Source organism: Microbispora sp. ATCC PTA-5024 (assembly GCF_000511135.2).
GTDB classification, from domain to species: Bacteria; Actinomycetota; Actinomycetes; order Streptosporangiales; family Streptosporangiaceae; genus Microbispora; species Microbispora corallina.
On the sequence record NZ_KI866523.1, the window covers coordinates 943,639 to 996,898 of the forward strand.

Sequence of the window (53,260 nt, forward strand, 5' to 3'; positions counted from 1 at the left end):
CGTCCCGCCACGGCACTCCGGTCCGCGCCCGGTACAACACGCCGTTGATGACCGTGCGGTGATCACTCCACCTGCCACCGCGTGCTCCCGCGGGTGGGAGCAACGGCTTCAGCCGCTCCCACTCCGCGTTGGTTAAGTCCCCTCGACCTCCCACACCGACCAGGGTGGAAGCCACACCGTGATCACGTCAGGAGATCCGAGAAACAGGACCTAAGCGGATATATCGATATCGCTCTGTCCCCCTCCGGCTTCTTGCTGGCGAGCGCCGGCGACGATGGTGTCCTGCGCCTGTCGGATGTGCGGACCCTCGCCACCGTCGCTGCCATCCGGGTGGATGACAGTCTCAGCGACTGCGTCTGGACGCCCGACGGCTCGCGCCTTTATGCGGTCGGATCCGCCGGCGTCTACGGATTCTTCCTGCGTCACTACAGGGATGGCGGAGCCGATGAGAGGCCAGCAGTCATTGCGAACTGAGCAACGGCGCCACCGAAACTGTGGTGCGCCGAAGATCAAGTTGTTGTTGTCTCGACCGTGGGCGAACGACTGCTGACCTCCACCGTCCCTTGGTGAACGTGGTCAACGCGACAGCAACTCGGACAGCAACGTCCTCGTACACACACATACTCCGGCGACCGTCTACAACTCTCTGACCGCGCCATCTGGCAGGTGAACAGGGTGATTGTTCCGCCTGAAAAGCGGGCGGTCACTCTCCTACGCCGTGAGCAGTATCACCAAAGGCCACAGCATGTAGAAGGCGCGAAGGTCGCCAAGGCCGGCGGTCGACATGTCCGGCAGCACCCGAGGAACCGAAAACCCGCAGGTCGGCAGCCCTCGCGGGATCGCGAAAATTGTTCCTGATCCGCCGTCGACGAAGTTCCGGCAAGCCCTATCTCCCCTTTTCGGAGAAACTCTTTCTCTGACAACGACCAAACCGAGCCGAAACCGTCGCGAAGCCGAGTCTGAAAAGGCTGATGGAGTGTGTTCGGACGACGCACTATGGATGTTGCCGCCGGTTGCCGAGGAGACGGCATGACAATGTCATCAGATGATCCCCGACTCGTCGTCATCCATCCGTCACAGCTTGCGGGGACGGTGCTTCCTGTGGGCCTCGGACGACGATCGCTCGGCCGAGGGCACGCCGCCGATCTACGACTCGACGACCCCCACCTCAGTTCCATCCACGCCGCGCTGAGCCAGGCGGGTGGTCAGACCAGCGTCGAGGACCTGGGATCGCGCAACGGCACTTTGGTCAACGGCGAACCGGTGCGGCGACCGCGCGTGCTGCACGACGGCGACGTGGTCCAGTTCGGCATGGTCCGCGCGCGGTACGAGGTGCCTGGGAGCACCGGCTTGATGCCGCCCGCCCGACCCGCGCAGGAGCGCCCGGTCCGCTTCGACGTCGACCGGCAGACAGGCGGCCAGATCAACAATGTGGGCCGCGACCAGTACAACCACTACGTCCAGGAGCGGGACAGCTTCCTACGACACGTCGCGGCGGCTCGCACCCGTTCTCTGCGGTTGATCTGGCTGAGCCTGGCGCTGATGTTCAGCGGAGGCTTGGTCTACCTCTGGGGGAAACACCTCGAAGATCAGGCGCAGAGGAGCGCCGTCGATAGCTTCACTAAAGGTTGGGAATCCATTAGGAACTCAGGGCCCGGCAAGCTACCGCCTGGCAAGCCGCCGGACCTCAGCCCTGCATTCGTAGAGGGGAGCAACGCATCGTCAGTCGAGATGATCGGGTGCATCATCGGGGCGGTCGGCTTAATGCTCTTCTTGCTTGCATTGATCATGCACATCGTCGCCGCCGCGCGTGGCAAGAAAGTGGACAGCGACCCACGGCACAGCTGGAACGCGCGCGTTCAGCGCGGACGAGTTGGAGGATGGGATTGACGTTCAACATCGGCAACCAGCAGGCCGTTAACATCAACAACGTGGGCGGCGACCAGACCATCCAGGGTGGCCAGCAGGGCACGTTCCTCGGCGGAGAGCCCAGTGAGTGGGCCGCGTCGCTGGTGACCCGGCTCCATGCTCTCGGTCTGCCGTCCGAGGCGGCCGAGGCAGAGGCCGTGCAGGCCGAACTGGACCGCGCGCGACCCGATCGTCAGAGCATCGCCACCCGCCTGACTCAGCTGACCGAGGTACTGAGTTCGGTGGGGGCGATCGCCGCGGCGGGAGAGTCCTTGCGCGGGCCGCTGATGGCCCTGGCGGGCTGGCTGGGGGCGCTCGGAGTCCCCATCATGCGCATGCTCACGGGCTGAGCCCTGCGGGACGCTGCTCCTGGAGGCTGCGAACAATTTGGATCGATCGAGGCACATGGTCAGGACATGACCATCAGGCCGATCACGTCGTCACCGACGTATTGGAGCGATCAATATCCTGCGGGACGCGCCGTGAACTGCCACCCTATCGAGCCGCCGATCTTGCTAACGCTGGTGCTAACAACAATCCTGGACCACCGTGGACGTGCATAGAAATTCCAGAGCGAGGCGCCCGCTCTGAACAGGCGTTATGACAACCATGGATGGCTGTGGACAGCCCTGACCTTGCTACGGATCAGAAGGTTAGGGGTTCGAGTCCTCTCGGCCGCGCCCAGCTCAAAGGCCCATTCCAATCATCGGGATGGGCCTTTTTGATCTCCGTACAGCAGTTTCATACAGCAACCGGCTCTACTGGGAACCACTGGCTGGCGTATGAGCCTTTCGGGCAAAGCGTTAAGCGTCTCAGTGCTCCGAACCAAACCGCCCTTCACCGTCTCTTGCCACTCGGATTAGTACCCAGCGCGAGGACGGCGGCCAGCACGGATATACCGGCGAGCAGGATGAACAGCCGGGAGTAACCCCCCAAGGGAGCGGCGAGAGCGGCCCCGGCAAACGGGGCTAGGGCTGCGGCGATGGTGGAGGGGGCGGTCAGCAGGCCCGACAGGCGGCCGTAGTGAGCGGCGCCCCAGCGGTCGGGGACAGCGGTGGCCTGGAGCAGGGTGAGATTGCCGCGCACCATTCCGGCGGCGATGGCCAGCGCGGTCAGCAGCACGATGGGCCCGGGGACGACGGCCAAGGCGGCGGTGGTGGCGCCTCCGGCCGTGATCAGTGCTGCGGTGCGGACCGTCACGTTGGTGCGTCTGGCAAGGGCGGCATACAAGGTGCGGCCGAGGGTCTGCCCGGCGCCGCCGAGACCGAGCGCCCAGGCGGCGGCGGTGGTGGAGGCGCCGCGCTCTGTCAGGAGGGGCACCAGGGCGATCACGACGGCATACATCGCGAACGCGGACAAGGTGAACGCCGAGGCGAGCAGAAGGAATGTCCTGCTGCCCGCGACCCTTCCCGATGCGGGACCCGCCTGGTGTGCGGGTGGAGGCGGAGCGGGAGGCCAGGGCGCTTGCAGGGCAAGGGCGTGGGCCGGGATGGTGATCACGGCCAGGATGGCGGCGAGCACAAGGTAGGTGGCCCGCCACGACAGGTGCTCGGCGAGGGTGGCGGTGAGAGGGGCGAAAACCGTGGACGCCAGCCCGCCGGCCAAAGTAACGATCGTGAGCGCTCGAACCCGATCCTGCCCCCACCAGCGGGTCACAGCGGCGAAAGCAGGCTGGTAGAAGGTCGCCGCCATCGCGACACCGGCAAGGAGCCAGGCAGCGGTGAAGGCGGGGAGGGTTGGCGCGAAAGCGGCGCCAAGCACACTGATCACACCCAGAACGGATCCGATGGTCATGACGGCGCGGGGGCCGCGGGCGTCGAGGATGCGGCCGATCGGGATGCCCGCGAGAGCGGAGACAAGCAGAGCCGCGGAGAAGGCCGCTGTGGAGGCGGCAACGGGCCATCCGGTGTCTGCGGTGATGGCCGGGTTGAGCACAGGGAAGGCGTAATAGACGACTCCCCAGCTGGTGACCTGGGTGAGGGACAGGGCGGGCAGGATGAAACGCGGCCGCGACCGGTCCTGTGAGCCGGTCGCGGCCCCACGAGCGTGAAGATCGGTCACTGCGGTCAGCAGCTTGGTCAGCAGCCGCCGGAAGAGACGGGAGCGCCGATACCGATCTGCAGCGTGGCGGGCGCTCCACAGCAGCCACCGGACGCCTGCGCCGTGTCCGCCTGGTCGAACAGGCCGGAGCCGCCACACACTCCGGTCTCGGGCAGGACCAGTTGGACGCGTTCGGCGGCCTCGCGGTCACCGGCCAGGGCGGCGGCGATGGACCGGGTCTGCTCGTAGCCGGTCATGGCCAGGAACGTCGGGGCACGCCCGTAGGACTTCATGCCGACCAGGTAGACGCCCTGCTCAGGGTGGGACAGTTCGTTGACGCCGTGCGGGTAGACGGTGCCGCAGGAATGCACGTTGGGGTCGATCAGCGGCGCCAGCGCAAGCGGGGCCTGCAGACGCTCGTCCAGGCCGAGGCGCACCTCGGACAGGAACGACAGGTCCGGGCGGAAGCCGGTCAGCACGATCACCTCATCGATCGGTTCGGTGCGGCGGCCGTCATCGGCGATGAGCACCAGGCGGTCGCCGTCACGCTCGATCGCGGCGGTGCGGAAGCCGGTGACCGCGCTGGCGTGTCCCGCCTCGACAGCTGCCTTGGCGGCGAGCCCGAGGGCGCCGCGTGCGGGGAGCTGGTCGGCCTCGCCGCCGCCGAAGGTGCCTGCGCCGATGCCCCGCCGCAGGATCCAGACCGCGTGCGTGCCCGGCTCCTGCTCGGCCAGGTCGGCAAGGGCCGCCAGCGCGGTGAAGGCCGAGGCTCCGGTGCCGACCACCGCGGTGCGCCGACCGGCGTACCGGGCGCGTACGGCCGGGTCCCTCAGGTCGGGGACGCGGTAGGAGATGCGATCAGTCGCGCTCTTCTCGCCGATCGCGGGCAGACCGTCGCCACCGAGCGGATTGGGTGTGGTCCAGGTGCCGGAGGCGTCGATGACCGCACGGGCGCTGATGCGCTCTTCGCGGCCGTCGGCGGCGCGTACGTGCACGGTGAAGGGCTGCTCGTCGCGGCCGGAGTCGACCACCCGGTCGCGGCCGGCCTTGGCCACGCCGGTGACGGTGGTGTTGTAGCGGACCTTGTCGCCGAGAGTGTCGGCGAGCGGCTGAAGATACTGCTCGGCCCAGTCTCCGCCGCTCGGGTACGTCGCCGCGTCCGGGCGGACCCAGCCGGTCGGGGCGAGCAGCTTTTCGGCGGCGGGATCGACGACCTCGCCCCAGGTGGAGAACAGCCGCACGTGTGACCACTCCCGGACGGCGGACCCTGCGGCGGAGCCGGCCTCCAGCACCAGCGGGTCGAGTCCGCGTTCGATCAAGTGGGCGGCGGCGGCAAGGCCGATGGGACCGGCTCCGATCACGACGACGGGCAGTTCGGCGGCGGGCGTGGTCACGGCGTCTCCTCTGATTCGACATTCGTCTATAAGTTGCGCGGCCAGCATGGCATCTGTTTCGATACCCGTCAACATAGACGTTCATCGAAACAAGAAAGGGTTTGGCCATGGATTAGATCGAGGTCGCGGTGATAGGCGCCGGTCAGTCCGGGCTGGCCACGGCGAACGCCCTACGGCGGCAAGGGTTGAAGCCGGTGATCCTGGAGGCATCGCAACAACCTGCCGGGTCATGGCCCCGGTACTACGACAGCCTCACGTTGTTCTCACCGGCCCGCTACAGCTCCTTGCCGGGGATGCCGTTCAGTGGTGGGGATCCGGATCGTTACCCGCACCGTGACGAGGTGATCGACACCTCACCGCCTACGCCGCCCGCCTGGACGTGGAGATTCGCACTGGTGCCCGCGTCGTGGAGGTCAGAGCGGAGGGCGAGGGGTTCGGCATCACCCTGCAAGACGGCAGCCGCCTCGCCGCACGGGCCGTGGTCGCGGCAAGCGGAACCTTCGGCAACCCGTACCGGCCGGCGCTGCCCGGCCTGGGGAACTTCACCGGGACGGTGCTGCACGCGGCCGAGTACCGCGCCCCAGAGCCGTTCGCCGGTCAGCGAGTCATCGTGATCGGGGCAGGGAACTCTGCGGTGCAGATCGCCGCCGAACTCGCGACCGTGGCGCGGGTGACGCTGGCCACCCGGGCGCCGGTACGGTTCGCCCGTCAGCACATCCTTGGCCGGGATCTGCACTTCTGGCTCACCCTCACCGGGCTGGACACCGCACCGCTGGGCCGTCTGCTGCGTCACCTCCGACTCAGCCGGTCCTCGATGACGGCCGCTATCGGGCGGCCCTGAAAGGTGGCAGGCCGGACCGGCGTGCCCTTTTCGCCGAGATCGGCGACGGTAAGGTCACCTGGCCTGATGGCACGACCGAGCAGGTGGACACCATCCTGCTCGCGACGGGCTACCGCCCGGACCTGCCGTATCTGGCCGGAATTGGCGCTCTTGACTCTCAGGGGCGTCCGCTGCACCGTGGTGGCGCTTCTCTGACCCACCCCGCTCTTGCCTATGTGGGGCTGGAATGGCAGCGAAGCTTGTCATCCAACTCACTACGCGGGGTGGGCCGGGACGCCGCGCTCGCGACTCGCCGCCTGGCTGCACGATCAAGGCGCTGACCAACCCTCTCCCCGTCAGCATCGGGAGGGCGCTGGTGAGCCCTCACGACCTGGTTCGATGTATGTCAACATAGATGCATGTCGAATCCGCGGACACTGCCGGTGCTGGAGCCGGAGGTTGTGGCGCCCTGCTGCCCTCCGCTGACCGAACGGACGCTCACGGCCGAGGAGGCTGAGCGGACGGCGGCCATGTTCAAGGCGCTCAGCGACCCCGTACGTGTGCGCCTGTTCTCCGCGGTCGCCTCCGCCCTCGGCGGTGAGGCATGCGTGTGCGACATCTCCGACGTGGGGGTGTCCCAGCCGACCGTCTCCCACCATCTGAAGAAGCTCAAGGAGGCCGGTCTGCTGGTCTCCGAGCGGCGGGGAACCTGGGTGTACTACCGGGTCGAGCCGAGCGTGCTGGCCGCGATGGGCCAACTCCTGATGGCGCCTCTTCCCTCTGACCGGTGAAGGAGGGCCGCCCAGCATCAACCAAGGCGGCCCTCTACGCATCTCCGCCCCTGCTATGCGGCAGCGAACTTCCTCCGCCAGGCGAGTGAAACGTAGACCAGCGCCGCGAGCACCGGGACCTCGATCAGTGGCCCGACGACACCGGACAGCGCTTGACCCGAGGTGACGCCGAAGGTCGCGATGGCTACCGCGATCGCCAGTTCGAAGTTGTTGCCGGCAGCCGTGAAGGCCAGCGTGGCGGTGCGATCATAGGGCAGGCCCAGGGCCTTACCGAGGGCGAAGGTGCCGAACCACATCAGGGCGAAGTAGGCCAGCAGCGGCAGCGCGATGCGGGCCACGTCACCGGGCTCGGAGGTGATCGTCTTGCCCTGAAGGGCGAACAGGATCACGATCGTGAAGAGCAGTCCGTACAGGGCCCAGGGGCCGATCTTCGGCAGGAACGCGCTGTCGTAGCGCTCCCGGCCGAGCCCGCGCTCGCCCAGACGGCGGGTAAGAAACCCGGCCAGCAGTGGGACGCCGAGGAAGATGGCGACGTTCAGAGCGATCTTCCATGCGGAGATGTCAAGGTGCTGGCCCTCGCCGAGGCCGAGCCAGCTGGGCAGCAGGTCGAGGTAGAACCAGCCGAGCAGGCCGAAGGCAAGGACCTGAAAGACCGAGTTGAGCGCCACCAAGACGGCGGCGGCCTCGCGGTCGCCGCAGGCGAGGTCGTTCCAGATGATGACCATGGCGATGCAGCGGGCCAGGCCGACGATGATCAGGCCGGTACGGTACTCCGGCAGGTCCGGCAGAAAGATCCACGCCAGGGCGAACATCACGGCCGGGCCGATGACCCAGTTGATGACCAGCGACGAGATCATCAGCTTGCGGTCGCCCGTGACGGCGTCGAGCTTGTCGTAGCGCACCTTCGCCAGTACCGGATACATCATGATCAGCAGCCCGAGGGCGATGGGCAGGGAGATGCCGCCGATCGCGACCTTGGACAGCACACCGTTCAGGCCGGAAAAGGCACGGCCGAGGCCGAGACCAAGGGCCATCGCCGCCAGGATCCAGAGTGCTAGGAACCGGTCGAGGGTGGACAGCTTCCCGACCACGCCGCCGGTTGCGGCTTCAGATTCGGTGGTCGTCATGGGCACGCCCTCTTCTTGTCGGCGGCGGCAGTGGCGCGAGCGGTGTCGGCCAGTTCGGCGAACTGCCCCGCCAGGGAAGCGATGACGTCAGGCTTGAGCCGGTAGTAGGTGAACCGTCCGCACGGCTCGGTGTCCACCACTCCGGCGTCCCGCAGCACCTTCAGATGGTTGGACAGGTTGGTCTGCCGCGCGCCGGTCTCCTCAACCAGGTGTGTGGTGCACAGCGTCTCCCGGGCGAGCAGGGTCACGATCTGCAGCCGCAGGGGATCGGCCAGCACGCGCAACAGATCAGTGTCAACTGACATCAGCATGGACTGATGCTACCATCGCATCAGCTGGAGCTGATGCGAGTCCTCCACCCAGTCTCAACCCCCTCGCGCCCATGCCCGGACCCCTTGGAGGGTTCTCATGACCGCCTCACCATCGCCTGTCCTGCCAGATGAACGCCTAATCTCGGGCGTGGCCCGGCTGACCGCCCGGCACGCTGGGCGCTTCTCGCCAGAAACCGTGCAACACATGCTCGCCGACTCCTACCACCTACTCGCAAAGACCTCGCGCGTACACACTCACCTGGTCGTGCTGGCCGAACGCCTCGCCGCTGAACGGCTTGACGCTCTCGCCCATGCGGAGAAGGCGAGCAGCGGAACGCCCAGAGTGCTCTTTGTGTGCAGCCGGAACGCAGGGCGTTCCCAGATGGCCGCGGCCCTGCTGAACGCCCGCGCCGGCGGGCGCGTCATCGTCTCATCTGCGGGCACCGATCCCGCCGTGGGGATCGAGCCGGAAGTCGCCCAGGTCCTCACCGAATCCGGCATAACGCTGACCGACGCCTATCCGAAGCCCCTCACGGACGAGGTCGTGAAGGCCGCCGACATCGTCGTCACCATGGGCTGTGGGGACGCCTGCCCTGTCGTCCCCGGCCGCCGCCATCTCGACTGGCCCATCCCCGACCCCGACGGCGCCTCTCTTGACGAAGTTCGGGCTATACGCGACGCGATCGACGCGCACATCACCGACCTGCTCACCACCTTGCCTCCGACCCTGAAGCCCTGAAGGCATACGCAAGAGGAAGTAGAACCGATGCCCACCGAAACCGCTGCGTCCGTGCTGTTCGTATGCGTTCACAACGCCGGCCGCTCCCAGATGGCCGCTGGCTTCCTCTCCCACCTCGCGGGCGACCGGATCGAGGTCCGCTCCGCCGGGTCGCTTCCTGCCGAGCAGGTCAACCCGGCCGCGGTGGAGGCGATGAAGGAAATCGGCATCGACATCTCCGACCAGACCCCGAAGGTGCTCACGACCGAGGCCGTCGAAGCCTCGGACTACGTCATCACCATGGGCTGCGGCGACGCCTGCCCGATCTTCCCCGGCAAGAAGTATCTCGACTGGGCCCTGGAAGACCCCGCAGGCAAGGGTGTGGAAGCCGTCCGCCCAATCCGCGACGAGATCAAGAGCCGAGTCGAAGCCCTCATCGCCGAGATCGACGACCGGCAGGAAGCCTGACCGGTACTCGGAGACAGCTCCTTTCTGAGCATGTGAGACCGCGGCGGCGGCATCAGTCGCTGTCGAGGGCTCGCCGGTCAGGGCGTTGCCGGGACGCCACCTGGATCGTCGCCCTCCAGAGACTTGCGAAGACGTGAGACGCCAGTCGGTGGGGAAGACCTGCTCAAGCCGCTCTCTGCTGATCTCCGAGATAGCCTCCTTGGCCAGCGGGCTCGCAGGCCAGGGCGACGACCTCGCACCAGATCTGGTTTTGGGTGAAGTCGTGCAGCGGGAGGTTGCGCAGCCGGTGTCCTTGGCGGTGCGGATTCGGTCTTCGTAGCGGGCGCGGCGGCGGTGGCGTAGTTCCAGTTCAGCGAGCTGACCCCGCTTGGTGTTGGTGACGAAGCAGGTGAAGCGGTGCCCGTCGATGTCGGTGAAGCGCAACTGGGCGCCGGGGTGGGGGCGCTCTTTGCGCACGATCAGGCGCATCCCCTTCGGCCAGCCCTCCAAGGTGACCATGCCGGTCAGCTCGGCGACCCACGCACCCGGTCGAACCTGACCCTCGGCGTCATAGGCGGGCGTCCACGCCTGCGCAGGCAGAGCAAGGATCGCCGCTTGGGCCTCGTCGGTGAGGGTGAACCCGATCGAGTACGACAGCCGCCGCCCAGGCCGGGTCAGCCAGGACAGGAACTCGTGGGTGCCGCCGCCGGAGTCGGTGCGTATCAGCAAGCGCGTTGGCGAGCGTGACCGTGCCGATCACCGCGCCAGGACCGGGTGCGTCCAGGGTGCCCTTGCGCCGGTCCGGATGGCCGCGGATGCGGTGAGCCGCATGAGGGCGAGCGGCGGGATCCACGCCGATTCCAGGCGGCAACCACAAGCGCGGCGGTCGAGTGCCCGGTCGTGACCGCCCACACCGCCCAGGCCGCCAGAACGAGATAGGCGAGCAGGGAGGCACAGAGCCAGGTCGCGAGCCTGCCGGCCCGCCGGTTGCCCACCCCGGCGAGCCGAGCGGCGGCAACGGCCGCGCCGGTCGCTCCCGCTGCCAGCGCGAGCACACCGACCGGGTCGGTTGCGAACCCGTCGTCGCCGGCCAGCCGGAACGCGAGCAGGGCAGCCACCGCGACGCCTCCGGCAACCCCGGCCAGAACCCGGCCCGCGGACCGCTGATGGGCGATGGCGATCACGCTTCTCGCTCCCCGGCCAGTCACGAGCCGTACCGGCGTCATGCGCCATACCTTGACGTCCGGCGGACCGGGAGTCGCGGCCCCTCGTCGGGCCTTTTCACGGGGCCAGCAGTCGCTGCGAACGCGCCTCGCTGATCATCACCTCCCACCCGTTCGGCCGCTGGGGTGAGGTATCCGGCGACGACGTCGTCGCCGCCGCGATGATCGACCGCCTCGTCCACCACGCCGAGGTCATCAGCCTGAAGGCAGATAGCTACTGCCTGAAGAACCGCGACCCTCGGCCGTGTCCCCCCAGCCGGGACAAGCAACGACCATCAGGAACAAACCGCAGCAAACATCAACGCCAGGGCCGGCTTGCGATGAGGGGTCCGTTTTCGGCCGTCGTCCCGCGGACCTCTACGGCCAGCCTGCACCGGGCACCGCGACCTGGGTCGACAGCACTTGTCCGGTCCCGGGTGGCACCATCTCGGGCATGCGCCACTCGGCCGCCACGATGAACAGCGTCTTTCCGTCCTGACCTCCGAGCGTGCAGGCGAAGCATCCCCGGTCGACTTCGACAGTTTGAAGGACCTCACCGCCCTCCCGGATCCGGACACAGTGCTTGTTGCCGACGTCGGCGTACCAGACGCCGCCCTCGGCGTCGATACAGATGCCGTCGGGGTGGTCGTCGCCGGTCTCGGCCCAGACCCGACGATTGGACAGGCCGCCGTCGGCCTCGATGTCGAATGCGGTGAGCCTGTTCCCGTACGAGTCCGCAACGATCAGCGTCGTGTTGTCCTGCGTTACGGCCATACCGTTCGGGAAGGCGATGTCGTCGGCTACTTGGCGTGCCGAACCGTCGGGCCCGACGTGCACGACGTATCCGGGGGCGAACGCGCCCCCGGCGATCATGTCGAAGCCGATGCGATTGATGTAGACGTTGCCCCGGCCGTCAATGGCGATGTCGTTCCAGCCGCGCCCGAGACCGGTCAGGTCGGCCTGGGTCACGAGCGAGCCATCGGGCTCCAACCGCAGCAGTAGCCCCCGCGCGGAGTCGACGATCAGCAGCCGCCCATCGGCCTGCCAAGCCGTGCAGAGCGGAAGCGAGTTGACCCGGGCCACCACTTCGTGCTTACCGTCCAGGTCGAGTGCGATCACCTCATGCGCTGTCCAATCGGAAAAGTAAAGGCGGCCGTCGTGCCAGCGTGGCGACTCAACCAGCCCGAGACCGGTAAGCCACGTACACAGTTCCGACATTGAAGACTCCCTTCGCGCTGTAATCGGCGGGCGGGGTTACAGCCTTCATGGACAGTACGCGGCCACTGCGACAATTCCGGGGCACTGCCGACGTTGATCGGCTCGCCAAGCCGGGGCGTGCGGCTTCACGAAACCCAGCTTCCGCCTGCCCTCATGCCGCTCACCAACTCCTCGGCCACGGCTCGCAACCCCCGAGCAGGCGTCGCCGCCGCGAGCAGCACCACCGCCGCCGATCCATCACCGGCAGCCATGAGCTCGGCGGTGAAACCACGCGTGCTGCCGCCGCGCCAGACGATCGTGCCGCCCGGCCGGTCGAGCAACGCGGCGCCGGGGACGAACCGCGCGCCGCCGCCGGCAGGCGTTGACAGCATCATCAAGGCTCTGACGAGCGGATCGTCGGCCCGGCCGACCGCGTTCGCGAGGGCGAGCAGGCCCGGCAGGTCGGCCGTCATCCCGCCGGCGAAGCGGTACGACTCGACGTCCTCCCCGACCGCCGCGACCTTGCCGACCACCACCTCGGTCCCCGTGACGGACGACGGCGCGATCGCGTCCGGACCGGGGAGCTGCGCGCCGGTCATGCCGAAACGCGGCAGGATCCGGCGTGCGCAGTAGTCGGCGAACGACTCGCCGGCGACATGCTCGACGAGAAGTCCGAGCAGCTCGTAGCCGAGGCTGGAGTATTCGGCCCGCTCACCTGCCGGCCAGGCGGGTTTCAGCCGGGTGACGGCGTCGGCCAGCGTCCCCGGCAGCGCCGACGTCCCGCGCTGTCCCAACACGTCCTTCGGCAGGCCCGATCGGTGCAGCAGCAGCTCGCCGACCGTGGCGTCGAAGCCGCCGGGGCTGCTGGGGACGTAGCGCGACAGTTCCGCGGACAGGTCGAGAACGCCGATGTCGACGAGATCCAGCACAGCCAGCGCCGTGACCAGCTTCGTCACCGATCCGACACGGAACACCGATGCCTCGTCCAGGGGAACCAGACTTCGCACATCGGCCGTACCGAGGAATTCGCGATGGACGACGGCGCCGTCAAGAACCACACCACAACAGAGCCCTGCGATGTGCTCGTCTGTCACCGCATTGAGCAGCCGCGTCCGGACCCGCGCGGCGATCGCGGCCGGAAGGCTCGACGAGCGATGATCGAGATCCCGCAACCGACCGGCGACATCAGACCACGGCACGGCGTCGGCGGGAACCAGATGGGGCTGAAAGACGGCGATCCGGTGAGGCGCGGCGGCCTCGACCGCGATCGTGAACTCCCACTCCTCGCCCCCGGAGTGCACAACGGCGCGTGCTCGCGTCGGCGCGACGCACTCGAGGGAGGCGAGCTCGGGTCGGTGGTCCCGGAAGCGTGCGAAGCGCCGAGCCAGAGTTGTGCGGATATCGCGGCCCGCAGTGAGGCGAGGCACGAACCCGGCCTCGACATCATCGGGCGGGACGTCGCCCGCCAGTACGGCGAGCAGCCAGGAGGCCGAGCCCCGCAGAACGTCTTCGGACACCATGCGCGGGACGATACCGGGGGTGCTTTTCAGCCCGCCGTCAGCGAATGCCCGCGATCGCTCCCGAAATGATCGCCAGTCCTGCGCCGTCCGGCTGACCCTTCGACGACGGCCTGCCGGCATACGATGATCGTGCCAACCCCAGTGCTGACAATGGCCCTGGGGCCTTCAGGACCGGCGAGATCAGCGGCCGGTCACGCCGTCGATGAGTTCGCGCAGGATGTCGGCGTGCCCGGCGTGCCGTACGGTTTCGCTGGTCATGTGGGCGAGCACCCAGCGAAGCGTAAGGGGCTGGTCGGCCACTGGATGTGAGGTGCGGACGTCGAGGCCGTCGGCGGCACGGATGTGCGCGTCGCTCTCGGCGATGGCCGCCCGGTAGTCGGCGATGACCTGATCCGCGCCCCGATCGGGCGCGACCTGCATGCCGAAGTCGACATCGGCGTACCGCGGGTCACCGGCCAGCGTGTACCCGAACCAGTATCGCTCGGCGTCGGTCAGGTGCTGAACCAGCCCCAGAAGCGTCGTGTCCGACACGACCAGACGCCGCCGCACCTGCTCCTCGTCCAAGCCGTCGACCTTTTTCAGCACACACGACCGGGCGAACGACAGAAACGCCAGTGCCGTGTCCAGCTCGCCGCCGTCGTTGAGTGGCACGCGTTCGCGTTGCGATTCGAGCATGGTCGCAACCCTATGGCTCGGTCGTGCCCCTACGGTGTCCTGCCCTGACGAACATCCCAGGAGGTGATGCGTCAAGACGCTGGTTGAGCCGGCTGAGAGCCCTGCGGGTCTCTGGGCTCGGGATCTGGGTAGACGTCCATGGTCAAGGCATCTGACGCCGCCATGGTTCACTTCTGTGGTGAGTCGCGAGTTGGAAACTCTCTCGTTCCCGTCGGCCGCGGAGTTGGAAGCATGGCTCGCTGTCAACCATGCCACTTCGGCTGGGATCTGGCTCAAGCTCGACAAGAAGGTGGCGGGCCGACGATCACTGACCTATGCCGAGGCGCTTGACGTGGCGCTGTGCTTCGGCTGGATCGACGGGCAGAAGGCCAAGTTCGACGACGAGCACTGGCTGCAGCGCTTCACCCCTCGCAGGCCGGGGAGCAGATGGTCGAAGGTCAACCGCGACAAGGTCACCGCGTTGGTCAACGAGGGCCGGATGAGGCCTTCGGGCCTGCTGGAGATCCAGCGGGCGAAGGAGGACGGCCGCTGGGACGCGGCGTACGACGGATCGCGGACCGCCACCGTCCCCGAAGACCTGGCCCGCGCCCTGGCTGAGAATCCTGCCGCGGAGGAGTTCTTCGCAACGCTGGACAGCCGCAATCGTTACGCGGTGCTGTATCGCGTGCAGGACGCCAAGAAGCCTGAGACCCGCGCACGCCGTATCGAGCAGTACGTCTCCATGCTGGCCGAGCAGCGGAAGATCTATCCCTGATCCGCGGTCACCGTCTCAGCGGACGAAGGCCCAGATCGAACCGCTGCCGCCCGAAGGCGCCGCGCCGACCGCCCAGACGGAACCGCTCTCCGGCTGGATGGCGAGGTCGCGGACGGACGCGTTCTTGTTCCGCGGAGCCGGGAAAGCGCCCGGCTCGACACTGTCGACGCCGATGTGCAGAAACGCGCTGCCTCCGCCCTTGGCGTCGTAGACGACCCAGGCCCCGCCTCTGCCGTCCGGCTCCGCCTGGGCGCGAGGCTGGATGCCCGGTTCAGCGCGGACCTCGACGTTCCATCCGCCCAGGTAGCCGTACAGCAGCAACGTCTCACCGCAGTAGGAGTCCTTCGCGCCGCCGCACGGCCAGGCGACCCAGCCGACGGCCATCACCCGGCCGGTCTCGCCGTCGATCGCGACATCCGTCAGCTCCGAGAGCTGGCCCGGGTGTGCGGTCGGAATCGCCGGAAGAGTAACCGCGCGCCAGGCCGTGCCGGTCCAGCGGGCCAGAGCCGCCCTGCCCCGCACCGAGCCCGCCGCCCACGCGCCGTCGAGTCCTTTGACCACGATCGGCGTCTGGACCTTGCGCCACACCGACCCGACCAGGCGCCGCAGCGTGGACTGTGCCTTCCACCCGGTGTCACCGGTCGCGGGGAACGCGTTCGCGTTCTCGATGACCCACAGATTCCTGCCGCTGGAGTACGCCCGATCCACCCGGCCGTAGCGCCACCGCTTGACCTGCCAGCGCTTGCCGTCCCACAGGGCGTACCGCGACGCGCCGAACGCCCAGACCCTGGTGTCGGACGCCGACGTCAGCCGCTTCACCCGGAAGCCCGGCCCGATGACACGCTTGAAGGTGGTCCGGCCCTTCAGCAGCAGCGACTCGGTGCCGCCCGCTCCGCGGCGCCTCGTCCCGGCGACCCAGGCCGCCCCACCCGGCGTCACCGTCACCGCGTCGTAGGAGTCGCGGCGGTCGTCATGGACGACATTCCACTGACCGGCCGGCGCCACGGCGTCGGCGGCGGCCGGCACCGCGGTGACGAAGAACGCGACGGCTGCGGCGGTCCCGCGCAACAACACTCCCATAAAGGATGAGACGCGCCTTTCATGGGAAAAGTTGGCATGCGGCCGGGTGGGCATCGACTCCCGGTACGTGCGCATGCCGGCCACGACCACCACGGCAGAGCTGATCGACAGCATCGGCTCCTTGTCGGAAGATCCCGACGTGCACGGAATCCTGCTGCAGCATCCAGTGGGCGAGCACATCGACGAACGAGCCGCATTCGAGGCCATCGCACCGGGCAAGGACGTCGACGGAGTCACGATGCATTCCTTCGCCGCCATGAGCTTCGGCTTGCCCGGCTTCGTCTCCTGTACTCCGGGCGGCATCATGCGCCTTCTGGACGACTACGACGTCGACGTGGCCGGCAAGCACCCGGTCGTGGTCGGCCGAAGCGCGATCCTGGGCAGGCCGGCCGGGATGCTCCTGCTCGGCCGCGAACTCATGGTGACGAAACCCCGGCGCCCCCGTCGCGGCCCATCCGGAACGTCCGGCGGTAGGCGCCCGGCGTCGTGCCGAGAGTGGTGAGGAAGCGCCTGCGGAGGTTGGTGGCCGAGGAGAGGCCGACGCGGCGGGCGACGGCGTCCAATGGGAGGTCGGAGGACTCCAGCAGGTCCCGGGCCGTGGCGATCCGCTGGGCGAGCAGCCACTGGCCCGGGCTGGTGCCGAGCTGATCGGCGAAGCGCCGGGCGAGGGTACGCGTCGAGACGCCCGCGTGGGCGGCCATGCTCTCGATGGTCAGGGGTTCGCCGATTCTCTCGGTGATCCACTCCATCAGCGGTGCGAGCGTCCCGTCGATCTGCGCGGGATGCGGCGGCGCCGAGTACTGCATCTGCCCGCCCTCGCGGTGGGGCGGCATGACCATGGTCCGCGCGATGTGCGCCGCGTATCGGGCGCCCTGGTCGCCGCGCACCAGGTGGAAGCACAGGTCGAGGCCTGCCCCGGCGCCGGCGCTGGTGGCCACGTCACCGTGGTCCACGTACAGCACGTACCGGTCGACGTGGACGCGCGGGAAGCGGGCGGCCAGCTCGCCGGTCAGCGCCCAATGGGTGGTCGCCCGTCGCCCGTCCAGCAGGCCGGCGTACGCCAGCGCGAAGGCACCGGAGCAGATGCCGGCCACCCGCACCCCACGGGCGTGCGCGCGGCGCAGCGCCCGGACGACGGCCCGTGAGGGCGGTTCGTCGACGGGCAGCCAGCCCGGGACGATCACCGTGCCGCCCCGGCATCCGCCTGCGCCCGCTGTGGGCCGGGGATGACGGCGCGAAGGCCTTCGTGCTGGAGATGGACGCGAACACCTGCTGGCAGGGGGTCGACGTCCACGAACCGGGTCCCGAGGAGGTCTTCGTGGTCTCCGGCGTCTTCAACGACGGCGACCGTGACCACCCGGCCGGCACCTTCATCCACGCCGCCGCGGGCTCCTCGCACGTCCCGCAGACGACGACGGGCTGCACGCTGTTCCTCTTCTATCCGGCCGGCTAGATCACCCGTGGTCACGCACTGTCCGCCGGCTCCTCGTGGAAGCCGATCTGCCGGTGGGTGCCGTCGCACAGCGGTTTGTTCGCCGAATGGCCGCAGCGGCACAGGGTCATCCTGGTGCGGGTCTGCAGCGGGCGGCCGTCCGCCCGCAGGACCGGCACTCCACCGGTGACCCACAGCGCGCTGGCCAGCCCGTCCTCCTCCTCCAGGACCGAGACGGCCTGCGGGAGGTCGGGCTCGATCGTGCCGCCTCCGCGTTCGAGGGCGTAGCTGTAGGAGCCGGAGGGGCAGTGGTCGACGCGGCCCATGACGTCCGATCGCACGTCGCTGTCGCCGGTGTCGGGGAGCATCTCGGCGATCGACCTGGTGCGGGCGATGCAGAAGGCGGCGTGGATGCACAGTTCCCCCACCCGCCGGGCCGAGATCCCCGTTCCGTCGTGCACGTGCTGCAGTTCCTCGTACGGCCGGACGTCCGCGGTCTCCGTTCCGTCGAACCCGATCAGCGCGTGGGTCCCGTCACAGAACGGCTTGGAGCCCGAGTGGCCGCAGCGGCACAGGGCGTAGGTGTCCTCGGTCTCCAGCCGTTCGCCGGTCTGCCACGTCAGCGCCTTGCCCTCCGCGGAGACGATCTTCTTCTTCCGCCGGAGGGGGACGCCGCCGTACACCATGTACGGGCCGTCGCGCAGGACGACGATCCGCTGCCGGTCGCCCCTGCTCCAGTGGCGCAGCTCGGGCGGGACGTACTCGAAGGTGGGGCCGGCCGTCGTGCCCCCTTCGTCGGGCATCCGCAGCAAGGCCTGCGCCTGGGCCCTGAGCGCGTACATGGCGCCGGTGGCGACCGCGAGCAGCCGGGGGCTGCCGTTGAACGCCTGCTCGAGCAGGTGCAGGACGGCGCAGTAGGTGTGGTTGAACTCCTCCTGGGCCGTGCGGATCGCGCTGCCCGGCGCGTGGTCGGCCAGTCGCGGGTTGCGCCTCATCGGACGTACGCCGGCGAGGTCCACGGAGATCGCCTCACCGGTGGGCCCGGACCCCGGGGTGTCGCCGCGCCGGTACCGGCGGCCGGCCTTGAGCTCCTGGAACCGGTAGTAGTGCGCGACCTCGTCCCGATCGGGGTGGAAGACGTCCCGGTCGCCGTCCCAGACGTCGCCGCGTCCGGTGCCCTCGCCCTGCTCGACGATCTCCTCGAGCGCCGCCAGCGCGGAGTCCAGGCCGTCGACCGCGATCAGCCGTCCCGCGGTGTGCCGGAAGTGGCCGGCGTTCACCTGGCGGGCCGGATCGCCGCTGAAGACCTCCCGCTCGCCGAGCCGGTCGCACAGATGCCGCAGCCCTTGTTCGATCGCGTCGTAGAACTGCCCGATCGTGGCGTAGCCGTCGCCCTCCGCCGCGGCGCCGGGCGGCGCCGGCTGTTCGATCCGCAGGAACATCTCGAGGGCTTCCGCACCGAAGGGAACCAGCGACAGTTCCAGCGAGGGGTCGCCGTGGGGCAGGGTACGGGGATGCGGAGGCAGCATCCGCGGCGTGTCCAGACGGGGACGGCCGCCGACGGCGTTGAGCAGGTTCGCGGCCAGCGCCAGGTGCAGCATCTCCTCGGCGAAGACGCTGCCCACCACGTCGACGGCCTCCGGGTTGCGCTCCGGGTCGAGTGAGTACAGCGCGCACAGGTACGGCGGCAGGGTCGCGTGTTCCAGCTCGATCGCCCACTGCAGGTGCTCGCGAAGGCTGTCGAGCGTGTCGATCCGGGAGGTGGCGGTCTGCTCCGGTTGTGGCTGTCTCATTCGGGTTCGCCCTCGTGTCTCAGGCGTCATGCGCCGTGGTCGCCGGGCCGGAGGTCCTCCTCCAGCGCCTCGACCGCGTTGACCAGCCCCCGCAGGCCGATCTCCTCGCGCTCGGCGTCCGCCGGGTCGAACAGCCAGTCGGTGACCGGCAGTTCGGCGGCCTCCTCCGGACGGCTCGCCTCGGCCAGGGTCAGTTCGATCTCGACCTCGGCCTTGAGCTCGTACAGGAACTCGTTCTCGCCGTTGGGCGCGCTCATCTCTCCTCCGTACGTGGCATGAGTTAAACGGCTGCGTCGGCAGCCCGTGGTGATGGGACGGTCAGGACGGGCGAGGGGCCCGGCGGTCCGCGCGCCGGGCGAGCTCGTCCTCGTCGACCAGGGTGAGCATCGGCGCGCCCGGCTCGCACAGCATGGTGACGGTGAAGCAGAGCGAAACGTCGTCGCGGTTGTTGCCGTCCTGGTAGTGGATGACGTCGCCGCCCGGCTCCCAGAACGCCTCACCGGCGCGGACGACCCGCTCCGGCTCGCCCTCCAGCTCCAGCAGCATCTCGCCCTCCAGCACGTAGCCGAAGGCCGGGCCGGAGTGCCGGTGCGGCGGCGTGCCGGGGTCGCCGGGTGGATACTCGATGACCACGGTCATCGCGTGGGCGCCCGCAGGGACGAAGGGCGGCTCGGCCTCCTGCAGCACGGTCAGCGCCGTCCGCCACGCGTTCGATCTCGGTGTGGGCCGGCCGGTCGCCGGGTCGATGTCGGACATGGAACGCACCTTTCGTGATCTGACGAAGGGCGAGGACGCGCTACTTCCCGGCGGCGTCCCGGTCGGCCCAGTCGCGGTAGCGGATGGTGCCGAGGGTCGCGCCCTCGTCCGGCACGAGCGACCGCTCACTCAGCTCGCTCCCGAAGTAGTGCGCGTGCTCGTCGGTGACCACCCCGCGAGGATCGCCCCAACCGGCGAGCACGTCGCGGAAGAACTCGTCCATCCGGAACCGCTCGGGTCCGCCGACCTCCACGTGGCCGTTCAGCGGCGCCCCCATCGCCGCCCGGCCGACCGCCTGGGCGACGTCGTCGCCCGCCATGGGCTGGAAGGACACGGGCGCCATCCGGACCGTGCCGCCCTCCGTGGCCTCGTCGGCGATGCCCCTCACGAACTCGAAGAACTGGGTGGCGTGCACGATCGAGAACGGGATCGACGACTTCTCGATCAGCTTCTCCTGGACGACCTTCGCCCGGAAGTAACCGTTCGCGGGCAGCCGCTCCGTTCCCACGATAGACAGCGCGACGTGGTGACCGACACCGGCCGCCGTCTCGGCCGCGAGCAGGTTGCGGGTGGCGGTCTGGAAGAACTCCAGCACCGCGGCGTCCTCGTAGGACGGGGAGTTCGACACGTCGACGACCACCGTCGCGCCCGCCAGCGCCTCGGCCAGCCCTTCCCCCGTGAGGGTGTTCACGCCGGTGTTGGGCGCCGCCGCCAGGGCCTCGTGGCCGTGCTCCCGCAGCCTGGCCACCAGCTTCGACCCGATCAGTCCGGTCCCGCCGACCACCACGAACTTCATGACACACACCTTCCTTTCACCGGCACGCGTGTTGCGGCCGGTCGTCAGCTAAGACAAGGCAGCCTCCGAGCTTGTGACAGCCGGTTCGGATTTCCTCTCCGCGAGCCGGGCACGCCGCCGGGTGGCGGTCGCGATCGTGACGACGACCAGCAGCACGCAGGCCGCCGCGATCCCCGCGACCACGGTGGCCACGCCCACCACGGCCGTGGCGGGCGGCAGCGACATGACGACGACGACGCAGCTGAGAACCGCGACGGGATGGATGACGGGCTCCTCGGCGACGAGCGCGTGCACCGCCCAGAGCAGGGCGAGGAACACGCCGACCGGGATGGCGACCGCGTAGCCGAGCGCCACCGGCGACGCCGCCACCGGGTGCCCGGTCTGCGTCACCGCCACCTCGAGCCCGGCGCCGAGGGCCGCCAGCGCCGCGAAGATGCCGTAGTGGCCGTACCCCCACAGGTACGAGCGGTGACGGCGGTCCCGCAGGCCCTCGCCGGCCTGGACGAGGAAGTACAGCCACCAGAGTGCGAACAGCAGGACGAGGCCGGAGAAGGCGATGACGACGAAGGGCCAGGTGATCCCGTCCGCGTCGAGCGCCCCCTCGACGCCCCGGCTCGCCGCCAGGACGCTCTCGCCGAGCAGGATGATCGTGAACAGGCCGTAGCGCTCGGCGATGTGGTGCGGGTGCCAGGTGGTGGGTTTGACCAGTTCCGCCCACCGGGGCAGCGCGACCTCCATGACGTCCAGGCAGAGGAAGAACGGCAGCGCGCTCCAGGAGGGCAGCGCGCCCGACTCCGCGAGGAGGAAACGGAGTATCCACCCGGTCTGCACGACGGTGATGCCGGCGGCGTAGCGCAGGGCCGTGCGCCGGCTCGCCGGGTCGTCGATGCCGGCCCGCACCCACTGGGCGACCAGCGCCATCCTCATGATGAGGTAGCCCACCGTGACGACGCCGAAGTCGCCGTGACCGGTCGCGGCCGGGACACCGGCGGCGAGGACCAGCACACCGGCCATCTGCACCATGGTCAGCAGCCGGTAGGCGACGTCGTCGGTGTCGTAGGCCGAAGCGAACCACGTGAAGTTCATCCACGCCCACCAGATCGCGAAGAACACCTGGAGGAACGGGACCAGCTCGCCGGGGCTCCGGCCGTCGGCGACGGCGTGCGCGAGCTCGGCGGTGACGGCCGCGACCGCGACCACGAAGGTGAGGTCGAACAGGAGCTCAAGCTGGCTGGAGACGCGGTGCGGCTCGTCGATGGAACGCGCGCTCATCCGGACCCGGATCCGCAGTGTCGTGCTGGCTGGTGGCAAGGTTCGGCTCCCGTCGCTCCCGCGGCTGCTCACGGTGAGAAAGACAGGGCAGCACAGCCATCTGTGACAACGCCGGGCCGGGGTCGTCGTCGGCTCCGAGGCCTCCGGTGGCCGCCGGTGACCTCAGGACGGGACCTCGTCAGGCCGTGACCGCGGTCACGGCCTCGAGGATCGACGCCGTCACGGCGTCGGGCCGGGAGACGCCGATCGCGTGGGACGCGCCGGGCACCTCCCGTACCCCCTTGGCGCCGGCCCGGTCCGCCATGAAGCGGTGCAGGGAGACCGGGATGCACAGGTCCTCGTCGCCGAAGACGAACCACGACGGGATGGATCTCCACGCGGGCGTGTTCGTCCGCAGCCCTCCGGCGAGGGCGATCTCCGTGGCCGGGCGCTGGGTCGCGCTCATCACAGCGGCCAGGCCGGGCGGCACGTCGGCGGCGAACTGCTGGGGGAAGGCGTCCGGCCGTATGGCGAACTCGACGCCGCCGGTGGTGACCGGGTAGGCGGTGAGGGTCTCGCCCAGGGTGCTACCGGGGAGTCTGGTCGACAGCCCGAACGCGGACTCCCCCTGGTCCGGCGCGAAGGCGCAGACGTAGACGAGGCCGGCCACCGTGTCGCTGCGGGCGGCCTCGGTGATCACCATGCCGCCGTACGAGTGACCGACGAGGACGACGGGTGTGCCGATACTCGCGAGCACGTCGCGCACATAGGCGGCGTCGCCCGGGAGGCTCCGCAGCGGGTTGGCGACGGCGACCACCGGCACGTCGTTCGCCTGCAATCGTTCGACGACGCCGCTCCAGCCGGCGGATTCGGCGAAGGCGCCGTGCACGAGAACGACGGTCGGATTCTGCCGGCTCATAATCGCTCCTCTCCGCGGTCAGCTCTCTTTCTATCCGGTCGGGCGGCGCGTCCGCCCCCCAGGCGGCGCCTGCTCGGCCTCGCCCCGACGCCGCCGCGTAATCGGACATTTCCTATCCGGGTATGTTAATCGGACGAAGCATGTCCGAGTTTCGCACTCGGGCGAGTCGTGTGACGGACGGACCTTGACGGGGGTGGACGGAGATGAAGATCGCCGAGATGGACGGCGTGCGCGGACGGAGAGGCGACCATGACGGTCTCCGTGGCCGATGACCGGTCGGCCGGCGGGCTGGAGGCGGCCGCCGCGGCCTTCGTCCCTGTCCGGCCCCGGCTCATCGCGATCGCGCTCCGCGTCCTGAGAGACGTGGGCGAGGCCGAGGACGTGGTGCAGGAGGCGTGGCTCCGATGGGCGCGCACCGACCGCTCGGCCGTCTTGAGTCCGCCCGCGTTCCTCGCGCTGACCACCACCAGGCTGGCCGTCAACGTCGTCCAGTCCGCCCGCAGGCGTCGCGAGACGTCCGCCGGCCTCTGGCTTCCCGAAGCGGCCGACGGCGGCGCGGGCCCTGACACGGCGGCCGAACGACAGGATGCGGTCGACGTGGCGGTCTGGCTGCTGCTGGAGAAGCTGACGCCGGCCGAACGGGCGGTGTACCTCCTCCGTAAGGCGTTCGACTACCCCTACCGGCGAATCTCCGAGATCCTTCACCTGCGTGCGTGCCACACGCGGCAACTCGCTCGGCGCGCCCACGAGCACCTGGCCACGGAGCGACGTCAGCCGGTGAACACCACCGCGCACAGGCGCCTCGTACGGACGTTCCTGGCCGCGGCGCAGACCGGCGACCTCGCAGAGCTGGAAGAGCTTCTCGCCGCCGACGTCATCGGCTAGGGAGCACCGGCCCGGTCAGGAGAACCCGGCGACCGGGTGCGGGACGTACGGGGCCTCGAGCTCGGCGACCTCGTCGTCGGTCAGGACGACGTCCAGCGCCGCCACCGCGTCGTCGAGGTGGCGGGGGTCGGCGGCGCCCACGATCGGGGCGGAGACCACCGGGTTGCGCATCAGCCACGCGAGCGCGACCTGCGCCCGGGGGATGCCCCGCGCGGCGGCGATCGACGCGACTTTCTCGACCACGGCCCTGTCGGCGGCCTCGGTGGCGCCGTACAGGCTGTCGCCGAAGGCGTCGGCCGAGGAGCGGCCGGTCACCGTGCCCCAGTCGCGCGTGAGGCGCCCCCGGGCAAGCGGGCTCCACGGGATGACGCCGATGCCCTGGTCGGCGCACAGGGGCAGCATCTCGCGCTCCTCCTCGCGGTTCAGCAGGTTGTAGTGGTTCTGCATGGACACGAAGCGCGCCCACCCGTTCATCTTCTGGAGGTACAGCGCCTTCGCGAACTGCCAGGCGTACATGGACGAGGCGCCGATGTAGCGGACCTTGCCGGACTTCACCACGTCGTGCAGGGCCTCGAGGGTCTCCTCCATGGGGACCTTCGGGTCCAGACGGTGGATCTGGTAGAGGTCGATGTAACCGGTGCTGAGGCGGGTGAGGCTGGCGTCGACCTCGGTGAGGATCGCCTTCCGGGACAGTCCGCCGCCGTTCGGGCCGGGCCGCATGGTGCCGTGGACCTTGGTCGCGATGACGACCTCGTCGCGGCGGGCGAAGTCCCTGACGGCGCGCCCGAGGATCTCCTCGCTGGAGCCGGCCGAGTAGACGTTCGCGGTGTCGAAGAAGTTGACGCCCGCGTCGATCGCCTGCCGGAGGATCGCCCGTCCCTCCTCCTCGGGCATGCTCCAGGAGGGGTAGCCGCGTTCCGGTTCGCCGAAGGTCATGCAGCCCAGGCAGATCGGGGAGATGTCGAGGCCGGTGGTGCCCAGCTTCACGTATTCCATGGTCGGTCCCTTTCCTTCACCAGGTCTGCTCGGCGGCGCGCACGAGAATCTCGTTGACGGCGACCCTGCGGTCCCGGGTCACGATGTACGACACGGCGTCGGCGACGTCCTCGGGGCGCAGCAGTTCCATGCCCTCGATCTGGCGCTCGATGGCCTGCCGCACGCCGTCGCGGAGGTGCGTGCTCAGCTCGGTGTCCACGGTGCCGGGCTCGACCACGCTCACCCGGAGGCGCTTGGGCACCGCCTCCTGGCGCAGGGCCTCGGTGAACCCGTTCACCCCGAACTTGGTGAGGTTGTAGACGGCCGTCCCGGGCCGCGCCACCCGGCCAGCGGTGGAGCTGATGTTGACGAGGTCCGCCACCCGCCGCGGGGAGTCCTCGGCCGCGCTGAGGAGGTGCGGCAGGGCGGCGTGGGTGACGTACAGGAGCCCCTGGACGTTGACCGCGAGCATGTGCTCCCACTCCTCGATCGGGGAGTCGACGGCCTGCCCGACGCCCATGAAGCCGGCGTTGTTGACGAGCGTGTCCAGGCGGCCGAGCCCGGCGACCACGCTCTCCACGGCCGTCACGGCCTGCCGCCGGTCGGTGATGTCGGCCTCCACGACCAGGGCGGTCCCGCCGCCGGCCCGTACCGCGTCCGCGACCTGCTCCAGCCTGTCGCGTCGCCGTCCGAGTACGGCGACGGCCGCGCCCTCCGCGGCGAGGGCGCGGGCGGTCGCCTCGCCGATGCCGCTGCCGGCGCCGGTCACCAGCGCCACCGTGTCCTGCAGTCGTCCGGTCATGATGTCTCTCCTCCGTGTGTCGTGGTCGTGGGTGACCTGGTCAGTGGGTGTGGTGCAGCAGCTCGACGAGGTTGCCCTCGGGGTCGGCCAGGTAGGCGAAGCGGATCCCGGGCCGCCGGGCCGGCGCCGGCGCGGAGACCGGGCGGGCGCCGCAGGCGACAGCGGTGGCGACGGCCGCGTCCAGGTCGTCGACGGTCAGGGCCCAGTGGAAGTAGCCCTGGGTGCCGGCGGCCTCGACGGGGTCCGCGAAGTGCCGCGACGCCGAGCCGGCGCGCTCGGTGAGCTCGATCCCGGTACGGCCGGCGCCGGCGAGGAGCGCCATCCGGATGCCGGCGTCGGGGATCTCCGTCCGGTACTCCTCGTGGAAGCCGAACGCCTCGATGTAGAAGCGGCACTGCCGGTCGAGATCGGCGACGGACAGCCCGACGTGGTCGAACGAGGGCGCGGTCACGGCGTGCCGCGTCGTCCTGCCGCTCATCGGGCCGTGTATCCGCCGTCGACCGGGAGGGCCGCGCCGGTGACGAAGCTGGATCGGCCGGAGCACAGCCACAGGACGGCGTCGGCGATCTCCCGGGGTTCGGCGATCCTGCCGATGGGGTGGGCGGCCACACGGGCGGCCAGCACGTCCGGCGAACGCCCCTCGGCGATCAGCGGGGTGTCGACCAGGCCGACGACCAGGGCGTTGACCCGGATGCCGTCCGGTCCGTAGTCGAGTGCGGCCGTCCTGGTCAGTCCGATGACGCCGTGCTTGGCCGCGGCGTACCCGGCGAAGCCGGCCACTCCGACGACGCTCGCTCCCGAACCGATGTTGACGATGGATCCGAAGCCCTGCGCCCGCATCCGGCGCAGCTCGTACTTCATGGACAGGAACGTTCCGCGCAGATCGACGGCGATCATGCGGTCGAAGGTCTCGGTGGGATAGTCGGCCGTCTTCCGCGTATCGTCGCCGCCGCTGATCCCGGCGCTGTTGACCCCGAAATCCAGTCGCCCGGAGTCGCCGGCCGCCACCTGGACGGCCCGCGCGACCGACTCCTCGTCGCTGACGTCGCACTCCACGAGGCGGGCGGCGCCGCCGGCCTCGGTGATCGTCCGTACGGTCTCCTCCAGGCTGGAGACCGTGCGCCCGGCGACCGTCACGGTGCAGCCGGCGGCGGCCAGCGCGAGTGCCGAGGCCCGGCCGATGCCGGTTCCGCCGCCGGTGACCAGCGCGGTGGTGCCCTCGAAAAACCGATCCATGATCTTCTACCTCTTCTCCTGCCCCGCCCTCGGCTCTCCCGCGGCTCGCAGGGGAGCCCCATGCGCGGTAGCCTTGTATCCGGAACCGGTTCCGCTTCGAGACCATAACCGGAACCGGTTCCGCTTGCAAGCCGACGGGAAGGGATGGGATTGACCGGCACCAGCACCGGCACCGGCACCAGCACCCGCGACGGCGACGGCGCGCGGCAGCCACGGCCGCTGCGCGCCGACGCGCAACGCAACGAGGACCGGCTGCTCAAGGCCGCGGCGGCCGCCTTCGCCCGCGACGGCGCCGGCGCCTCCGTCAAGGACATCGCCCGCGAGGCCGGCGTCGGCGTCGGCACGCTCTACCGCCGGTTTCCCTCGAAGGAGCTGCTGATCGAGGCGATGTACCGGCACGAAGTGCGGCTCCTGTGCGAGGCCGCGCCCGAGCTCGCGGCCGCGCTGCCCCCGGCCGACGCGCTGCGGACCTGGATGGCGCGCTTCATCGACTTCATGGCCGCCAAGCACGGCATGGCCGAGGCGCTCCGCGTGGTGCTGACCGACGAGGGCGAGCGGCTGCAGACCCGCGCCGACCTGGCCGAGGCGATGGGCCGCCTTCTCGCGGCCGGAGCGGACGAGGGGGTCACGCGGGCGGAGGTGAGGGCACAGGACGTCCTGATGGCGCTCGGCGGAATCAGCGTCATGGCCGGCACCGAGCAGGATCCCGGCCTCGCCGAAAAGCTCATCGACCTCCTCCTGCACGGCGTCCTGAGGGGCTGAACGGCCACCCTGCGAGGCTCACCTGCCGGATGCGGTCTCCGGTGCCCGGCGTCGCAGGATCACCCACCGCCCGGCGAGCCCGACGGCGAACATGGCCGCGCCCGCGACCACGGACGGCCAGGGCAGGGTGACGACCAGGGTCAGGCATCCGGCGACGCCGAGCAGGTTGAGCCGGCGCGGCCAGCGGCGGTCGGCGGCGGGCTGCGTGAACGCGGAGGCGTTGGCCACGGCGTAGTAGACGAGGACGCCGAACGAGGAGAAGCCGATCACGCCGCGCAGGTCGGCGACGGCCACCAGGACGCCGACGACGACCGCGAGGGCGATCTCGGCGTGGTGCGGCACCCGGTACCGCGGATGGACGGCCGCGAGCCTGCCGGGCAGATCGCGATGGCGGGCCATCGCCAGGGTGGTGCGTCCGATGCCCGCGATCAGGGCGAGCAGCGCGCCCAGCGCCGCCAGCGCGGCGCCCACCCGTACCACCGGGGCCAGGACGCCCGCGCCCGCCGCCTCGACCGCGGTCGTCAGCGGTGCGGTCGAGGCGGCCAGCCGGCCGGGCCCGGCGGCCAGCAGCGCCGCCACCCCGACCACCAGGTAGACGGCCACCGCGATGAACAGGGCGGCCGGGATCGCGCGGGGAATGGTGCGGCGCGGATCGCGGACCTCCTCCCCCATGGTGGCGATGCGGGCGTAACCGGCGAAGGCGAAGAACAGCAGCCCCGCAGCCTGGAGGACGCCGTAGGCGCCGCCCGTGCCCAGGGCGGCCCAACCGCCCAGACGCGCGGTGCCCGCGTGCCCGCCCAGCGCGATACCCGCAACCAGGACGGCCAGGGCGGTCAGGCTGGTGGCGACGAGCACGCGGGTGAGCAGGGCGGTCCTGGTCACGCCGCGGTAGTTGAGCGCGGTCAGTCCGAACACGGCCGCGACGGCGGCGGCGCGCTGCGCCCACCACGGGCCCGGTACCGCGTAGGAGGCGAAGGTGAGCGCCATGGCGGCGCACGAGGCGGTTTTGCCGACCACGAAGCCCCAGCCGGCCGTGAACCCCCACCAGTCGCCGAGGCGCTCGCGGCCATAGATGTAGGTGCCGCCGGAGGTGGGGTACGCCGCAGCGAGTTGCGCGGAGGCGACCGCGTTGCAGTACGCGATCACCGCGGCGATCACCAGCCCGGCCAGCAGACCCGTGCCTGCGGCGCGGGCGGCCGGGCCGAACGCGGCGAACACACCCGCCCCGATCATCGACCCGAGCCCGATCACCACCGCGTCGCCCGTGCCCAGCCGGCGTGCCAGGCGGTCGTCGCGGTCCGCCCCCGGTACGCCGGCGGCCTCCGGCTGGGATGCCATCCCGCACCTCCCGGGGAGCTGTTCCATCAAACTGGTTTGATGTATCGTCCGGGGCATGGCGTCGTCGAGTCAAGTCGCCCCGGCCTTCGTCCGCCTGGCCGCCCACCCGCTGCGCTGGCGGCTGCTGGCCGAGCTGGCCACCGGCGACCTGCGCGTCCGCGAGCTGACGACGCTGGTGGGCGCGCCGCAGAACCTGGTCTCCTACCATCTGCGGCTGCTGCGCGACGGCGGCCTCGTGGCGGCCACCCGCAGCAGCCACGACGGTCGCGACAGCTACTACCGGCTCGACCTGGACCGGTGCGCCCAGGCCGTGGCCGGCGCCGGCGCCGCCCTGCATCCGGCGCTGGGCCACCTCGCCCCGCCACCGGCGCCCCCGGCGGGCGGGCACGGGTGGCCGCGTCTCGCGGTGCTGTTCGTGTGCACGGGCAACAGCGCCCGCTCGCCGATCGCGGAAGCGCTGCTGCGCCACCACACGTCCGGCGGCGTGACCGTGGCGAGCGCCGGCAGCCGGCCCAGGCAGCGGATGCATCCCGATGCCGTACGGGTGCTGCGGGAGCGGTACGGCATCGACATCGGCGACCTGCGGCCCCGCCATCTGGACACGGTGCGGGATCGCCGGTTCGACTCCGTGATCACCCTGTGCGACCGGGCCCGCGAAGTCTGCCCCGAGTTCGGCGACCACGCGCGGCGCGTCCACTGGAGCATCCCCGACCCGGCCTCCGGCGACCCCACCGAGAGCCGGGCCGCGTTCACCCGCACGGCCGCGGACATCGACCGCCGCGTCCGCCACCTCCTGCCCGTCCTCGCCCAGACATCGGAGGCCCATCCATGACCGCATCCGACCGGCACGCCGGCGTCCGCTACGTCGTCGACGACGTCCAAGCCGGGGTCGACTTCTACACCACCCACCTCGGCTTCACCGTGAACAGCTCCTCCCCGGCGTTCGCCGACGTGGTGCGCGGGCCGCTCCGGCTGCTGCTGTCCGGACCCGCCAGCTCCGGCGCCCGCGCCACCCCTCCCGACGCCGGCGGCGCCGGCCGCAACCGCATCCACCTGAACGTCGACGACCTGGACGCCGAGATCGCCCGGCTGCGCGCCGCCGGCCTGTCGTTCCGCACCGAGGTGGTCGCCGGACCCGGCGGGCGTCAGATCCTGCTCGCCGACCCCGCGGGCAATCTGGTCGAGCTGTTCCAGCCCGCCCACCGGCCCGGCGCCCCCACCCCCTGACCGCGACCGGTACCCGAGTGCCGATACGGTGCGGCCCATGCGTGGCGATGAAATCCCGGCCGCCCGGCCGGACTCCAGGGTGGTCCTGCGTCCCCTCACCGGCGGCGACCAGGACGAGTTCCTCGACCTGGTGGAAGCCAGTGCCGGCCTGCACCACCCCTGGATGTCGCTCCCCGCGACCCCCGAGCAGTTCGAGGCGTACCTCGCGCGGTACGAGAAGCCCGACGAGGAGGCGTTGCTCGTCTGCGTGCGCGGCACGGGAGCGATCGCCGGCGTCGTGACGATCAACAGCATCATCCGGGGACGGTTCCAGTCCGCCTCCCTCGCGTACGCGGCCTTCGCCCCCAGCGCCGGCCAGGGCTACATGACCGAGGGACTCGACCTGGTGGTGCGCCACGCCTTCCAGCGGTTGCGGCTCCACCGGCTCGAGGCCCAGATCCAGCCCGGCAACCACGCGTCCCTCGGGCTGGTCCGGCGGGCCGGTTTCCGCCACGAGGGGCGCTCGCCCGAGCTCCTGTTCATCGACGGCGCCTGGCGCGACCACGAACGGTGGGCCATCACCACCGGCATGGTCGACGTCGGGCCGGTCGACCCCCATCCCACCCTGCCCGCACGCTGAGTCACGGGGGAGCACCCCCCGGCTCAGGGCGCGGTGAGCTGGAAATCGGCCGCCTGGCGGGTGAACAGGCGGGCGTACGCGCCGCCGAGCTTCATCAACTCGTCGTGGGTGCCCTGCTCGGCGATCCGGCCGTCGTCGAGGACGACGATGTGGTCCGCGCCGCGCACGGTGTTGAGGCGATGGGAGATGAGGAGGCAGGTGCGGCCGGCGCGCTGGTCGCGCAGCCGCTGGTGGACGGCGTGCTCGGCCTCGGGGTCGAGCCCCGAGCTGGGCTCGTCGAGGATGAGCAGGTCAGCGGTGTCGGCGCGGAGGAGGGCGCGGGCGAGGGCGACGCGCTGCCACTGCCCGCCCGACAGGAGCACGCCCTGGCCGGAATCCCCGTCGGGGTCGGAGGCGAAGAACCGCGACAGGATGGTGTCGTAACCGCGGGGCAGGCCGGCCAGCTTGTCGTGGATGTCCGCTCGCCTGGCCGCCTCCTGAATCCGTTCCGGCCGGTCGAGCGCGTCGATGTCGCCGACGGCGATGTTCTCCGCCGCGGTGAGGTCGTAGGCCATGTGATCCTGGAACACGGCTCCGATCCGGCGGCGTAGCCCGGTGACGCGCAGGTCGCGCAGGTCGGTTCCGTCCCAGCGGACGCTGCCGAGCTCCGGGTCGTACAGGCGGCACAGGAGCTTGACGACCGTGCTCTTGCCGGCGCCGTTGAGGCCGACCAGGGCCATGCTCCGCCCGTACGGGATGGTCAGGTTCAGGCCGCGGAGCACGTACGGATGGTCGTCGTCGTACCGGAACCACACGTCGCGCAGTTCGATGCCCCGCCGCAGCGGCGCCACCTCGCCACCGGCGGCGGGCTCCGGCAGGTCGGGCCCGACGGTCACGATGTGGGCGTAGTGGCCGACCAGGTCGAGTGCCTCGTTCAGGTGGGCCAGCCGGATCACCACGCCGGACAGGGACGACTGCGTGCCCGCCACGGCGGCCGTGAGGACGGCCAGGTCGCCGATGCCGGCCTCGCCCGCCGAAATCCGGGCGACGAGGACGATCAGTGCGCCCCCCGCGATGATCGTGCTGAGGGCGGTCAGCGCCCCGTTGTAGCGGATGGCCGTCAGGTCCATCCGGCGGTCCGCCCGGTGCTCGGCGGCGAGCGCGTCCAGCATGCGTCCGCGCAGGAAGCCGCCGATGCCGAACAGCCGGATCTCCTTGGCCGCCCGGTGGTCGAGCATCAGCGTCTGGTAGAACATCCGGCGGCGTTCCGCGGGGGCCATCTCCCAGCGCAGACGCGCGCGCCGACGGCCGAGCCGGAGCTGGACGATCAGCTCGGGCACGGAGGCCGCCGCCACGACGGCGGCCAGCGGCGGGCTGAGCGTGGCGAGGGCGGCGAGGAGCCCGGTGATGGTCATGCCGCTGCGCACCACGCCGAGCGCCGACTCGGTGACGAGCTGCGGTGCGGTCTGGGCGGACTGCTGGGCCATCTGGAGCCGGTCGTGGAACCCCGGGTTCTCCAGCCTGGTCAGTCCCTGCATCCGGCACACCGCGGCGAACAGCTCGTCGCTGGTGTGCCAGGTGATGCGGCGCTGCTGTTCCCTCTGGACGTACCCGGACAGGTGGGGCAGCAGCGCGGTCAGGGCTCCGAGCGCCGCCATCGCGGCGGCCGCCGGGGTCGTCGACGGGCCCGTCCCGGCGGTCAGGCGATCGATCAGGACCTTGGTGAGCCAGGTGATCGCGACGGGGGAGGCGCCGCCCAGGACCGCCATGACGAGCTGGGACAGGGCGAGTGCGGGTCCGGCGCGCCAGACGAGCGCCAGGGTGAGCCGCAGCGGCTCGAGCCGCGACCTCACGCCGATCGGGCCGGGGCCGGCACGGCCGGCAGCTCCGGCTTCAGGCCGCTGGCTTCGACGGTTCCGTCGGGGCCGACCAGGAAGAACGACGGGAAGGCCGCGATCGCGAACGCGTCGGCCATCGCCCCGCCCTCGCTCTCCACGACGACGCTCACCTCGTCCGTCAGCGCGGCGAGCAAACCGGCGGACTCCTGTTCGCCCTCCACGACCACCGCCAGCACCCGCATCCCGTCGGATGCGGCGGCGTGTGCCGTCTCGACGAAGGCGGGCGCCTTCGGCAGGCAGTGCGGGCAGTCGGTGCTGAAGAACCCGACGAAGGTGCGCTCGCCCGCGAAGTCGTCCGCGGTGACCTTCGTGTCCGTCACCGTGACCGCGGAGAAGGCCGGGACCTCGGCGCCCACGGCGAGTCCGAAAGTCCGGGGAGCCCTCGCGGCACGTGACTCCTCGGAGAGGGTCCGGAGCTTCCTGATGACCGCGCCGGTCAGGAGCAGGTTCACCAGGACGAGCCCGCCGAGCAGGATGACGGCGGCGACCAGGACGGCCATGGGCGTTCCCTTCGATTCGAGGGTCAGCGGAGGAGATGGAGCAGGTCGTCGAGGAGCACGACGGCGCCCACGGCGACCGACGCCCCCAGCAGGCAGAGCGCGGCGGCGGGTGCCGCCACGGGCGTCGCGGCCGTGGCGGACGTCGCGGCGGCCCCGGCCACCGCGCATGCGACGAGGACGACGTTGCGCGCCACGTGCCGGCGGCCGATCGGCTCGTCCGAGCCGCCCAGGCACCGGCACGGCCCCGTCGTCCCCCGGCGCAGCGCGGTGGCCAGGACCACGGCGAACCCGAGGAGCAGGCCCCCGGCGAGCAGGAGCCCCGGTCTGCCGTCGCCGTCGAGCCCGGGCGCCGCCAGCATGACGACGGTTCCGGCCTCGACGGCGACGACCGCCACGGCGGCCGGCGTCCCGAGGCCCGTGGGAAGGCCGCCGAGCCGCCGTACCGCCGTGGTGAACTCGCCGAACGCCTCCCGCGTGCGCAGCTTCGTGAGGACGGAGATCAGGAAGACCCCCGTCAGCACGAGCCGGACGGTCAGCACGACGTAGACCATGGACGTGGAGCCCGTCAGCAGTACCCGATGTTCTGCCAGGCGCCGCTGCAGCTGCTCCGCCAGTACGTGATGCAGAGGAAGCCGGTCGGGTTGGGGTAGCAGTCCTTGTAGCGGTCGCAGCCGCCCGACGGCCAGTACGTGAAACAGTTGTCGGCCTGGGCTTCGGCGCCGGGGAGGAGCCGTGCGAGGAGCCGGTCTCCCAGGCGGTTCAGCGTCCGGATCATGCGTTCTCCCTTCAGGGGTGCGGGCGTGGTAGGCCGCCCGCCCAGTGAGGATGCTCGACGGCGCCTGCGCCGCGGTTGCGGCCGGCCGCCGGATCGCGCTACCGCGGCGCAACCGGGGCCGGTCAGAATCCCGATCGGGCTGACCGGGCCGGAGGGGTGCCGATGCGACGTTTCGTGATGCTGCTGCTGTTCCTCGCCGTCGCCGCCGGGCTGCTCGCGGCCCGGCGGCGCTTCGTCGTTGTACAGGTGGCCGGGACGAGCATGGTGCCGACGTACCAGCCGGGCGACCGGGTCCTGCTGCGGCGCGGCGGGCGGGTGACCCTGCGGCGCGGCCAGGTGGTGGTCTTCCGGCGCGTCCAGCCGGACGGCGCCCGCTCCTCCGGGCGGGACCTGCGCGGGACGGAGTGGCTCATCAAGCGGATCGCCGCGACCCCGGGCGACGGGGTGCCCGCCGAGGTCGCGGCGCGCGTGCAGGCGGGGCCGGACGACGTCGTCCCGGCCGGCCGGCTGGTGGTCCTCGGCGACGGCCCGATCAGCCGGGACTCCCGGCACTGGGGGTACCTGCCGGTGAACGAGGTGCTGGGCGTCGTCGTCCGCAGGTTGTCCTGAGGGCCTCAGCCGGGCACGCCGCCCCAGCCGGGGAGACCGGCGGTCCGGGAGGCCTCTTCCGCGAGCGACGCGGCGATCTCGGCGGCCCCGCCGGTGTCGCCGAGCCGCTGGAACAGCCCGTGGGCGGCCGTCCACGACCGCGCGGCCGCGACCGGGTCGCCGCGGTCGCGCTGGGCGCGGCCGAGTGCCCCGAGGGCGAGCGCCTGCTCATGGAGGTCGCCCAGGTCGCGGGCCACGCCGACGGCGTCGGTGAGCGTCCGCACCGCCTGCTCCGGCCGGGCGTCGAGGCGGTGCGACTCGCCCAGGACCCGGAGCCCGGCGGCCTGCCCTGACGGCACCCGGAACTCGCCGAACACGGCCAGCGCCGGCTCGACCAGCCTCGCCGCGTTCCGGCGCCCGAACCGGAGGCGCAGATCGCCGAGGGCGAGCAGGAGATACGCCTCGGCCAGCCGCTCCCCACGCGGCCGGCAGACCTGCAGGCCCTCCCACAGCAGATGGGAGACCCGTCTGCTCGCGCTGTGGTCCCGGCAGGCGGCGGCCAGCTCCCACAGGGTGAGGGCCCGGGTCAGGACGCCGCCCCCGCGGACCGCCAGGCGCAGCGCGCCCTCCGCGCAGGCGGCCGCGTCCGCGTGGCGGCCCTGCTCCCGCCAGGTGACGGCCTGGACGTACCAGAGGCGAGCCTGGGCGAGGTCGTAGCCGATCTCCTCGGCGGTGACCATGGCCTCGTCCGCCACCGCGCGGGCCTGCTCGGGGTCGCCCGCACGGCACAGCGCGAGGGCCCGCAGGCACAGCAGGTCGACCTCGCCGTGCCGTTCCCCCGCCGTACGGAACACCGCCAGGGCCTCCTCGGCCTTGTCCGCCGCGACGTCGCGACGAGGCTCCACTCCGGCCATGCGCAGGTAGCCGAGGTCGCGCGTCATCACCGCCTCGCCCCACTGGTTGCCGCCCGCCGCACACGCCTTCAGCGCCGCCTCGTGGGTGGACGACCAGTCCCGGTAGTGGCCGCGGACGGCGTAGTAGCCGGCCGCCCGCGCGGACAGCTCCCAGGCCAGCTCGTCCAGGCCGAGGCGGCAGGCCTGCGCCACCCCCTCCGCCAGGGCCTCCCGCTCGCCGTCGAACCACGCGAGCGGGTCGCCCACCAGCCTCCGGGTGGTGACGGGGTCGGCGTACCAGCGGGGGGCCGTCCCGCGGATGTCGGAGGCCACCTGCTCGGGCAGCCCGCGGCCCGCCGCGTCGGCCATCGCGAGCAGCCCGCCGAGGGCACGGGTGACCGCCTTGTCCCGTTCGCCGGGGGCTTCCTCCAGCTCGGCGCGTTCCCGGGCGTAGAGCCGGACGAGGCCGGGCAGGCGGTACCGGAATCCGCCGGCCCCGTCGCCGCCCTCGCAGCGCAGCCACTGGGCGTCGACGAGCAGGTCGGCGTACGTCTCGGCCTCGCGCACGGTGACGTCGAGGGCCGCCGCGAGCGTCCAGGCGGCGAACGTCGGGACGTCGAGCAGGCCGAGCAGCCGCAGCGCCCTCCGCGCGGGCCTGTCGAGGCTGTCGTAGCCGGCGGCGAGGCCGGTCCGCACCGACAGGTCGCCGACGGCGAGCTCGTCGAGGCGCCGCCGCTCGTCCCGGAGGCGGTCCGCCAGGTCGTCGAGCCGCCAGTGCTCGCGCAGCGCCAGTTTGGCCCCGGCGATCCGCACCGCCAGGGGAAGGTGATCGCAGAGCCGGACGATCTCGGCCGCGACCGATGGGCCGGCCGCCACCCGTTCCGGTCCCGCGATCCGCCCGAGCAGCGCCGTGGCGGACGCCGGGTCGAGGGCGTCCACGTGGACGCAGTGAGCGCTCAACCCGGCCGGCCTTCGCCTGCCCGTGATCAGCACGGCGCAGCCCGCGCCGCCGGGCAGCAGCGGCCTCACCTGCTCCTCGCCCGCGGCGTCGTCCAGCACGAGCAGCACACGGCGGTCGGCCAGGACGGCGCGCAGCAGCCTCTCCCGCTCCTCGGCGCCGTCCGGCAGCTCCCGCGCGTCCACCCCGAGGGCGACCAGGAGGCGCGCCGTCGCCTCGGCCGGGTCGACCGGCGGCTCCCGGGTTCCCCGCAGGTCGAGGTAGAGGCGGCCGTCCGGGAACGTCTCCCGCAGGCGGTGGGCGACGTGGAGCGCGAGCGCGGTCTTGCCGATGCCCGCCCCGCCGTACAGGGCCGCGACCGTCATGGTCGGGGAGGGTCCCGCGTCTGCGAGCCACCGTCGCAGCGACTCCGCCGTCTCGGCCCGGCCCGTGAAGTCGGCGACGTCCGGGGGCAGGTGGCAGGGCGCGATCGCCGCCGGCCCGGTCCGTCCCTCGCTCGTCCGCTCCTCGGCGTCGCCGTTTCCGATGTCGAGGTGCGTGCCGTGCCCGTCCCCGTCGTCCGTCCACGGCCCGAGGAGCTCGTCGACGACCGAGCCGGGCGCGTCGCCCCGCAGGATCGCCTCGTGCACCCGCCGCAGCGTCCGGCCCGGCTCCACGCCGAGCTCCTCGCCGAGCACGGTCCGGGCCCGCCGGTACACCTCCAGCGCCTCGACCTGGCGCCCAGCGCGGCACAGCGCCAGCATCAGGCAGGCGTGCAGCCGTTCCCGGTACGGATGCAGGCCGGCCATCTCGGTCAGGTCCGTGACCAGCTCGGCGTCGCGGCCGCGAGCCAGGTCGACGATCGCCAGCTCCTCATGGGCGAGCAGCCGCTCCTCCTCCAGCCGCCGGGCCTCGTCCGCCACGAGCGCGACGTCCTCGACGCCGGCGTACGCGGGACCCCGCCACAGATCGAGCGCGCGCCGGAACAGCGCAGCGGCCGTCGCCGGGTCCGCGTCCCTCCTCGCGGCCCGCCCGGCCGCCGCGAGGTCGCGGAAGCGCAGCGCGTCCAGCTCCGACGGCCGTACGGTGACGGCGTAGCCGCCGGCGCCGTGAACGATGCGGTCACGCTCGCCCATCGCCCGCCTGAGCCGCAGGACGTACACCTGGAGGGTCTTGTGCGCGCTGGGCGGCGGATCGTCCCCCCACAGCGACTCGATCAGGGCCGGCACCGCCACCGGTCGGCCCGCCGCGCAGAGCAGTGTCGCGAGCAGGCGCCGCAGCATCGCCGCGCCGAGCGGGACGGGCACCCCGTCACGGCTCACCCGTAGCGGCCCGAGAACGTCGAACTGGAACACCCCTCACCCCCGAGAGAACCCGGCCGCCCGCGGCGGCCCCCATTCATCAGCCGAAGCTCCGCGATCGTGGTATGTGGGAGCGCTCCCACCTCAGTCGTGCCTGGACGTTCGCCTTCTCTGCGAAGGGCATCGCGGGCCTGGACCGAGCATCGAAGACGCCGGTATAGACGAGGTATAGGCCCTGATGGCACCCCCTATCGACGTGCTTCGCCGATGGTTCACGGCCGGCCGCCAGGCTCACACGAGGCGCGTGCCGGCCTCCTCGCCGGTGTACTCGTCGTACTCGTCGAACCACACCGATGCGCCGACCTCGGCCAGAAACCTGATGACAGAACCATCGATCATGAAGCACAACATCCCCGCGCCGGGACCGAGCAGGCTCCGCGAGAGAAACAGCTCCACCACAGCCCCGCCGCGAACCAGCTCCGCGAGCTCGCCCACGACGCCGAGCAGAGGCCCGACGACTGCGTTGATCTGCTCCTCCAGTGAGGTCCCGGAGTCACCCCTCGGGGGTTCGAGCACCCATGCCCCAGCCGAAGATGTTCGTGAGGGCGAGATCCCCAACGTGTCGGAGATCTGGGCAGGAGTCAGGCCACGACCGGTGATCCGGACAGATGCACACTGCTCCACGCGCACGACTCCACGCTAGCGAAGCGGTCTCCCAATACCATCGCAGTCGTGTGGGCGCCGAAGGAACGCGACATGCGCCATCCGTCGCTCCACTGACTACGGCGTGATGAGAAGGACCAAAGGGCGGAGCATCGGCGGCTCGGCTGCGGGGGACGCCAGGGGGACTCATGGTGATCGTGCAGCGGATCGTGATCCGGTGGACGAAGCAGGGGCGCGGTGCGGCGGAGGCCGCACGCCGGCGCGAGGTCCCCGCGGCGTTCGCGCTGCCGCCGATGCCGGACGCGCCGCTCGTGCACCACGACCTCCTCGCCGAGGAACGGACCGGGTACGCTCCGGCCGCCGTCGTCCGCGAGCACATCCTCCCGGTACGGCTCGACGGGCTGCGGTTCACGGTGTCGGAGGCGGCGCTCCACGTGACCCGGACGCCGGTCCCGGCCGCGTACCCGCGGGATCGTTTCCCAGGTCAGGTGTTCGTGCTGCGGCCGGGAGAGCGTGCGCGTTACCAGGTCAACTTCCGTTTCAGCGGGTACGGCACGGATTGGTACTACGAGCACTGGATCGTCAACATCGCCCACGAGCCGTGGCGGCGCGACGTGTTCCTGGGCGAGGACGTCGGCCACGAGAAGGACGAGCGCGTGTCCCTCTACGGCGGACCGCGCTGACGCCCGCGCGCGAGCGGAAGACGCCCTGACGTGGCGTTTTCTGTGGCCGCGCATGCCGCCGACGGCGTTTACCGGCGTACGGAGAAGCAACACCAGGACGGTGCCAGAGGACGACCCGCTCCTGTCGTCGCTACTCACCCTCTCGGACGTCTTCTGCACCGGCCACCATTGCGCGGTGAAGGCCGGGGCCGGTCCGCGTACGACGGTCACCGTGATCGGCGACGGAGCGGTGGGACTGTCGGCGGTGCTGGCCGCCCGGCGGCTCGGCGCCGAGCGGATCATCCTCATGGGACGCCACAAGGACCGCACGGACCTCGGCCGCGACTTCGGCGCCACCGACGTGGTGGGCGAGCGCGGCGAGGAGGCCGTCGAACGCGTACGGGAGCTCACCGGCGGCGACGGCTCCCACAGCGTGCTGGAGTGCGTCGGCACGAGGCCGGCGATCGAGACGGCGCTCGGCGTGGTGCGCGACGGCGGCGTGATCAGCCGGGTCGGCCTCCCCCAGTACGGAGACGTGCCGATGGGCGCGGACGCGTTCATGCGCAACATCACGCTGACCGGCGGCGTGGCGCCCGCCCGGGCGTACATCGAGGAACTGCTGCCGGACGTCCTCGAGGGCAGCATCGACCCGGGCAGGCTGTTCGACCGCACGATCGGCCTTGACGGCGTGCCGGAGGGCTACCGCGCGATGGCCGACCGCGAGGCGCTCAAGGTCCTCATCCGCCCCTGAGCCGTCTACCGGGCACGGCGTTCGGCGCGGATGCGGAGGAGTTCGGCGGTGGGCTGGTCGGCGGGGAGGAAGGCCTCCAGATGGAGCTCGGCGAGCGTGACGTCCGTGGCGGTGGCGAACGAGGTGAGCGTGGTGATGAGGCGCAGCTCGCCGTCCGCCGAGGCCAGGCGCAGGGGAACCGCGAAGCCGAGGTGATCGGGGCCGACCGGGACCTGCGGGACATACCCGGCGAGCTCGTCGACCAGCGCGTCGAGGCGCGGGTCGGGGCTGCGCCGCGCCCTGGCCCGGAGGTTCTCGATGATGTGACGGCCCCACTCGCCCAGGTTCCGCACCCTCGGCGCCATGCCGTCCGGATGCAGTATGAGCCGCAGCAGGTTGACCGGGGGAGCGAGCAGCTCCGGGGACGCGCCCTCGGTGAACACCTCGACCGCGTCGTTGACCGCCACCAGTCGCCCGTACGGCCCGATGACGAGCGCGGGGTACGGCAGGTGGCCGTGCAGGATCTGCTCCAGGGCAGTGCGGACGGGACGCAGCGCCGCCTCGTCCAGGCCGGATTCGATGAACACCGGCGCGAACCCGGCCGCGGCGAGCAGGTCGTTGCGCTCCCGCAGGGACAGGCCGAGGGACTCGGCCAGCCGGATCACGATCGCCCGCCCCGGCTGGGAGCGGCCGCTCTCGATGAAGCTCAGATGGCGCTGCGTGGTGCCGGCCAGCGAGGCGAGCTCGAGCTGGCTGATCCGGCGGGACCGGCGCCAGCGGGCCAGCTCCGATCCCACTCCGTTCCGCGTGGTGGTCACCCGCCCTTTCTAACGGCCGCCTACGACATTCGGCGATGCCCTCCCGGATGAGGGGCAGGCCCTCGGTCGAGGCCGTCACACGCGGCAGCACCGGGGTCCGGCTCACCGAGGCGGGGCCGGCACTGCTGTCCGAGGCCCGGGACGTGGGCGTCCTCGGGTTTCGCCGAGCCGGGATGACGGCCGTACACGTGCCGTGAGACGCCGTCAGGCGCGTCCGCGCCTCCGGAACAGCGGACGCCGGCGGCGCGGCGGCGCGGGCGCCGGCGGGTCCTCGACCGGGTGACGGGCCCGCCACTCGGCGGCGATCTCCTCCACGTCGAGGAGCCGCTGGAAGACGGGCGGACCGGACAGCGGCCTGGTCCGGCTCTCCCGGATGCGGTCGTTCACGGCCTCGACGATCCGCCGGCACTCCGCCTCGGTCCGGGCGTCCAGCGCGGCGGCCCGGGAGTCCTCGGCGTCCTTGCGCAGGGCGAGCGTCCCCGGGAGGGGGAACGAGAGGTTCTCGGACTCGAGCTTCTGCTTGATCCACCACATGTCGTCGGACGGCTTGCCCTCACCGGGGAGAGGCTTGCCGGCGCCCGGGAGGTCGTCGAACTCCCCGCGCTCGGCGGCCTCGCGGATCTGCCGGTCGATCCACGTCTCGAAGCTGACACCCGGCGGCTTGCGGTTCGTCACGACCCACCCCTCGGCCCACGATCAGCCCTGCCCCTCCGAGGATACGTAACGCCGTCCCGGCTCCTCGGCGGGCGGGCTCCCCGTGGGCGACCCCAGGCTCCGCAGCCTCCTCAGGGCGTCCTCGGACAGGCTGCCCGGCTCGGCCTCTCCGAGGAAGACGCACAGGTCGGGGGCGCTGTCGATGCGCACCGTCTGGTGCCGCAGGGTCATGTCCCCGACGTCCGGGTGGCGCAGGTGGACGAACTCCTGGTTCCTGCCCCTGACGTCGTACCGGGCCCACAGCCGGCGGAACTCCTCGCTTCCGTCCGACAGTTCCTCCACGAGTTCGAGCAGGAAGGGGTCGTCGGCCGCCCCGCCCTCGGCGCGGAGATGGGCCACGTCGGCGTAGGCCTCCTGCTCCCATTTCCGGTAGAACTCGCGGGCCCGCGGATTCAGGAACGTCAGCCGGATCAAATTGTCGTTGTGCTCCATGTCGCCGAAGATGGCCCTGGCCAGCGGATTCTTCGCGAGGATGTCCAGCCGCCGGTTCACCACGAACGCGGGCGCGTGGTCCCACTTCTCGATGAGCCGCAGGATCGTGGGAGTGAGCTGGCCGGCGGTGTCGGTGGGCCTGCGCCGGGACGACCGCGGGCGGGCCAGCTCGTAGAGGCGCTCGGTGGCCTCGGCGTCGAGCTGCAGGGCCCGGGCCAGCGACTCGATGACCTGCTCGGACGGCCGGCGTTCCCGCCCCTGCTCCAGACGGGTGTAGTACTCGGCGCTGACGCCCGCCATCATGGCCACTTCCTCGCGACGCAGCCCGGGAGTCCGCCGCCGGCCGACCTTCAGGCCCACCTGGTCCGCGGTCGTGACCTGCCGGCGAGCGCGGAGAAAGTCCCCTAATGGGCTCCCAGTCACCATATCGACACGTTACGGCCTGTATGACAAAAAAAGGTAGGTCGTCCCGGTACGTCCTATTGGACGTGGACACCCATAAGGAGGGCAGGCCCCGCGCTCATGGCCGGACAGGCCGCCTAACCTGGAGGTACAGGTGTCCGAAGAGAGGCGCCGGTGAGATGGACTCGATGGTCGACTACGAGGCGGTATTCGCGGCCAGTCCGACCCCCTCGCTCATACTGACGCCGGACCTCGTCATGGTGGCGGCCAACGCCGCCTACCTCGAGGCGGTCGACAGGACGGCCGGGGAGATGCTCGGCCGCCACCTGTTCGCGGTCTTCCCGCCCAATCCGGAGATGATCGAGGAGCGCGACACGCAGGGGGCGGACACCCTCGGCGCCTCCTTCGCGCGGGTCCTGACCACCGGCCGGCGGGACTTCATGCCGGTGCAGCGGTACGACGTGGAGACGCCTGGCAGACCGGGGATGTTCGAGGAGCGCTACTGGAGCACGGTCAACACGCCCGTCCTCGGCCCCGACGGCGGCATCGAGCTGATCATCCACACGACCGAGGAGGTCACCGAGTTCGTGTCGGCGCTCCGCCGGTCGAGGGAGGGCGTCCGGGGCGCGCGGACCCGGCTGGAGCAGGTCGACATCGACGTCTACGCCCGGGCCAGGGAGCTGCAGATGCTCAACGAGCAGCTCATCCGGACCCACAACCGGCAGCGCGAGACCACCTCGGCGCTGCGCGAGGCCATCGAACGGCAGCGCCGGCTCGTCTTCGACGCCTCCCACGACCTGCGGAACCCGATCACCGGCCTGCTGACCGAGCTCGAGGTGGCACTCGCGCAGCCCGACATCGACCTGCAGGACATCCTGCGCAAGCTCCTGCGTGACGCCGAGCGGCTGAACGAGATCGTCGCCGACCTGCTGGAGGTCGCCCGCCTCGACGCCGGCACGCCCGGAGGCGCCGAGCTGCTGGACCTCGGCTACCTGGTGGCGGAGGAGCTGGAACGCCACTCCCCGGCGGCCGCCGCCCTCCGCACCCGGCTCCAGCAGCACGTGATGGTGCGCGCCTCGCGGATCAAGCTGGCCCGCCTGCTCGACAACCTGGTGGCCAACGCCGAGCGGCACACCCGGTCGACGATCGAGATCGTGGTGTCCGTCGAGCCGCCCGAGGCGGTCCTTGAGGTCATCGACGACGGTCCCGGCATCCCGCCGGCCGACCGGGAGCGGGTCTTCGAGCGGCTGTGCCGGCTGGAGGACGCCCGTATCCGGGACCCCGGCGGCTCCGGCCTCGGGCTGCCGATCGCGCGGGAGATCGCCCAGTCGTACGGCGGCCGGCTCTACGCGGCCGACAGCCCCCGCGGCGCCCGGCTGGTGCTCCGCCTGCCTCTCGCGGCGGCGCAGGCGAGACCGGCCTGACCAGCGCGAGCTTTGCATCGTCGCCGGGCCGCTGCTACGGTCGTCCCATTCCAAGACGACCGGTCATTTTGAAACGGGAGGACCAGAGCATGTCCGGCTATCGAGCGTTCACGGTGTCGGGGGCGGGCGACTGGGCCCTCACCGAGCGGGAGGCGGCCCAGCCGGGCCCCGGCCAGGTGCGGCTGCGGGTGGAGGCGTGCGGCGTCTGCGCCACCGACGCCCTCGCGGTGAACGGACTGTTCCGTCCCGACCCGTCGGCGCCGATCGTGCCCGGCCACGAGATCGTCGGCCGCATCGACGCCATCGGCGAGGGCGTGACCGGCCGGCACGTGGGCGAGCGCGTCGGCGTCGGCTTCCTGGGCGGCCACTGCGGAGTGTGCGAGCAGTGCCGCCGCGGCGACTTCGTGAACTGCACCGCCCAGCCGTTGACCGGCACCACGGTGGACGGCGGCTACGCCGAGGTGGCGTACGCGAAGGCGAACGCGCTCGTCGGGATCCCCGAGGCGTTCGACTCGGTGGAGGCGGCGCCGCTGCTGTGCGCCGGTCTGACCGTCTACAGCGCGCTGCGCGACCTCGGCGCGCGCCCCGGGGCTCTGGTGGCCGTCCAGGGCATCGGCGGACTCGGGCACCTCGGCCTGCAGTACGCGAGCAGGCTCGGCTATGAGGTCGTCGCGATCAGCCGCGGCGGCGACAAGGCCGACCTGGCCGCGTCGCTGGGGGCCCGGCACTACATCGACGGCGACGCCGAGGAGCCGGGCGAGGCGCTGCGCAGGCTCGGCGGGGCGGCCGGGATCATCGCCACCGCGGCCAGCGGCGCGTCCATGTCGCCGCTGATCCCGGGGCTGGCGCCGCGCGGCCGGCTGATCGTCGTGGGCGCCGGGCTCGACCCGATCACGGTGACGCCCGGTGACCTGATCTTCGGCGAGCGCACGATCAGCGGCACGATCACCGGCCGGCCCGTCGAGAGTGAGGACAACCTCGCGTTCACGCTGAGCCAGGGGATCCGGCCGATCACCGAGGTGCTCCCCCTCTCCGAGGCGCCGGAGGCGTACGAGCGGCTGAGGGCGGGCCGGGCCCGCTTCCGCATCGTGCTCGACCCCGCGGCCTGAGACCCGGGCGGGCGGCCCGGCGAGGGGAACGTGGCGAGGCCCGCGACCTCAAGGGGGGTCGCGGGCCTCGGGAGAACGGGTGCTCAGCCCTGCTGCGCGGCGGCGGCGCCGCCGGGGGGCAGCGCGCTGCCCTTCTTCCACTGCGTCCAGGTGAGCTGCCAGTAGCTCCAGCCGTTGCGCCAGTCGAGCTTGCGCTTGGTGCCGGTGATCTGCACGACGTCGCCGCGCTGGGCGATGCCGTAGAACCACTTGGCCCCGGCCGGCGTCGCGCGGACGCACCCGTGGCTCTGGTTGGACTTGCCGAGGAACTGGTAGTCGCCGGCGCTCTGGTGCACGTACTCGCCGCTGTCGGAGATCCGCACGGCCCACGGGATCTGGAGCTTGTAGTACAGCGGGTTCTTCGGGTCGGTCACGCCCATCCAGGCGGAGGTCATGGTCTCCACCCGCTTCTTGCCCATGGTGAGGTGGACGCCGCTGGTCGTCAGGTAGACGTCCACGCCGTTCCTGACCAGGCCGCCGCGGCCCGCGCTGATCGGGATGCTCTTGACCAGCTTGCCGTCCCTGCGGACCTTCATCACGTGTTTCTTGGTGTCGACGACCGAGATGTTGGCGGCGCCGACGGCGAAGCGCCGGGTGACGTCCTTCGCGCTCTCGTTGCCCGGGATCTGGCTCAGGTGGGCCGTGAAGGTCACCTTCTGGTGCGGGTGCCAGTACGTGCGGGTGCGGTAGACGGCCTTGCGGTCGGAGACCCACCGCCACGCGCCCTCGACCGGCCTGTCCGCCTGGACCTGCAGGGCGGCCTCGGCCGTCGCGCGGTCGGTCACCTTCCGGTCGAACGTGACGATGATCGGGAAGCCGACGCCGACCTTCTCCATGTTCTCGCCCATGGGCGTGATGTCGGCGATGCCGAGCGGCGTCTTCCGCTGCGCCGTCGAGGCGGCGGCCACCCTGAGCCGCGCCGGGGGCTCCGGCGAGGCCGTGCTCTTCGCGGACGCGGCGACCTGGGCGGGGGCGGGGGCCGCGGCTCCTGCCGAGCAGGCCGTCGCCGCGGCGAGGGCGACGGCGGCGAACGACGCGCCGGCCGCCCGCTTCAGGGTGTTCACGGTCTTCTCCTCATAAACGTGCGTGGTTCACTCCAGGCACTTGCCTGGCATTCCTCCACACGTAGGACGACCGAATGCCCTGATATGTGCGCAGGCCATGGCAACGATCACATAACGGAACCCCGGTAGGCGCGGCTCCGCCCGTATCGCCCTGCCGGCGTCACTCCGGCCAGTCGGAGTTCTGGATCACCTCGACGAAGTCGATGTGCCGGAAACCCGGCACGAAGTGCTCCAGCACGTCGGCGTTCACCGTCCCGAACGTCGTGTCCGGGCGGTCCTGGAACCCCTCGGTGAACGCCGCCAGGATCTGGCGCTTGAAGTCCGGCCGGGGGTGGGCGGCCGTGACCGCCGCCACATCCTGCGGATCGAGGTCGCGGTAGCCGATCCCGAGCACGTCGGTCTCCACACCGGCCGTCACGAGCGCGATCTCCGGCTCCAGCCGGTACGGGATCTCCGGGGTGGTGTGGAGGGCGATCGCCTCCCACACCGTGCGGACCTCGGCCTCGGGCACGCCGTGGGAGGCGAGGAAGCGCCGGGCCTCGTCGGCGCCGTCGATCTCGAACCGCTGGTCGGTGCGCCGGTACCGTTCGGTGAGCCCGAGGTCGTGGAACATCGCCCCGACGTAGAGCAGTTCGGGGTCGGCGTCCAGGCCAAGCCTGTGGCCCTGGAGCGAGCCGAAGAGGTAGACCCGGCGGGAGTGGTGGTAGAGCAGCGGTCGCGCCGCCTCCCGGACCAGCTCGGTCGCCTCCGCGGCGAGCTTCGAGTCCGGGATGGCGACGCCGGCGATGGTCTCGGACATGAGGGTGGTCTCCTTCCCTGGCGTCCCCGCGACAGGGGGACTTTCCTGGTCAGCACCACCCTCGCAAGCGGGGCCCGATGAGCGCCCCGTCCGGAGGGACGTATTCTCCACAGAAACGGACATGTCATGCCAGAGGTGAGGGACGGTGGCGACGGCACGGCGGGGAAGTGCGCACCGCGTCGGCATCCTCGTGTACGACGGGGTGAAGCTGCTGGACGTGGCCGGCCCGAGCGAGGTCTTCAGCGAGGCCAACCTGATGGGTGCCGACTACCGGCTCGTGCTGTGCTCGCCGGGCGGCGAGGGGGTCGTCACCTCGACGGGCATGCGCATCCCGGTCGACGCGGCCGCGGACCGGACCGCCCAATTCGACACGGTCCTGGTCATGGGGGGTGACATCTTCCCAGGACGGCCGGTGGGCCCGGAGCTCCTGGCGGCCGTCCGGGACCTCGCGGAGCACGCCGACCGCATGTCGTCGATCTGCACGGGCGCCTTCATCCTCGCCGCCGCCGGCCTGCTGGACGGCCGCCGGGCCACCACCCACTGGAGGCACACCGGCACGCTGGCCAGGTCGTTCCCCCACGTCTCGGTCGAGCCGGACGCGATCTTCGTGCGCGACGGCCGGTTCTACACCTCGGCCGGGGTCACCGCGGGCATCGACCTGGCCCTCGCCCTGCTGGAGGACGACCACGGCGACGAGCTGGCCCGGCGGGTCGCCCAGTCCCTCGTGGTGTTCCTGCAACGTCCGGGCGGCCAGTCGCAGTTCTCGCCGTCGCTGCGCGGGCCCCGCCCCCAGACGCCGGCGCTGCGGGCGGTCTTCGACGCCGTGGCCGCCGATCCCGCGGGGGACCACGCCGTGCCGCGGCTGGCCGCGCGGGCCGGGATGAGCCCGCGCCACCTGTCCCGGCTGTTCCAGAGCGAGGTCGGCATGTCGCCCGCCAAGTACGTCGAGCTCATCCGCTTCGACGCCGCGAAGGCGATGCTCGACGCCGGGCATTCGGTCACGGCGGCGGCCGAACGGGCCGGGTTCGGCAGTTCGGAGTCCCTGCGGCGTGCCTTCGTCCAGCACGTCGGCATCCCGCCGCGGGCCTACCAGCAGCGGTTCCGCTCGGCCCACCGCGGTGCCGCCGGCGAGGCGCGCCGGGGCGCGGGGGACGTCGCCCCTTGGGGTTCAGCAGACGCAGACACAGGCGCGGACGCGGACGCCGCCCGCCCCGCGGACGGCGGGACGAGCGGCGAAGGTTCCGGCCGCCGGCGGCCGGCTGTCACCTGACGCGGCCGGCGTCCGGCTGTCTCCTGACGCCGCCGGCTTCCGGCGCACGAGACGCGGGCGGCGTTCAGGATGGCCGGCCTCCGGCGCGACCGGCTTCTAGTGGACCGAGGCGGACGCCGCGGCGGAGGCGATCAGGGTGCCGGTCCCCGTGCCGGCGCCGCCGGTCCCCGTGCCCGTACCGGTGCCGCCGGTGCCGGTTCCCGTGCCGCCGACCCGGGCGCCGATGCCGAGGTCGAGGCCCACGTTCAGCCGGATGGGCAGCAGGATGGTCAGCCCGATGACGATGCCCGGCCGCCGGGTGACGGTCGGCGTGGGGCTCGGCGTCGGGCTCGGCGTGGCGGTGGGCGTGGCGGTGGGCGACGCCGTCACCGTGGGCGCCGGGGTCGGGTCGGCGTGGGCCGGGCTCGTGGCGAGCAGCCCGGCCGAGGTCAGCAGGGCAACGGACATGGTACGAGCGGTGAAACGCATTGGCGATACTCCAGCTTGATTACTAAACGTAACGACTGCGTACCGCTTCGTATCCGTGATCAGGCAGCGGAAACATAGCCTCCCCCCAAGGGATCACGAAAAAGCTCCCGTCTGATGCCCCTTCCGACGTGTGATCACCCTGTGGGCTGGTAGACATACGACAACATGCTCGCCCTGACCCCGCTGGGCGGAGACACGACGATGCCCGATCAGATGGATCCGACACAGCGCTTCGCGATGTCCGTCCGCGTGCAGGAGGACGTGGTGGTCGCGAGCGCGTCCGGAGATCTCGACTACAACCACGCCGCGCAGTTCCGGGAACGCCTCACCGAGGCCAGGGACGCGCTCACCCCGCTCGCGCTGGTCCTCGACCTGAGCGCGGTGACGTTCTGCGACTCGATGGGGGTGGGCGCGCTCGCCGTCCTGCTCAACCAGAGCCGCGAGCACGGCGTCTCCCTCGTCCTCAGCGCCCTGCCCACCCACCTCGAACGGGTGCTCACGCTGACCGGCCTGCGGCCCGCCTTCCGGGTGGAGCCCACGGTCGACGACGCCGTGTCGGCCGTACGGGCGCACCGGTCGCCGCCCGTCTGACCCGCGGGTGAACCCGCGACCCGCGGGATCCTGCCGCGCGCGGCTGACCGCGGCGCCGAGACGTGAGCCTCGACGCCGCGGCCGGCTCGATCGCTCGCGATCAGCTCCCTATCAGCTCGCGGTGCAGGCGACCGGCGAGGGGACGGCGTTCGCGCCGGGGGCGGTGCCGGTGAAGCCGAACGTCGTGGAGGCGCCGGGCGCGAGCGAGCCGTTGTAGCTCACGTTCGTCACGGTCACCGAGGCGCCCGACTGGGACACCGTTCCGTTCCACAGCTGGCCGACGGTCTGGCCGTTCGCGAACGTCCAGCCGACCGTCCAGCCGGAGACGGCGGTGGTCCGGGTGTTCCTGACGGACACCTCACCCTGGAAGCCGCCGGGCCACGAGTTGGTGATCGTGTACGTCGCCGTGCATCCCTGCCCGGAGGTCGGCGTGGGGGTGGGTGTGGGCGTCCGGCTCGGGCTCGGCGAGGGGCTCGGCGACGGGCTCGGCGACCGGGTGGGGCTGGGGGACGGCGAGGGCGTGCCGCCGCCCGAGGCCTTCAGCACGGTGATCGAGTACGGCGGGAGCGTGATCGAGGTCGCCGAGGAGCCGGTGGTCGTCGAGATCGAGGTGGCGCCCTTCTTCCACTGCAGGACGGTGCCGCCGCCCGGCGAGAACCCGGAGTACGACAGCGAGACGGTCGTGGAGTTGGACGGGTCCTTGTTGACCAGGAGCACGTTGACCCCGCCGGAGGTCTTCACCGCGTGCGCCGCGAGCAGCGGGTTGGACGACGTCGCCTGCACGATCGCGTCCCCCGGCGACCCGGCCTTCCCGGCCATCGCCAGCCCGTAGTAGGGCGGGAACGGCGTGTTCAGGGCCGGCTCGCCCGAGCTTCCCGACGACAGGACGCCCTCGTCGTGATAGTCGACCGTGCCGTCGTCGTTGGTGCCGGGCGACTGGCTCGTGCCGTTGTGCGTGTTCCACCAGTCGAGGGTGAACGCGCCGTTCTCGTACCAGGCGAACCGGGTGTCGGCGGCGAACAGGGCCGCGGTCGCGCTGGTGAGCTGGTAGCCCGGGTTCATCTCGGTCACCGCGATGCCGATGCCCGGCGCCCTGCTCCCGGCGTACTGGCCGATGAGCGACCGGAGCGTGCTCACCATCGACGGGATCTGGGCGGCCTTGGTCAGGCTGTCGGCGGCCGAGGACGCCCCCGGGTACCAGTGGACGATCACGAAGTCGGCCTTGTCCTGCACGATCGACATCACGGTGTGGTTCCAGTCGGCGCTGTCGCCGGAGCCCACGACGCCGTCCGGCCATCCTCCGGGCGTGGTGAGCACCACGCCGACCTTGATGGAGGAATCCACGGCCTTCATCGCCGAGATGTATTGCAGCACGTTCGTGGCGTACGCCCGGGGGCTCTTGTCGGAGTGGGTGTCGTTCTCCCAGCCGGAGCCGTAGTGGCCGTTGCCGTAGACCTCGTTGCCGATCTCCCAGAGCTTCGCGCCGTACCCCTTGGTGACGTTCGCGTACCGCACCCAGTCGGCCGCCTCCTGCGGGGTGCCGCTCCCGTAGTTCGCGATGATCACCGGCTGCGCGCCGATCGCGCGGACCGTGCCCATGTACGTGTCGAAGTCGGTGCCGGGCGCGACGTAGCCGCCGTCGGCCGTGTTCGTCTTCCAGTGGTAGATGTCGCCGTACGAGCCGCCGGGGTAGCGGAGGGCCGTGACCCCGGCGTCCCTGAGCAGCCCGGAGACGGCCGAACTGTTCATGTTCCCGTCGTAGACGGCGGCGTTGAGGCCGTGTCCGGCGGCGGGGATCGTGCCGCGGCCCGCCGCGGCGTCGACGGTCACGGTCGCGGTGGTCGCCGCGGACGCGGGCGGCGCGCCGAGCGCCGCGGAGGCGGCGGCGAGTGCGGCCGCCGCGATCAGGGCCACGCCGGCACGCCGCCGGGGGTGGAGCAAGCCGTGCATGAGGACTCCTCGGGGACGTTCGCGTGCGGGCCCGCCCGCACGGCGCCGTGGTGGGCGCGAACACGGGGATCCTTGCCTCGGCGGCTCGAAAGGGTCAACGATGCGAGCGCTATCAACGCTACGACCTGCGCGTATTTTTGACGGACGATGCAACTTTCACCGGGGGTGGGCAGATCGCGGCCGTCGTCCGAACGGGCCGTAGGATCGGCGCCATGCGCGTGATGACGCTGGCCGGTCTTCCCGGCGGGCCCTCGGTCCCGGCCGCCGACGACGCCGAGGCGCTGCGCGTCGCGGCCGCGGCCTTCACCGGCCCCGAGCCGGTGGTCGCGGTGGACGACGACGGACGGGTGCGCTTCCTGCGCCGCGACGTGACCGGCGCGTTCGTCGCCGTCCAGGAGCGCCCGCCGGTCGCCGAGGCCCTCGGCCTGCTCCCCCACCCCGAGGGCGGGTGGTACCGCGAGACGTGGCGGACGGCGGCAGGCGTCGAGCCCCCCGGCTACGGCGGCCGCCGCAGCACCGCGACCGGCATCTACTTCCTGCTCCAGCCCGGCGAGGAGTCCGTCTGGCACTGCGTGCGGTCGGACGAGGTGTGGTTCTGGCACCGGGGCGGCCCGCTGGCCCTGGTGCTGGGCGGCGCGGGCGAGCGTCCCGGCGCGGAGACCGTGATCACGCTCGGCCCCGATGTCGAGGACGGCCAGGTGCCGCAGGCGCTCGTGCCCGCGGGCACGTGGCAGGCGGCCCGGCCGGCCGGAGCCGAGGACGTCCTGGTGAGCTGCGTGGTCTCCCCGGGGTTCGACTTCGCCGACTTCACCGCCCTCTGACCCATCCGGCCTCGTGGCCATGGCGCCGCGCGCCGCGCGGCACCCGCGGTCAGGCGCCGGGGAGGCCGACCCGGTCGGGCACCTGCCGGGGCAGGCCGCGCAGCCAGCCCTCGACGTCGTCGGGCCACCACCGGCCGGCCGACAGGTCGCGCAGCGCGTCCCGCACCGGGCCCGCGGAGGCCGGAGCGGGCACCACCCGGGTCGGCGCCGCCCCGGCCAGCACGCCCATCCACCAGTGCCGCCGGGTGGGCGGGAGCCCGTCGGGGTCGAGGACGACGTAGTAGTCCGGCAGCACGACGCGTTCGGCGCGCAGCGCCCCCAGTGCGGTCTCGACGGCGACCTCGAGCGCGCCCACGGGAGCCGTCCCGTCGAAGAAGCCCACCCAGGCGTCGCCGACCTCGCCGAGGGGGTCGCCGTCGTGGACCACGTACGTCGTCGCCGCCCGCGCCGCGGCGTCGGTGACCTCGGCAGGCGACCGTTCCCCGCCGACGATCGCGCGGACGTTGTGCAGCCCGCCCAGGCCTCCGACGACCTCCGCCGCCCGTTCGCCCGCCACCACGACCACCGTGCTGCTCAGCCGTCGCATACCGGGCAGTCTAGGCGTTCTGTCCAGGGACGTCGCCGGCGTGGCGGGCCGGCGGGTGAGGGGGACGCGCCGCAGGGTAGAGCCTCGACAGTCACATGGGGAGACGAGAAGGGAGCCGCCGTGCGGGACGACGACCGCTGGGTGCTGGCAGGCGACGGGTGGACGGCGAGCGCGAGCGCGGACGGCCTGACGGTCGAGGACCCGGCGACGGGGGAGCCGGTCGGCCGGGTGCCGGCCGGCTGCGCGGAGGACGTGGCACGGGCCGTCGCGGCGGCCGGACGGGCGCAGCCCTCCTGGGCGCGGACGGCGCCCGCCGAACGGGCGGCCTGCCTGCACCGCGCCGCCGGCCGGGTGAGCGAACGCGCCGCCGAGCTGGCGGAGCTGGTGACGCGGGAGATGGGCAAGCCGATCGGCGACGCCCGGGGCGGCGTGGAGGCGGGGATCGGCACGCTGCGCCAGTACGCCGAGCTGGGGCCCCTCCACCGCGGGCGCAGCCTCCAGGGCGGCTGGAACGCGACCGACCTGATGGTGCACGAGCCGCGCGGCGTCGTCGCCGTGATCACCCCGTGGAACGACCCCGTGGCCATCGCCTGCGGCCTGATCGGGGCCGCCGTCGTGACCGGGAACGCGGTCGTGCACAAGCCGTCCGAGCGGACGCCGCACACCGGCGTGCTGCTCGCCGAGCTGATGGCCGCGGAGCTGCCGCCCGGCGTGCTGACCGTCGTGCCGGGCGACCGGAGGGCGGGCGAGCCGCTGGCGGCCCACCCGGACGTCGACCTGGTCGCGCACGTCGGCTCGACGGCCGCCGGCCGGGCGATCGCGGCGGCCGCCGCGCGGACGGGCGCCGCCACGATCCTGGAGAACGGCGGGAAGGACCCGCTCATCGTGGACGCGGGCGTGGACGTGAAGTGGGCCGCCGGGCAGGCCGCCACCGGCTGCTTCGCCAACGCCGGGCAGATCTGCACCTCGGCCGAGCGCGTCTACGTGCACCGCGACGTCGCCGACGCGTTCCTCGCGGCGCTCGTGCAGCGGGCCGAGGAGCTGCGGCCCGGCCCGGGGCTGGACGAGGGGA

General features: G+C 71.6%; 60 protein-coding genes and 3 pseudogenes (1 of these 63 cut by a window edge). 26 read left to right on the top strand and 37 right to left on the bottom strand.

Annotated elements, in window-relative coordinates; genetic code table 11:
- On the bottom strand, positions 1-154 hold a 154-nt coding region (locus MPTA5024_RS39670), incomplete at its 3' end, for a transposase (protein WP_157099598.1).
- 875 nt (positions 155-1,029) lie between these two features.
- Here MPTA5024_RS39670 and MPTA5024_RS16950 point away from each other — a divergent pair.
- Together MPTA5024_RS16950 and MPTA5024_RS16955 are read left to right on the top strand one after the other, a co-directional pair.
- Complete coding sequence (locus MPTA5024_RS16950; protein WP_232326501.1) at positions 1,030-1,890, top strand: FHA domain-containing protein; 861 nt, start codon at positions 1,030-1,032, stop codon at positions 1,888-1,890.
- On the top strand, positions 1,887-2,258 hold the full coding sequence (locus MPTA5024_RS16955; RefSeq protein ID WP_036325029.1) for a hypothetical protein: 372 nt from the start codon (positions 1,887-1,889) through the stop codon (positions 2,256-2,258). Before MPTA5024_RS16950 ends, MPTA5024_RS16955 begins: the two co-directional genes overlap by 4 nt.
- Before the next feature lie 487 nt (positions 2,259-2,745).
- Here MPTA5024_RS16955 and MPTA5024_RS16960 read toward each other — a convergent pair whose 3' ends face one another.
- Both MPTA5024_RS16960 and MPTA5024_RS16965 read right to left on the bottom strand, forming a co-directional pair.
- A complete protein-coding gene (locus tag MPTA5024_RS16960; protein ID WP_036325031.1) occupies positions 2,746-3,969 on the bottom strand; it encodes an MFS transporter in 1,224 nt (407 codons plus the stop codon).
- Positions 3,970-3,986: 17 nt separating this feature from the next.
- Entirely contained in the window at positions 3,987-5,342 is a 1,356-nt protein-coding gene (locus tag MPTA5024_RS16965; protein WP_036325033.1) for an NAD(P)-binding domain-containing protein, read from the bottom strand.
- Positions 5,343-5,470: 128 nt separating this feature from the next.
- Between MPTA5024_RS16965 and MPTA5024_RS43540 the strand changes: the two are divergent.
- The 3 genes and pseudogenes from MPTA5024_RS43540 to MPTA5024_RS16975 form a co-directional block, all read left to right on the top strand.
- Positions 5,471-5,530 (top strand): annotated as a pseudogene (locus MPTA5024_RS43540) (hypothetical protein); the annotation flags it as partial.
- A 218-nt stretch (positions 5,531-5,748) separates the two neighbouring features.
- A complete protein-coding gene (locus MPTA5024_RS43545) occupies positions 5,749-6,183 on the top strand; it encodes an NAD(P)-binding domain-containing protein (protein ID WP_232326502.1) in 435 nt (144 codons plus the stop codon).
- Positions 6,184-6,581: 398 nt separating this feature from the next.
- A complete protein-coding gene (locus MPTA5024_RS16975) occupies positions 6,582-6,953 on the top strand; it encodes an ArsR/SmtB family transcription factor (protein WP_036325035.1) in 372 nt (123 codons plus the stop codon).
- Positions 6,954-7,006: 53 nt separating this feature from the next.
- Here MPTA5024_RS16975 and arsB read toward each other — a convergent pair whose 3' ends face one another.
- Positions 7,007-8,080, bottom strand: a complete 1,074-nt coding sequence (gene arsB, locus MPTA5024_RS16980; RefSeq protein ID WP_036325037.1) for an ACR3 family arsenite efflux transporter — start codon at positions 8,078-8,080, stop codon at positions 7,007-7,009.
- Positions 8,077-8,391 (bottom strand): ArsR/SmtB family transcription factor, encoded by a 315-nt coding sequence (locus MPTA5024_RS16985; protein ID WP_036325039.1) that lies wholly within the window; start codon positions 8,389-8,391, stop codon positions 8,077-8,079. The genes arsB and MPTA5024_RS16985 overlap by 4 nt, the downstream gene beginning before the upstream one ends.
- A gap of 148 nt (positions 8,392-8,539) precedes the next feature.
- On the opposite strand from MPTA5024_RS16985, the gene MPTA5024_RS16990 reads away from it, so the two are divergent.
- Together MPTA5024_RS16990 and MPTA5024_RS16995 are read left to right on the top strand one after the other, a co-directional pair.
- On the top strand, positions 8,540-9,130 hold the full coding sequence (locus tag MPTA5024_RS16990; protein ID WP_232326503.1) for an arsenate reductase ArsC: 591 nt from the start codon (positions 8,540-8,542) through the stop codon (positions 9,128-9,130).
- 27 nt (positions 9,131-9,157) lie between these two features.
- Positions 9,158-9,577: an arsenate reductase ArsC gene (locus tag MPTA5024_RS16995; RefSeq protein ID WP_036325043.1), complete on the top strand. Its 420-nt coding sequence runs from the start codon at positions 9,158-9,160 to the stop codon at positions 9,575-9,577.
- A 211-nt stretch (positions 9,578-9,788) separates the two neighbouring features.
- Here the strand turns inward: MPTA5024_RS16995 and MPTA5024_RS39675 are convergent.
- Together MPTA5024_RS39675 and MPTA5024_RS40930 are read right to left on the bottom strand one after the other, a co-directional pair.
- A pseudogene (locus MPTA5024_RS39675) lies at positions 9,789-10,300 on the bottom strand (transposase); the annotation flags it as partial.
- Positions 10,279-10,740, bottom strand: coding sequence for a hypothetical protein (locus MPTA5024_RS40930; RefSeq protein ID WP_157099513.1), 462 nt, complete (start codon positions 10,738-10,740; stop codon positions 10,279-10,281). The pseudogene MPTA5024_RS39675 and the gene MPTA5024_RS40930, both read right to left, overlap by 22 nt.
- 107 nt (positions 10,741-10,847) lie before the next feature.
- Between MPTA5024_RS40930 and MPTA5024_RS44655 the strand changes: the two are divergent.
- Positions 10,848-11,237: pseudogene (locus MPTA5024_RS44655) on the top strand (ATP-binding protein); the annotation flags it as partial.
- Here MPTA5024_RS44655 and MPTA5024_RS17000 read toward each other — a convergent pair.
- The 3 genes from MPTA5024_RS17000 to MPTA5024_RS17010 form a co-directional block, all read right to left on the bottom strand.
- On the bottom strand, positions 11,137-11,976 hold the full coding sequence (locus MPTA5024_RS17000) for an SMP-30/gluconolactonase/LRE family protein (RefSeq protein WP_036325045.1): 840 nt from the start codon (positions 11,974-11,976) through the stop codon (positions 11,137-11,139). The pseudogene MPTA5024_RS44655 and the gene MPTA5024_RS17000 overlap by 101 nt on opposite strands.
- A gap of 125 nt (positions 11,977-12,101) precedes the next feature.
- Positions 12,102-13,475, bottom strand: a complete 1,374-nt coding sequence (locus MPTA5024_RS39685; RefSeq protein ID WP_198167194.1) for a serine hydrolase domain-containing protein — start codon at positions 13,473-13,475, stop codon at positions 12,102-12,104.
- Positions 13,476-13,655: 180 nt separating this feature from the next.
- Positions 13,656-14,150: a DinB family protein gene (locus MPTA5024_RS17010; protein ID WP_036325047.1), complete on the bottom strand. Its 495-nt coding sequence runs from the start codon at positions 14,148-14,150 to the stop codon at positions 13,656-13,658.
- Positions 14,151-14,328: 178 nt separating this feature from the next.
- Here MPTA5024_RS17010 and MPTA5024_RS17015 point away from each other — a divergent pair, with 178 nt between their 5' ends.
- Entirely contained in the window at positions 14,329-14,904 is a 576-nt protein-coding gene (locus MPTA5024_RS17015) for a YdeI/OmpD-associated family protein (RefSeq protein ID WP_036326491.1), read from the top strand.
- Positions 14,905-14,919: 15 nt separating this feature from the next.
- Here the strand turns inward: MPTA5024_RS17015 and MPTA5024_RS17020 are convergent, their stop codons facing one another.
- A complete protein-coding gene (locus MPTA5024_RS17020; protein ID WP_198167195.1) occupies positions 14,920-15,978 on the bottom strand; it encodes a hypothetical protein in 1,059 nt (352 codons plus the stop codon).
- Between MPTA5024_RS17020 and MPTA5024_RS17025 the strand changes: the two genes are divergently transcribed.
- Positions 15,935-16,486 carry a tetrahydrofolate dehydrogenase/cyclohydrolase catalytic domain-containing protein gene (locus tag MPTA5024_RS17025; protein ID WP_084369745.1) on the top strand — a complete coding sequence of 184 codons (552 nt, stop codon included), beginning with the start codon at positions 15,935-15,937 and terminating at the stop codon, positions 16,484-16,486. The genes MPTA5024_RS17020 and MPTA5024_RS17025 overlap by 44 nt on opposite strands.
- On the opposite strand, the gene MPTA5024_RS17030 is transcribed toward MPTA5024_RS17025, so the two are convergent.
- Positions 16,401-17,168, bottom strand: coding sequence for a GlxA family transcriptional regulator (locus tag MPTA5024_RS17030; RefSeq protein ID WP_232326504.1), 768 nt, complete (start codon positions 17,166-17,168; stop codon positions 16,401-16,403). The genes MPTA5024_RS17025 and MPTA5024_RS17030 overlap by 86 nt on opposite strands.
- Between MPTA5024_RS17030 and MPTA5024_RS44280 the strand changes: the two genes are divergently transcribed.
- Positions 17,126-17,437, top strand: coding sequence for a cupin domain-containing protein (locus MPTA5024_RS44280; protein WP_036326495.1), 312 nt, complete (start codon positions 17,126-17,128; stop codon positions 17,435-17,437). The genes MPTA5024_RS17030 and MPTA5024_RS44280 overlap by 43 nt on opposite strands.
- Before the next feature lie 11 nt (positions 17,438-17,448).
- On the opposite strand, the gene MPTA5024_RS39690 is transcribed toward MPTA5024_RS44280, so the two are convergent.
- From MPTA5024_RS39690 to MPTA5024_RS17065, 6 genes are all read right to left on the bottom strand, one after another.
- Complete coding sequence (locus MPTA5024_RS39690; RefSeq protein ID WP_084369746.1) at positions 17,449-19,209, bottom strand: ferritin-like domain-containing protein; 1,761 nt, start codon at positions 19,207-19,209, stop codon at positions 17,449-17,451.
- 26 nt (positions 19,210-19,235) lie between these two features.
- Positions 19,236-19,466 carry a hypothetical protein gene (locus MPTA5024_RS17045; protein WP_036325052.1) on the bottom strand — a complete coding sequence of 77 codons (231 nt, stop codon included), beginning with the start codon at positions 19,464-19,466 and terminating at the stop codon, positions 19,236-19,238.
- A 61-nt stretch (positions 19,467-19,527) separates the two neighbouring features.
- A complete protein-coding gene (locus tag MPTA5024_RS17050) occupies positions 19,528-19,965 on the bottom strand; it encodes a cupin domain-containing protein (RefSeq protein ID WP_036325054.1) in 438 nt (145 codons plus the stop codon).
- Between the two features lie 40 nt (positions 19,966-20,005).
- A complete protein-coding gene (locus MPTA5024_RS17055) occupies positions 20,006-20,761 on the bottom strand; it encodes an SDR family oxidoreductase (protein ID WP_036325056.1) in 756 nt (251 codons plus the stop codon).
- A gap of 48 nt (positions 20,762-20,809) precedes the next feature.
- The gene (locus MPTA5024_RS17060) at positions 20,810-22,033 is read right to left on the bottom strand and encodes a low temperature requirement protein A (protein ID WP_051458269.1); all 1,224 of its coding nucleotides are present in this window, start codon (positions 22,031-22,033) and stop codon (positions 20,810-20,812) included.
- A 178-nt stretch (positions 22,034-22,211) separates the two neighbouring features.
- Positions 22,212-22,931: an alpha/beta fold hydrolase gene (locus MPTA5024_RS17065; protein ID WP_036325058.1), complete on the bottom strand. Its 720-nt coding sequence runs from the start codon at positions 22,929-22,931 to the stop codon at positions 22,212-22,214.
- A 249-nt stretch (positions 22,932-23,180) separates the two neighbouring features.
- On the opposite strand from MPTA5024_RS17065, the gene MPTA5024_RS17070 reads away from it, so the two are divergent.
- Complete coding sequence (locus MPTA5024_RS17070) at positions 23,181-23,816, top strand: sigma factor (RefSeq protein ID WP_051458270.1); 636 nt, start codon at positions 23,181-23,183, stop codon at positions 23,814-23,816.
- Between the two features lie 15 nt (positions 23,817-23,831).
- Here the strand turns inward: MPTA5024_RS17070 and MPTA5024_RS17075 are convergent, their stop codons facing one another.
- The 4 genes from MPTA5024_RS17075 to MPTA5024_RS17090 are packed head-to-tail and all read right to left on the bottom strand — an operon-like array spanning position 23,832 to position 26,829.
- Entirely contained in the window at positions 23,832-24,812 is a 981-nt protein-coding gene (locus tag MPTA5024_RS17075; protein WP_036325060.1) for an aldo/keto reductase, read from the bottom strand.
- Positions 24,813-24,828: 16 nt separating this feature from the next.
- Positions 24,829-25,593 carry an SDR family NAD(P)-dependent oxidoreductase gene (locus MPTA5024_RS17080; RefSeq protein ID WP_036325062.1) on the bottom strand — a complete coding sequence of 255 codons (765 nt, stop codon included), beginning with the start codon at positions 25,591-25,593 and terminating at the stop codon, positions 24,829-24,831.
- 40 nt (positions 25,594-25,633) lie between these two features.
- Positions 25,634-26,071 carry a VOC family protein gene (locus MPTA5024_RS17085; RefSeq protein ID WP_051458271.1) on the bottom strand — a complete coding sequence of 146 codons (438 nt, stop codon included), beginning with the start codon at positions 26,069-26,071 and terminating at the stop codon, positions 25,634-25,636.
- Positions 26,068-26,829 carry an SDR family NAD(P)-dependent oxidoreductase gene (locus tag MPTA5024_RS17090; RefSeq protein WP_036325064.1) on the bottom strand — a complete coding sequence of 254 codons (762 nt, stop codon included), beginning with the start codon at positions 26,827-26,829 and terminating at the stop codon, positions 26,068-26,070. Before MPTA5024_RS17090 ends, MPTA5024_RS17085 begins: the two co-directional genes overlap by 4 nt.
- Before the next feature lie 150 nt (positions 26,830-26,979).
- Here MPTA5024_RS17090 and MPTA5024_RS17095 point away from each other — a divergent pair, with 150 nt between their 5' ends.
- Complete coding sequence (locus MPTA5024_RS17095; protein ID WP_198167197.1) at positions 26,980-27,591, top strand: TetR/AcrR family transcriptional regulator; 612 nt, start codon at positions 26,980-26,982, stop codon at positions 27,589-27,591.
- 18 nt (positions 27,592-27,609) lie between these two features.
- Here MPTA5024_RS17095 and MPTA5024_RS17100 read toward each other — a convergent pair whose 3' ends face one another.
- Complete coding sequence (locus tag MPTA5024_RS17100; protein ID WP_051458272.1) at positions 27,610-28,929, bottom strand: APC family permease; 1,320 nt, start codon at positions 28,927-28,929, stop codon at positions 27,610-27,612.
- Positions 28,930-28,984: 55 nt separating this feature from the next.
- Here MPTA5024_RS17100 and MPTA5024_RS17105 point away from each other — a divergent pair, with 55 nt between their 5' ends.
- From MPTA5024_RS17105 to MPTA5024_RS17115, 3 genes are read left to right on the top strand one after another with little or no spacing between them, the layout of a single operon-like run.
- Positions 28,985-29,761, top strand: a complete 777-nt coding sequence (locus MPTA5024_RS17105; protein ID WP_036325066.1) for an arsenate reductase/protein-tyrosine-phosphatase family protein — start codon at positions 28,985-28,987, stop codon at positions 29,759-29,761.
- Positions 29,758-30,156 carry a VOC family protein gene (locus MPTA5024_RS17110; protein ID WP_036325068.1) on the top strand — a complete coding sequence of 133 codons (399 nt, stop codon included), beginning with the start codon at positions 29,758-29,760 and terminating at the stop codon, positions 30,154-30,156. Before MPTA5024_RS17105 ends, MPTA5024_RS17110 begins: the two co-directional genes overlap by 4 nt.
- 37 nt (positions 30,157-30,193) lie before the next feature.
- Entirely contained in the window at positions 30,194-30,775 is a 582-nt protein-coding gene (locus MPTA5024_RS17115; RefSeq protein WP_051458273.1) for a GNAT family N-acetyltransferase, read from the top strand.
- 23 nt (positions 30,776-30,798) lie between these two features.
- On the opposite strand, the gene MPTA5024_RS17120 is transcribed toward MPTA5024_RS17115, so the two are convergent.
- Genes MPTA5024_RS17120 through MPTA5024_RS17135 form a run of 4 tightly spaced genes read right to left on the bottom strand, consistent with a single transcriptional unit; the run spans position 30,799 to position 33,927 of the window.
- Entirely contained in the window at positions 30,799-32,607 is a 1,809-nt protein-coding gene (locus tag MPTA5024_RS17120; protein ID WP_036325070.1) for an ABC transporter ATP-binding protein, read from the bottom strand.
- The gene (locus MPTA5024_RS17125; RefSeq protein ID WP_051458274.1) at positions 32,604-33,152 is read right to left on the bottom strand and encodes a peroxiredoxin family protein; all 549 of its coding nucleotides are present in this window, start codon (positions 33,150-33,152) and stop codon (positions 32,604-32,606) included. Before MPTA5024_RS17125 ends, MPTA5024_RS17120 begins: the two co-directional genes overlap by 4 nt.
- 23 nt (positions 33,153-33,175) lie before the next feature.
- A complete protein-coding gene (locus MPTA5024_RS42260; protein ID WP_051458275.1) occupies positions 33,176-33,703 on the bottom strand; it encodes a MauE/DoxX family redox-associated membrane protein in 528 nt (175 codons plus the stop codon).
- 14 nt (positions 33,704-33,717) lie between these two features.
- Positions 33,718-33,927: a hypothetical protein gene (locus tag MPTA5024_RS17135; protein WP_036325072.1), complete on the bottom strand. Its 210-nt coding sequence runs from the start codon at positions 33,925-33,927 to the stop codon at positions 33,718-33,720.
- 162 nt (positions 33,928-34,089) lie between these two features.
- Between MPTA5024_RS17135 and MPTA5024_RS17140 the strand changes: the two genes are divergently transcribed.
- On the top strand, positions 34,090-34,536 hold the full coding sequence (locus MPTA5024_RS17140; protein ID WP_084369748.1) for a S26 family signal peptidase: 447 nt from the start codon (positions 34,090-34,092) through the stop codon (positions 34,534-34,536).
- A 5-nt stretch (positions 34,537-34,541) separates the two neighbouring features.
- Here the strand turns inward: MPTA5024_RS17140 and MPTA5024_RS17145 are convergent, their stop codons facing one another.
- A complete protein-coding gene (locus tag MPTA5024_RS17145) occupies positions 34,542-37,700 on the bottom strand; it encodes an AfsR/SARP family transcriptional regulator (protein WP_051458276.1) in 3,159 nt (1,052 codons plus the stop codon).
- A 237-nt stretch (positions 37,701-37,937) separates the two neighbouring features.
- A complete protein-coding gene (locus MPTA5024_RS17150) occupies positions 37,938-38,336 on the bottom strand; it encodes a hypothetical protein (protein WP_157099515.1) in 399 nt (132 codons plus the stop codon).
- Positions 38,337-38,497: 161 nt separating this feature from the next.
- Between MPTA5024_RS17150 and MPTA5024_RS40935 the strand changes: the two genes are divergently transcribed.
- Together MPTA5024_RS40935 and MPTA5024_RS17160 are read left to right on the top strand one after the other, a co-directional pair.
- A complete protein-coding gene (locus MPTA5024_RS40935; protein ID WP_036325076.1) occupies positions 38,498-38,992 on the top strand; it encodes a hypothetical protein in 495 nt (164 codons plus the stop codon).
- Positions 38,993-39,203: 211 nt separating this feature from the next.
- On the top strand, positions 39,204-39,722 hold the full coding sequence (locus MPTA5024_RS17160) for a zinc-binding dehydrogenase (RefSeq protein ID WP_332310618.1): 519 nt from the start codon (positions 39,204-39,206) through the stop codon (positions 39,720-39,722).
- 5 nt (positions 39,723-39,727) lie between these two features.
- Here the strand turns inward: MPTA5024_RS17160 and MPTA5024_RS17165 are convergent, their stop codons facing one another.
- Complete coding sequence (locus MPTA5024_RS17165; protein ID WP_036325081.1) at positions 39,728-40,519, bottom strand: helix-turn-helix domain-containing protein; 792 nt, start codon at positions 40,517-40,519, stop codon at positions 39,728-39,730.
- Positions 40,520-40,566: 47 nt separating this feature from the next.
- Here MPTA5024_RS17165 and MPTA5024_RS40940 point away from each other — a divergent pair, with 47 nt between their 5' ends.
- Positions 40,567-40,716 carry a hypothetical protein gene (locus tag MPTA5024_RS40940; RefSeq protein ID WP_157099516.1) on the top strand — a complete coding sequence of 50 codons (150 nt, stop codon included), beginning with the start codon at positions 40,567-40,569 and terminating at the stop codon, positions 40,714-40,716.
- 7 nt (positions 40,717-40,723) lie between these two features.
- On the opposite strand, the gene MPTA5024_RS17170 is transcribed toward MPTA5024_RS40940, so the two are convergent.
- Together MPTA5024_RS17170 and MPTA5024_RS17175 are read right to left on the bottom strand one after the other, a co-directional pair.
- Entirely contained in the window at positions 40,724-41,194 is a 471-nt protein-coding gene (locus tag MPTA5024_RS17170) for a J-domain-containing protein (RefSeq protein WP_036325084.1), read from the bottom strand.
- Positions 41,195-41,215: 21 nt separating this feature from the next.
- Entirely contained in the window at positions 41,216-42,091 is an 876-nt protein-coding gene (locus tag MPTA5024_RS17175; RefSeq protein WP_036325086.1) for a helix-turn-helix transcriptional regulator, read from the bottom strand.
- Positions 42,092-42,246: 155 nt separating this feature from the next.
- Between MPTA5024_RS17175 and MPTA5024_RS17180 the strand changes: the two genes are divergently transcribed.
- Both MPTA5024_RS17180 and MPTA5024_RS17185 read left to right on the top strand, forming a co-directional pair.
- Positions 42,247-43,491, top strand: coding sequence for a PAS domain-containing sensor histidine kinase (locus MPTA5024_RS17180; RefSeq protein ID WP_051458277.1), 1,245 nt, complete (start codon positions 42,247-42,249; stop codon positions 43,489-43,491).
- 89 nt (positions 43,492-43,580) lie between these two features.
- Complete coding sequence (locus tag MPTA5024_RS17185) at positions 43,581-44,600, top strand: alcohol dehydrogenase catalytic domain-containing protein (protein WP_036325088.1); 1,020 nt, start codon at positions 43,581-43,583, stop codon at positions 44,598-44,600.
- 83 nt (positions 44,601-44,683) lie between these two features.
- Here MPTA5024_RS17185 and MPTA5024_RS17190 read toward each other — a convergent pair whose 3' ends face one another.
- Together MPTA5024_RS17190 and MPTA5024_RS17200 are read right to left on the bottom strand one after the other, a co-directional pair.
- Positions 44,684-45,703: a L,D-transpeptidase gene (locus MPTA5024_RS17190; protein WP_157099517.1), complete on the bottom strand. Its 1,020-nt coding sequence runs from the start codon at positions 45,701-45,703 to the stop codon at positions 44,684-44,686.
- Between the two features lie 160 nt (positions 45,704-45,863).
- Positions 45,864-46,502 carry an HD domain-containing protein gene (locus MPTA5024_RS17200; RefSeq protein ID WP_036325092.1) on the bottom strand — a complete coding sequence of 213 codons (639 nt, stop codon included), beginning with the start codon at positions 46,500-46,502 and terminating at the stop codon, positions 45,864-45,866.
- Positions 46,503-46,647: 145 nt separating this feature from the next.
- On the opposite strand from MPTA5024_RS17200, the gene MPTA5024_RS17205 reads away from it, so the two are divergent.
- A complete protein-coding gene (locus tag MPTA5024_RS17205) occupies positions 46,648-47,772 on the top strand; it encodes a GlxA family transcriptional regulator (protein ID WP_232326505.1) in 1,125 nt (374 codons plus the stop codon).
- 96 nt (positions 47,773-47,868) lie between these two features.
- On the opposite strand, the gene MPTA5024_RS42265 is transcribed toward MPTA5024_RS17205, so the two are convergent.
- Complete coding sequence (locus tag MPTA5024_RS42265; protein WP_036325094.1) at positions 47,869-48,219, bottom strand: hypothetical protein; 351 nt, start codon at positions 48,217-48,219, stop codon at positions 47,869-47,871.
- Positions 48,220-48,405: 186 nt separating this feature from the next.
- Here MPTA5024_RS42265 and MPTA5024_RS17215 point away from each other — a divergent pair, with 186 nt between their 5' ends.
- Entirely contained in the window at positions 48,406-48,831 is a 426-nt protein-coding gene (locus tag MPTA5024_RS17215; protein WP_051458279.1) for an STAS domain-containing protein, read from the top strand.
- Positions 48,832-48,942: 111 nt separating this feature from the next.
- Here MPTA5024_RS17215 and MPTA5024_RS17220 read toward each other — a convergent pair whose 3' ends face one another.
- Positions 48,943-50,781, bottom strand: a complete 1,839-nt coding sequence (locus MPTA5024_RS17220; RefSeq protein WP_036325095.1) for a cellulose binding domain-containing protein — start codon at positions 50,779-50,781, stop codon at positions 48,943-48,945.
- A 212-nt stretch (positions 50,782-50,993) separates the two neighbouring features.
- Here MPTA5024_RS17220 and MPTA5024_RS17225 point away from each other — a divergent pair, with 212 nt between their 5' ends.
- Positions 50,994-51,602, top strand: a complete 609-nt coding sequence (locus tag MPTA5024_RS17225; RefSeq protein WP_084369750.1) for a cupin domain-containing protein — start codon at positions 50,994-50,996, stop codon at positions 51,600-51,602.
- Between the two features lie 49 nt (positions 51,603-51,651).
- On the opposite strand, the gene MPTA5024_RS43555 is transcribed toward MPTA5024_RS17225, so the two are convergent.
- Complete coding sequence (locus tag MPTA5024_RS43555) at positions 51,652-52,188, bottom strand: hypothetical protein (RefSeq protein WP_036325097.1); 537 nt, start codon at positions 52,186-52,188, stop codon at positions 51,652-51,654.
- Positions 52,189-52,308: 120 nt separating this feature from the next.
- On the opposite strand from MPTA5024_RS43555, the gene MPTA5024_RS17235 reads away from it, so the two are divergent.
- A protein-coding gene (locus tag MPTA5024_RS17235) for an aldehyde dehydrogenase family protein (protein ID WP_232326506.1) crosses the window boundary here: on the top strand, positions 52,309-53,260 show its 5' portion. It continues 479 nt past the right edge of the window; 952 of the gene's 1,431 nt are visible here — the first part of the coding sequence; it begins with the start codon at positions 52,309-52,311; the stop codon falls past the right edge of the window.

What these genes read in the sequence shown, in the direction of transcription:
- MPTA5024_RS17105 (WP_036325066.1), top strand. Translation starts at nt 28,985, where the DNA reads ATGGCGTCGTCGAGTCAAGTCGCCCCGGCCTTCGTCCGCCTGGCCGCC.
- MPTA5024_RS17065 (WP_036325058.1), bottom strand. Translation starts at nt 22,931, where the DNA reads ATGAGCCGGCAGAATCCGACCGTCGTTCTCGTGCACGGCGCCTTCGCC.
- MPTA5024_RS17045 (WP_036325052.1), bottom strand. Translation starts at nt 19,466, where the DNA reads ATGAGCGCGCCCAACGGCGAGAACGAGTTCCTGTACGAGCTCAAGGCC.
- MPTA5024_RS17075 (WP_036325060.1), bottom strand. Translation starts at nt 24,812, where the DNA reads ATGGAATACGTGAAGCTGGGCACCACCGGCCTCGACATCTCCCCGATC.
- MPTA5024_RS40940 (WP_157099516.1), top strand. Translation starts at nt 40,567, where the DNA reads ATGAGGGGCAGGCCCTCGGTCGAGGCCGTCACACGCGGCAGCACCGGG.
- MPTA5024_RS17010 (WP_036325047.1), bottom strand. Translation starts at nt 14,150, where the DNA reads ATGCTCGAATCGCAACGCGAACGCGTGCCACTCAACGACGGCGGCGAG.
- MPTA5024_RS17085 (WP_051458271.1), bottom strand. Translation starts at nt 26,071, where the DNA reads ATGAGCGGCAGGACGACGCGGCACGCCGTGACCGCGCCCTCGTTCGAC.
- MPTA5024_RS17135 (WP_036325072.1), bottom strand. Translation starts at nt 33,927, where the DNA reads ATGATCCGGACGCTGAACCGCCTGGGAGACCGGCTCCTCGCACGGCTC.
- MPTA5024_RS17140 (WP_084369748.1), top strand. Translation starts at nt 34,090, where the DNA reads ATGCGACGTTTCGTGATGCTGCTGCTGTTCCTCGCCGTCGCCGCCGGG.
- MPTA5024_RS17220 (WP_036325095.1), bottom strand. Translation starts at nt 50,781, where the DNA reads ATGCACGGCTTGCTCCACCCCCGGCGGCGTGCCGGCGTGGCCCTGATC.
- MPTA5024_RS16975 (WP_036325035.1), top strand. Translation starts at nt 6,582, where the DNA reads ATGTCGAATCCGCGGACACTGCCGGTGCTGGAGCCGGAGGTTGTGGCG.
- MPTA5024_RS39690 (WP_084369746.1), bottom strand. Translation starts at nt 19,209, where the DNA reads ATGAGACAGCCACAACCGGAGCAGACCGCCACCTCCCGGATCGACACG.
- MPTA5024_RS40935 (WP_036325076.1), top strand. Translation starts at nt 38,498, where the DNA reads ATGGTGATCGTGCAGCGGATCGTGATCCGGTGGACGAAGCAGGGGCGC.
- MPTA5024_RS17180 (WP_051458277.1), top strand. Translation starts at nt 42,247, where the DNA reads ATGGACTCGATGGTCGACTACGAGGCGGTATTCGCGGCCAGTCCGACC.
- MPTA5024_RS39685 (WP_198167194.1), bottom strand. Translation starts at nt 13,475, where the DNA reads ATGGTGTCCGAAGACGTTCTGCGGGGCTCGGCCTCCTGGCTGCTCGCC.
- MPTA5024_RS42260 (WP_051458275.1), bottom strand. Translation starts at nt 33,703, where the DNA reads ATGGTCTACGTCGTGCTGACCGTCCGGCTCGTGCTGACGGGGGTCTTC.
- MPTA5024_RS17110 (WP_036325068.1), top strand. Translation starts at nt 29,758, where the DNA reads ATGACCGCATCCGACCGGCACGCCGGCGTCCGCTACGTCGTCGACGAC.
- MPTA5024_RS17060 (WP_051458269.1), bottom strand. Translation starts at nt 22,033, where the DNA reads ATGAGCGCGCGTTCCATCGACGAGCCGCACCGCGTCTCCAGCCAGCTT.
- MPTA5024_RS17080 (WP_036325062.1), bottom strand. Translation starts at nt 25,593, where the DNA reads ATGACCGGACGACTGCAGGACACGGTGGCGCTGGTGACCGGCGCCGGC.
- MPTA5024_RS17100 (WP_051458272.1), bottom strand. Translation starts at nt 28,929, where the DNA reads ATGGCATCCCAGCCGGAGGCCGCCGGCGTACCGGGGGCGGACCGCGAC.
- MPTA5024_RS16985 (WP_036325039.1), bottom strand. Translation starts at nt 8,391, where the DNA reads ATGCTGATGTCAGTTGACACTGATCTGTTGCGCGTGCTGGCCGATCCC.
- MPTA5024_RS17185 (WP_036325088.1), top strand. Translation starts at nt 43,581, where the DNA reads ATGTCCGGCTATCGAGCGTTCACGGTGTCGGGGGCGGGCGACTGGGCC.
- MPTA5024_RS42265 (WP_036325094.1), bottom strand. Translation starts at nt 48,219, where the DNA reads ATGTCCGTTGCCCTGCTGACCTCGGCCGGGCTGCTCGCCACGAGCCCG.
- MPTA5024_RS17115 (WP_051458273.1), top strand. Translation starts at nt 30,194, where the DNA reads ATGCGTGGCGATGAAATCCCGGCCGCCCGGCCGGACTCCAGGGTGGTC.
- MPTA5024_RS17125 (WP_051458274.1), bottom strand. Translation starts at nt 33,152, where the DNA reads ATGGCCGTCCTGGTCGCCGCCGTCATCCTGCTCGGCGGGCTCGTCCTG.
- MPTA5024_RS17055 (WP_036325056.1), bottom strand. Translation starts at nt 20,761, where the DNA reads ATGAAGTTCGTGGTGGTCGGCGGGACCGGACTGATCGGGTCGAAGCTG.
- MPTA5024_RS17070 (WP_051458270.1), top strand. Translation starts at nt 23,181, where the DNA reads ATGACGGTCTCCGTGGCCGATGACCGGTCGGCCGGCGGGCTGGAGGCG.
- arsB (WP_036325037.1), bottom strand. Translation starts at nt 8,080, where the DNA reads ATGACGACCACCGAATCTGAAGCCGCAACCGGCGGCGTGGTCGGGAAG.
- MPTA5024_RS16950 (WP_232326501.1), top strand. Translation starts at nt 1,030, where the DNA reads ATGACAATGTCATCAGATGATCCCCGACTCGTCGTCATCCATCCGTCA.
- MPTA5024_RS17000 (WP_036325045.1), bottom strand. Translation starts at nt 11,976, where the DNA reads ATGTCGGAACTGTGTACGTGGCTTACCGGTCTCGGGCTGGTTGAGTCG.
- MPTA5024_RS17225 (WP_084369750.1), top strand. Translation starts at nt 50,994, where the DNA reads ATGCGCGTGATGACGCTGGCCGGTCTTCCCGGCGGGCCCTCGGTCCCG.
- MPTA5024_RS17200 (WP_036325092.1), bottom strand. Translation starts at nt 46,502, where the DNA reads ATGTCCGAGACCATCGCCGGCGTCGCCATCCCGGACTCGAAGCTCGCC.
- MPTA5024_RS17215 (WP_051458279.1), top strand. Translation starts at nt 48,406, where the DNA reads ATGCTCGCCCTGACCCCGCTGGGCGGAGACACGACGATGCCCGATCAG.
- MPTA5024_RS17050 (WP_036325054.1), bottom strand. Translation starts at nt 19,965, where the DNA reads ATGTCCGACATCGACCCGGCGACCGGCCGGCCCACACCGAGATCGAAC.
- MPTA5024_RS17175 (WP_036325086.1), bottom strand. Translation starts at nt 42,091, where the DNA reads ATGGTGACTGGGAGCCCATTAGGGGACTTTCTCCGCGCTCGCCGGCAG.
- MPTA5024_RS43555 (WP_036325097.1), bottom strand. Translation starts at nt 52,188, where the DNA reads ATGCGACGGCTGAGCAGCACGGTGGTCGTGGTGGCGGGCGAACGGGCG.
- MPTA5024_RS16995 (WP_036325043.1), top strand. Translation starts at nt 9,158, where the DNA reads ATGCCCACCGAAACCGCTGCGTCCGTGCTGTTCGTATGCGTTCACAAC.
- MPTA5024_RS17090 (WP_036325064.1), bottom strand. Translation starts at nt 26,829, where the DNA reads ATGGATCGGTTTTTCGAGGGCACCACCGCGCTGGTCACCGGCGGCGGA.